The sequence below is a fragment of the Coprobacter fastidiosus genome, from assembly GCF_982245605.1.
Window position 1 is genome coordinate 57672 of sequence record NZ_CEVCIF010000002.1, and the last position, 57671, is coordinate 115342.

44 protein-coding genes and 2 pseudogenes (1 of these 46 only partly in view) are annotated in these 57671 nt (G+C 36.9%); 26 read left to right on the top strand and 20 right to left on the bottom strand.

What is annotated here, in order from left to right; translation table 11 throughout:
• Positions 1 to 375: 375 nt before the first annotated feature.
• Entirely contained in the window at positions 376 to 4443 is a 4068-nt protein-coding gene (locus AC0UMU_RS00885; RefSeq protein WP_288640192.1) for a hybrid sensor histidine kinase/response regulator transcription factor, read from the top strand.
• Positions 4444 to 4508: 65 nt separating this feature from the next.
• Here AC0UMU_RS00885 and AC0UMU_RS00890 read toward each other — a convergent pair whose 3' ends face one another.
• From AC0UMU_RS00890 to AC0UMU_RS00900, 3 genes are all read right to left on the bottom strand, one after another.
• Complete coding sequence (locus tag AC0UMU_RS00890; RefSeq protein WP_288640193.1) at positions 4509 to 7352, bottom strand: hypothetical protein; 2844 nt, start codon at positions 7350 to 7352, stop codon at positions 4509 to 4511.
• A 37-nt stretch (positions 7353 to 7389) separates the two neighbouring features.
• Positions 7390 to 9390, bottom strand: a complete 2001-nt coding sequence (locus tag AC0UMU_RS00895) for a hypothetical protein (RefSeq protein WP_288640195.1) — start codon at positions 9388 to 9390, stop codon at positions 7390 to 7392.
• A 62-nt stretch (positions 9391 to 9452) separates the two neighbouring features.
• Positions 9453 to 10004 (bottom strand): DUF3575 domain-containing protein, encoded by a 552-nt coding sequence (locus AC0UMU_RS00900; protein ID WP_022390132.1) that lies wholly within the window; start codon positions 10002 to 10004, stop codon positions 9453 to 9455.
• Positions 10005 to 10436: 432 nt separating this feature from the next.
• Here AC0UMU_RS00900 and AC0UMU_RS00905 point away from each other — a divergent pair.
• The 7 genes and pseudogenes from AC0UMU_RS00905 (at position 10437) to secG (ending at position 16617) form a co-directional block, all read left to right on the top strand.
• Positions 10437 to 12697, top strand: a pseudogene (locus AC0UMU_RS00905) (bifunctional alpha,alpha-trehalose-phosphate synthase (UDP-forming)/trehalose-phosphatase).
• 11 nt (positions 12698 to 12708) lie between these two features.
• On the top strand, positions 12709 to 13053 hold the full coding sequence (locus AC0UMU_RS00910) for a trehalase-like domain-containing protein (protein ID WP_423767124.1): 345 nt from the start codon (positions 12709 to 12711) through the stop codon (positions 13051 to 13053).
• A pseudogene (locus tag AC0UMU_RS00915) lies at positions 13050 to 13528 on the top strand (glycoside hydrolase family 15 protein); the annotation flags it as partial. The gene AC0UMU_RS00910 and the pseudogene AC0UMU_RS00915, both read left to right, overlap by 4 nt.
• 248 nt (positions 13529 to 13776) lie before the next feature.
• Positions 13777 to 15003 (top strand): sigma-54 interaction domain-containing protein, encoded by a 1227-nt coding sequence (locus AC0UMU_RS00920; RefSeq protein ID WP_278714764.1) that lies wholly within the window; start codon positions 13777 to 13779, stop codon positions 15001 to 15003.
• Between the two features lie 9 nt (positions 15004 to 15012).
• Positions 15013 to 15510, top strand: a complete 498-nt coding sequence (locus tag AC0UMU_RS00925; RefSeq protein WP_009319578.1) for an LptE family protein — start codon at positions 15013 to 15015, stop codon at positions 15508 to 15510.
• Positions 15511 to 15512: 2 nt separating this feature from the next.
• On the top strand, positions 15513 to 16265 hold the full coding sequence (locus AC0UMU_RS00930) for a DUF8458 domain-containing protein (RefSeq protein WP_288640197.1): 753 nt from the start codon (positions 15513 to 15515) through the stop codon (positions 16263 to 16265).
• A gap of 1 nt (position 16266) precedes the next feature.
• Positions 16267 to 16617, top strand: coding sequence for a preprotein translocase subunit SecG (gene secG, locus AC0UMU_RS00935; protein ID WP_009319576.1), 351 nt, complete (start codon positions 16267 to 16269; stop codon positions 16615 to 16617).
• Between the two features lie 49 nt (positions 16618 to 16666).
• Here the strand turns inward: secG and AC0UMU_RS00940 are convergent, their stop codons facing one another.
• Positions 16667 to 17623, bottom strand: a complete 957-nt coding sequence (locus tag AC0UMU_RS00940) for a FimB/Mfa2 family fimbrial subunit (protein ID WP_009319575.1) — start codon at positions 17621 to 17623, stop codon at positions 16667 to 16669.
• Positions 17624 to 17797: 174 nt separating this feature from the next.
• Between AC0UMU_RS00940 and AC0UMU_RS00945 the strand changes: the two genes are divergently transcribed.
• Positions 17798 to 19114, top strand: a complete 1317-nt coding sequence (locus AC0UMU_RS00945) for a Na+/H+ antiporter NhaC family protein (RefSeq protein WP_278714759.1) — start codon at positions 17798 to 17800, stop codon at positions 19112 to 19114.
• Here AC0UMU_RS00945 and AC0UMU_RS00950 read toward each other — a convergent pair.
• The 13 genes from AC0UMU_RS00950 to tsaD form a co-directional block, all read right to left on the bottom strand.
• A complete protein-coding gene (locus tag AC0UMU_RS00950; RefSeq protein WP_278714757.1) occupies positions 19111 to 20133 on the bottom strand; it encodes an AMP-binding protein in 1023 nt (340 codons plus the stop codon). The two genes, AC0UMU_RS00945 and AC0UMU_RS00950, sit on opposite strands and share 4 nt — an antisense overlap.
• Positions 20124 to 21170: an o-succinylbenzoate synthase gene (locus tag AC0UMU_RS00955; protein ID WP_278714756.1), complete on the bottom strand. Its 1047-nt coding sequence runs from the start codon at positions 21168 to 21170 to the stop codon at positions 20124 to 20126. The genes AC0UMU_RS00950 and AC0UMU_RS00955 overlap by 10 nt, the downstream gene beginning before the upstream one ends.
• A 10-nt stretch (positions 21171 to 21180) precedes the next feature.
• Positions 21181 to 22005, bottom strand: coding sequence for a 1,4-dihydroxy-2-naphthoyl-CoA synthase (gene menB / locus AC0UMU_RS00960; RefSeq protein WP_278714754.1), 825 nt, complete (start codon positions 22003 to 22005; stop codon positions 21181 to 21183).
• A 22-nt stretch (positions 22006 to 22027) separates the two neighbouring features.
• Positions 22028 to 23707: a 2-succinyl-5-enolpyruvyl-6-hydroxy-3-cyclohexene-1-carboxylic-acid synthase gene (gene menD, locus AC0UMU_RS00965; protein ID WP_278714753.1), complete on the bottom strand. Its 1680-nt coding sequence runs from the start codon at positions 23705 to 23707 to the stop codon at positions 22028 to 22030.
• A gap of 67 nt (positions 23708 to 23774) precedes the next feature.
• The gene (locus AC0UMU_RS00970) at positions 23775 to 24869 is read right to left on the bottom strand and encodes a chorismate-binding protein (protein ID WP_022389758.1); all 1095 of its coding nucleotides are present in this window, start codon (positions 24867 to 24869) and stop codon (positions 23775 to 23777) included.
• A 20-nt stretch (positions 24870 to 24889) separates the two neighbouring features.
• Positions 24890 to 26185 (bottom strand): 30S ribosomal protein S12 methylthiotransferase RimO, encoded by a 1296-nt coding sequence (gene rimO / locus AC0UMU_RS00975; RefSeq protein WP_022389757.1) that lies wholly within the window; start codon positions 26183 to 26185, stop codon positions 24890 to 24892.
• 111 nt (positions 26186 to 26296) lie between these two features.
• Positions 26297 to 27253: a signal recognition particle-docking protein FtsY gene (gene ftsY, locus AC0UMU_RS00980; protein ID WP_022601859.1), complete on the bottom strand. Its 957-nt coding sequence runs from the start codon at positions 27251 to 27253 to the stop codon at positions 26297 to 26299.
• A 215-nt stretch (positions 27254 to 27468) separates the two neighbouring features.
• Positions 27469 to 27621, bottom strand: a complete 153-nt coding sequence (locus tag AC0UMU_RS00985) for a DUF4295 domain-containing protein (RefSeq protein WP_009319566.1) — start codon at positions 27619 to 27621, stop codon at positions 27469 to 27471.
• A 9-nt stretch (positions 27622 to 27630) separates the two neighbouring features.
• Positions 27631 to 27819, bottom strand: coding sequence for a 50S ribosomal protein L33 (gene rpmG / locus AC0UMU_RS00990; RefSeq protein ID WP_009319565.1), 189 nt, complete (start codon positions 27817 to 27819; stop codon positions 27631 to 27633).
• Positions 27820 to 27838: 19 nt separating this feature from the next.
• Positions 27839 to 28078 carry a 50S ribosomal protein L28 gene (gene rpmB, locus AC0UMU_RS00995; RefSeq protein ID WP_009319564.1) on the bottom strand — a complete coding sequence of 80 codons (240 nt, stop codon included), beginning with the start codon at positions 28076 to 28078 and terminating at the stop codon, positions 27839 to 27841.
• A gap of 128 nt (positions 28079 to 28206) precedes the next feature.
• Positions 28207 to 29448, bottom strand: coding sequence for a CinA family nicotinamide mononucleotide deamidase-related protein (locus tag AC0UMU_RS01000; RefSeq protein WP_022389755.1), 1242 nt, complete (start codon positions 29446 to 29448; stop codon positions 28207 to 28209).
• A gap of 1 nt (position 29449) precedes the next feature.
• The gene (locus tag AC0UMU_RS01005; RefSeq protein ID WP_022601860.1) at positions 29450 to 30685 is read right to left on the bottom strand and encodes a M48 family metallopeptidase; all 1236 of its coding nucleotides are present in this window, start codon (positions 30683 to 30685) and stop codon (positions 29450 to 29452) included.
• Positions 30686 to 30697: 12 nt separating this feature from the next.
• The gene (gene tsaD / locus AC0UMU_RS01010) at positions 30698 to 31720 is read right to left on the bottom strand and encodes a tRNA (adenosine(37)-N6)-threonylcarbamoyltransferase complex transferase subunit TsaD (RefSeq protein WP_473979850.1); all 1023 of its coding nucleotides are present in this window, start codon (positions 31718 to 31720) and stop codon (positions 30698 to 30700) included.
• A 239-nt stretch (positions 31721 to 31959) separates the two neighbouring features.
• Here tsaD and AC0UMU_RS01015 point away from each other — a divergent pair, with 239 nt between their 5' ends.
• Complete coding sequence (locus tag AC0UMU_RS01015) at positions 31960 to 36477, top strand: translocation/assembly module TamB domain-containing protein (RefSeq protein ID WP_278714747.1); 4518 nt, start codon at positions 31960 to 31962, stop codon at positions 36475 to 36477.
• Positions 36478 to 36603: 126 nt separating this feature from the next.
• On the opposite strand, the gene AC0UMU_RS01020 is transcribed toward AC0UMU_RS01015, so the two are convergent.
• The gene (locus tag AC0UMU_RS01020; protein WP_187119560.1) at positions 36604 to 37671 is read right to left on the bottom strand and encodes a glycosyltransferase; all 1068 of its coding nucleotides are present in this window, start codon (positions 37669 to 37671) and stop codon (positions 36604 to 36606) included.
• Positions 37672 to 38083: 412 nt separating this feature from the next.
• On the opposite strand from AC0UMU_RS01020, the gene AC0UMU_RS01025 reads away from it, so the two are divergent.
• The 3 genes from AC0UMU_RS01025 to AC0UMU_RS01035 all read left to right on the top strand — a co-directional run bounded on the left by AC0UMU_RS01025 (position 38084) and on the right by AC0UMU_RS01035 (position 42451).
• Complete coding sequence (locus AC0UMU_RS01025) at positions 38084 to 38887, top strand: polysaccharide biosynthesis/export family protein (protein WP_031258769.1); 804 nt, start codon at positions 38084 to 38086, stop codon at positions 38885 to 38887.
• A gap of 31 nt (positions 38888 to 38918) precedes the next feature.
• Positions 38919 to 41249 carry a GumC family protein gene (locus AC0UMU_RS01030; RefSeq protein WP_278585452.1) on the top strand — a complete coding sequence of 777 codons (2331 nt, stop codon included), beginning with the start codon at positions 38919 to 38921 and terminating at the stop codon, positions 41247 to 41249.
• 446 nt (positions 41250 to 41695) lie between these two features.
• Positions 41696 to 42451: an O-antigen ligase family protein gene (locus AC0UMU_RS01035; RefSeq protein ID WP_229088678.1), complete on the top strand. Its 756-nt coding sequence runs from the start codon at positions 41696 to 41698 to the stop codon at positions 42449 to 42451.
• 23 nt (positions 42452 to 42474) lie between these two features.
• On the opposite strand, the gene AC0UMU_RS01040 is transcribed toward AC0UMU_RS01035, so the two are convergent.
• Positions 42475 to 43590: a glycosyltransferase gene (locus AC0UMU_RS01040; protein WP_022601871.1), complete on the bottom strand. Its 1116-nt coding sequence runs from the start codon at positions 43588 to 43590 to the stop codon at positions 42475 to 42477.
• Positions 43591 to 44044: 454 nt separating this feature from the next.
• Here AC0UMU_RS01040 and AC0UMU_RS01045 point away from each other — a divergent pair, with 454 nt between their 5' ends.
• The 6 genes from AC0UMU_RS01045 to AC0UMU_RS01070 all read left to right on the top strand — a co-directional run bounded on the left by AC0UMU_RS01045 (position 44045) and on the right by AC0UMU_RS01070 (position 50387).
• Positions 44045 to 45253: a glycosyltransferase gene (locus AC0UMU_RS01045; RefSeq protein WP_022601873.1), complete on the top strand. Its 1209-nt coding sequence runs from the start codon at positions 44045 to 44047 to the stop codon at positions 45251 to 45253.
• Positions 45254 to 45943: 690 nt separating this feature from the next.
• Positions 45944 to 46141 carry an acyltransferase gene (locus AC0UMU_RS01050; RefSeq protein WP_416337132.1) on the top strand — a complete coding sequence of 66 codons (198 nt, stop codon included), beginning with the start codon at positions 45944 to 45946 and terminating at the stop codon, positions 46139 to 46141.
• Between the two features lie 78 nt (positions 46142 to 46219).
• On the top strand, positions 46220 to 47284 hold the full coding sequence (locus tag AC0UMU_RS01055; RefSeq protein ID WP_288640206.1) for a radical SAM protein: 1065 nt from the start codon (positions 46220 to 46222) through the stop codon (positions 47282 to 47284).
• 84 nt (positions 47285 to 47368) lie between these two features.
• Positions 47369 to 48484 (top strand): glycosyltransferase family 4 protein, encoded by a 1116-nt coding sequence (locus AC0UMU_RS01060; RefSeq protein WP_009319544.1) that lies wholly within the window; start codon positions 47369 to 47371, stop codon positions 48482 to 48484.
• 11 nt (positions 48485 to 48495) lie between these two features.
• A complete protein-coding gene (locus AC0UMU_RS01065; protein WP_022601880.1) occupies positions 48496 to 48909 on the top strand; it encodes a lipocalin-like domain-containing protein in 414 nt (137 codons plus the stop codon).
• Positions 48910 to 48914: 5 nt separating this feature from the next.
• Positions 48915 to 50387 (top strand): capsule assembly Wzi family protein, encoded by a 1473-nt coding sequence (locus AC0UMU_RS01070; protein WP_022601882.1) that lies wholly within the window; start codon positions 48915 to 48917, stop codon positions 50385 to 50387.
• A 39-nt stretch (positions 50388 to 50426) separates the two neighbouring features.
• Here AC0UMU_RS01070 and AC0UMU_RS01075 read toward each other — a convergent pair whose 3' ends face one another.
• Entirely contained in the window at positions 50427 to 51272 is an 846-nt protein-coding gene (locus AC0UMU_RS01075; RefSeq protein WP_473979851.1) for a hypothetical protein, read from the bottom strand.
• Positions 51273 to 51456: 184 nt separating this feature from the next.
• Between AC0UMU_RS01075 and AC0UMU_RS01080 the strand changes: the two genes are divergently transcribed.
• The 7 genes from AC0UMU_RS01080 to AC0UMU_RS01110 form a co-directional block, all read left to right on the top strand.
• A complete protein-coding gene (locus AC0UMU_RS01080; RefSeq protein ID WP_117856018.1) occupies positions 51457 to 51738 on the top strand; it encodes a hypothetical protein in 282 nt (93 codons plus the stop codon).
• 196 nt (positions 51739 to 51934) lie between these two features.
• A complete protein-coding gene (locus tag AC0UMU_RS01085; RefSeq protein ID WP_171030706.1) occupies positions 51935 to 52240 on the top strand; it encodes a helix-turn-helix domain-containing protein in 306 nt (101 codons plus the stop codon).
• 118 nt (positions 52241 to 52358) lie between these two features.
• A complete protein-coding gene (locus tag AC0UMU_RS01090) occupies positions 52359 to 53732 on the top strand; it encodes an ATP-binding protein (protein ID WP_117856020.1) in 1374 nt (457 codons plus the stop codon).
• A gap of 22 nt (positions 53733 to 53754) precedes the next feature.
• A complete protein-coding gene (locus AC0UMU_RS01095; protein WP_117856021.1) occupies positions 53755 to 54357 on the top strand; it encodes a hypothetical protein in 603 nt (200 codons plus the stop codon).
• A 72-nt stretch (positions 54358 to 54429) separates the two neighbouring features.
• Positions 54430 to 54750 (top strand): helix-turn-helix domain-containing protein, encoded by a 321-nt coding sequence (locus AC0UMU_RS01100; RefSeq protein WP_041505430.1) that lies wholly within the window; start codon positions 54430 to 54432, stop codon positions 54748 to 54750.
• Positions 54751 to 54753: 3 nt separating this feature from the next.
• Entirely contained in the window at positions 54754 to 56025 is a 1272-nt protein-coding gene (locus AC0UMU_RS01105; protein ID WP_117856022.1) for a type II toxin-antitoxin system HipA family toxin, read from the top strand.
• A 52-nt stretch (positions 56026 to 56077) separates the two neighbouring features.
• A protein-coding gene (locus AC0UMU_RS01110) for a hypothetical protein (protein WP_117856023.1) crosses the window boundary here: on the top strand, positions 56078 to 57671 show its 5' portion. Its footprint extends 380 nt past the window's final position; 1594 of the gene's 1974 nt are visible here — the first part of the coding sequence; the start codon lies at positions 56078 to 56080; its stop codon lies off the right edge, out of view.

Genomic DNA, 57671 nt, shown 5'->3' on the forward strand with positions numbered 1-57671 from the left:
AATTTATCGATTCAACGACAAAGTAACAAGACAAAAATTAAGCATTGACAGATAGCAATTCATGCATAATGTGTTTTTCTGACTTAAAAAAAACGACCAACAGCGAATTCTTTTTTAAAGACAGAATATATCGAATCATTCAAACACAGATAGTAAATCATGCAAAATATTCTTATTTCATCAAAAAATAGAACGGATTAAATGATATATTCGTAAATTAGCATAGACAAAAGGAATTTTATAACGCATAGAACTTTTTTAGTTATTCTGAAAATGATTGCTTTGTAACTATTCGAATTTATTTTTAAACTACATAGAAACATCACAAACGGCTTATACAGCCTTAATTACCTATTTCTAACATACATACCAATCATGAAAATTTTATTTATAAGTCTCGGTATTATTATTTCCACTTTCTTATATTCCCAAAACCATTATGTCAAACAATTGGGAATAGAACAAGGTCTATCAAATAACTATGTCGTAAATATTACTCAAGATAAAGACGGATTTTTATGGTTTGCCACCGAAGAAGGTCTAAATAAATTTGACGGCAGTCGTTTTATTAATTATTATAAACATACCAATCATCTCAGTGGGAACGAATTGAACTGTATTTATGCCGACCCCTCAGAACCTATTATATGGATAGCTACTCAACGAGCGGGAATGAACGCTTATAATTATGACAAAAACGAATTAACCGTATTCTCACATAACGATTCGATACCCAGCAGCCTCATTACAAACGATGTCACACACATCTCCCCTGCAAAAGACGGGAATCTATGGCTCAGTACTTACTATCGGGGAATAGAGTATTTCAATAAAAATACCGGAGAGTTCGTTCATTTCAATACCAACACATTTCCCGATTTACCCTCCAACAATACTTGGACTGTATTAGAAGATGAAAACAAGAATATATATATCGGGCATGTAGAACATGGAATGAGTATTATTTCTTTGAAATCCAAGAATGTAAAGAATTTCAGACATAATCCCCAAAATAGGAACAGCATACCCGGTAACCGAGTTAATTGCATATATAAAGACAATTCGAATAACATTTGGGTAGGAACTGAAAAAGGTGCAGCCTTATTCGACCCAAAAACAGAGCAATTTTTCCCTATAAATCAATTTACAAATATACCTTCAATATCTGCTGTTTTTGATATTCGTCAAATGGATAATGACAAAATCTGGATAGCTACAGAGCTAAATGGAATTTTTATCATAGATCTCAAACACCAATATTATCTATCACAAAACCAGATCAACCCCGAACATATCACAGTAGGAAGCGATAATTACAGTTTATCCAATCCGACAGTAAGATGTTTATTTCAAGACTCTTTTAAAAATGTATGGATCGGGACTTACGGAGGAGGTGTTGATTTTATCGGTCATATTCCTCCATTTTTTAGAACTTATAGTTATTCTCCGATCGAAGAGTATAAAAACAACCTCAACAACAGAATCGTACTGAGCCTATGTATTGATAAAAATAATAAATTATGGATCGGCACTGACGGCGGAGGAATTAATGTTTTTGAAAAAGGCAATCGTACAGCCATTTACACCGAAGAAAACAAAAATTTAAGCCATAATTCTGTTACAAGTGAATATTGCGATTCACAAAATAATATATGGATAGGTACATTCATGGGAGGTGTAGATGTCTATAACAACGAGAAAAATACTTTTTCCCATATCAACTTAAAAGAAGCTACGACTCATGACGCCCGTTGTTTTTATGAAGACCAGGAACACAACATGTGGATAGGGACTAGTTCCGGAATATTCATCGTCAATACTCAAACTCAAGAAAATACACATCATTATACTACAATAAATTCTCCTCTTCCTGAAAATATGATACGTAGTATTGTTCAGGATAATAAAGGTCAAATATGGGTCGGCACTTTCGGACAAGGATTGTCTGTTTTCACAAAAAATATGCATCTTATCGGTCACTTCAATGAAAATAACGGATTTTGTTCCAATTGTATAAATCATATTTTCAAAGATTCAAAAAACAGAATTTGGATAGCAACTGGAGACGGATTAGCTTGTTTTGCTGCTAACGAAAATCGAAAATATAAAGTTTATAACCGGCAAGACGGCATTCATAATGCTCACATCCGGGCAATTACCGAAGACAATGAAGGAAATATCTGGTTTAGCACCAATGCCGGCATAAGCTGTTACACGGCAGACACCGAACAATTTATAAATTACAATTATTTCGAAAAAGTCCCGATGGGTAATTTTGCCAATGCAGCCGTAGCCAAAGACGAAAACGGAATTATTTATTTCGGATCTATAAATGGAGCTCGTTATTTTGATCCGAGCGCAGTTCTAAGCAAACGTAAAGTATCACCTATTATCATTACCGAAATAAAAGTATTTGACGGACAATCTACATATAAAGATAATAATACTATAAATTTTTATGGACAAGATAATAAAGGTATAAAATTGACTTATAAACAAAATACTTTTAATCTAACATACAGTGTACAAGATCATTCCCAAGCTAATTTAGTTGACTATGCATATCGCTTAAAAGGGTTTGATGACTCATGGTACACTGTTGATGAAAATACAGTATTATTCCGTAATATTCCTCCGGGAGAATATGAATTCCAAATAAAAGCCAGGATTCGTAACCAAGAATGGACTGAGGAAATCAATACTCTCCCAATACATATTACACCACCGATTTGGTTATCCTGGTGGGCAAAAACACTTTATCTTATTTTTGCAGGATGCATCTTTTTCTGTCTTTTCAGACTTTATAAGAAAAAAATGGATATGCAACTTTTGTATGAGTTGGAAAAGAAAAATCACGAACAAGAAGAAGAACTGAATAACGAACGGTTACGTTTCTTTACTAACATCACACACGAATTGCGCACACCGTTAACTTTAATTTTAGGTCCTTTGGAAGATTTGCAAGAAGATAAAGATCTGCTCCCGTATCAACAAAAAAAGATATCAATCATTCATAATAGTGCCATTCGACTTTTAAATTTAATCAACCAAATACTCGAATTTCGCAAAACAGAGACACAAAACAAAAAACTTTGTGTAAGTAAAGATAACCTTGCTGCATTAGTTACAGAAGTCGGTCTCAAATACAAAGAACTGAATCCTAAGAAAAATATTGAATTCAACATTGCGATCGAAAGTGATCCTCTCCCCTTATATTTCGATAAAGAGATCATAACGATAATACTCGACAATTTAATTTCAAATGCCATAAAATATACGGAGAAAGGTTATATCAACATATCTCTTTATACTATCCGAAAAAATAATACAGATTATGCAGAAATCAGAGTTTCCGATACAGGACAAGGCATTCCTTCCGAAGAGTTGCCTCATATCTTTGAAAGATATTATCAAGCCAAGAATGACCGTCAAGTATCGGGTACCGGTATAGGGTTGGCTTTAGTAAAAAATCTTGTTAAGTTACATCAAGGAGAAATACATGCAGAAAGTATTCTCGGGAAAGGTAGTAGTTTCAGATTTTCTCTTATCATAAACAATATATATCCAAATGCCCTTCATACAGACTCTGAAGAAAAAGAGCAAAACAGTAACCACGATACAGAATCTGCCGAAGATAGTATGCTTAACAATAATATTTCCGGAGAAAAACCCATTTTATTAGTAGTAGAAGACAATCCCGATATATGCGAATATATATCTGAATCATTCTCCGATTCATTCGAAGTCATAACTGCAGAAGAAGGTGAGGCTGGTTATCGTATGGCAATCTCTCAAATTCCCGACATTATAGTAACAGATATTATGATGGCCGGTATGGATGGAATCACTTTTTGTAAAATCATAAAAGGGGATGTACGCACAAGCCATATTCCGGTTATAATGCTCACAGCAAAGGACTCTTTACAGAATAAAGAAGAAGGTTATCTGGCCGGTGCAGACTCGTATTTGACAAAACCTTTCAGTGCGAGTTTATTGAGAAGCCGTATTCATAATTTATTAGAATCCCGTAAAAAACTGGCTAATCAGTTCAGTAACAACCTAAACATCAATTCCGATAAAAGTATAATACTTCACGAATCTCTAAACCAACTTGATAATGAATTTATACAAAAGATCACACAAATCATCGAAGACAATCTTAAATCAGAAAAAATAGATGTTACCTACCTTGCTGATAAACTATGCATGAGCAAATCTACTCTTTACCGGAAAATAAAAGCCTTAACCGGAATCTCGACAAATGAGTATGTACGAAAGATAAAAATGCAAAATGCAGAAAAACTAATGTTGGAAGGCAGATACACGATTTCTGAAATAGCTTTTAGAGTAGGAATGAATAGTCCCGTCTATTTCAGACAATGTTTCAAAGAAGAATTCGGAATATCCCCATCAGAATATTTAAAGCATTTGAAAAGTAAATAAAATACTGAGTTTTTAGCCAGCCTAAATTTTCTTATTGGGAAATTTAGGCTGGTTACTAATCGGTTCTAAAAAGAATATGTCGTACCGACCAAGAGATTAGCCGCCGCATCAAACTTTGCAGAACATTTTTTTTCATCGACTTTATCTCCGAAAAACGAACCTCTCGGTTCAACAAATATACTCAATCTACGATTTATATTGAATTTAGCTTGCATACCGACGATCGCCGTATATGTCGTTTTTGCATCTGTAACGTTAGTCGGGAAAGCAGCTCCGACTCCCACAATTCCTATCATATCAAATAATCGATCCGGATCATATCCCGAAAAACAAGAAGTCAGATTTACTAAATAATCACTGCGTAAAGATAAAATTGTCATCTTATCTGCATCATACCATACTACAGGACGGAAAGTATTTGTTCCGAAAGACAAACGAACTCCGGAAATAGAATTAAACCAATAACCCAACGACACATCTGCATTAAAAGAAAGCTTATCTTTTACTTTTCCTGTACGGGAAACAACGGTATTTCCCCAAACACCTGTACCAACGCCAGCCGAAACGAACATTGAATTATCAACCTTTTCCGTATTTAAGTATCGTTCCGGCCTATTTTTAAACTTGTAGGTCAATCCCAAAAGCAAATCTCCGACAACCACCTGATTCCTGATTCCATCAAATCGATTGAAATATGCCGAAATTTGAGGCTCTAAAAATATATCTAAAGCTGGAGTTACACGAAATGCTCCCTGCAATCCAGCAGAAATTCCCGGAATAAAACGTATCTTTTTATAAGAGGAAGTTACTCCCAATCCTAACTTAGCACCTAAAATACCGCTTAACGAAAACAATCTATCCGGATTATATCCTGCAGCAAGAGTACTCAAATTCAACATATAATCTGCATCCAAACCTCCATGTACAGTAAACTCTCCGCTTTGATCTTCAACTTGTTCTCCCGATAAAGACAAACGCCATGCCGATAAAGGAGAAAACCAGCGTCCCAAAGAAATCCTGCCGATAGGTCCGACATTCATATTCCGAAACATTTCATTATTGACATAAGTAGATATTCCACCCGAAACAGAAACAAAATAAGAAGATCCTTTTTCCCCTTCAAATAGAGAACGGTTGGTCTCCCGGTCATATCCACGGAATGTATAACCGACACCGATATTTACGGTTGGAAGAACAGTCTTATACGTTGATAATCCCGAAAGAGCATTCCGATCGGCAACCCAAAGAAGATGAGGCTCGAGAAAAAGATTCCAATGAGAAGTAACATTAAACTGCGCCTGCAAACCAGCTTCTAATGCCGGATAGACTTTTTGATTCCGGTAAAAAGCCGATGGACCGGCAGCTGCGATCAAATTAAATAATCGATCTTCTTTATATCCGGCAAAAACCGATGTTATATTAAACATATAATCAGCTCCTGCTATAATTGCATTGTAACGGGTAGCCTTTCCTGCAGGAAAGGCCGAACCGATTATCATCCCCGTACCATTAACTCTCAAACCGGAAATAGCAGTAAACCATTTTCCTAAAGATATTGTCGCTCTGGCACTTAAAGCTTGCCGAGCAGAAAGTCCCAACTTGGGTCTGGAGACTATTCTCCCTAAACCTCCGCTAAGAGCAATAAACATATTATCAGAAAACACTCTATCAGCAAATTTATCTTGGTTTCTGCGTATTTCCCGTTCAACCGTATTATATATTATACCGACACTCAAAGAACCTAAAGCATCCAATTTCGACACAGTCTTCCCTCCGGCTAAGCGATTTGTATAAAATGACATACGAGGCTCAACGTAAAAGTCTATATCTTTTGTCAGGCGAAGATTTCCTTGTAAACCAATTCCTGCACCCGGAACAATCGCCGCCTTATCCATGCTTTTCTTTGCATAAATCCCTTCTACTCCTGCAACCCCGACAACTTCAAATAAACGATTCCGGTTGTATCCCCCGAAAGCCGTATTGAAATTCAATAAATAATCAGCTCTCAGTCCAACAGTTTTTAATCGATAATGCACTCCGTTCACAGGAGCTTTCCAATCTGAAAAACCTCCATCTGCTGAAAAACGAATTCCGGAAACCGGAGTTATCCATCCTCCTATTGCAACTTGCGCAGATGGGCCAAAAAAGTCGAAAATGCTATTAGAAAACATTTGTCTCGAAATCAATGCACGAGTACCTACCCCTCCGGATATAAACATATTATTTCGGAAAGGACGAAAAAATGCTGTCGTAACACGTTTCTCGACAGGAATCATTTTATATGAAACTCCAAGCATCACAGACCCGAAAAGATCATATTTACGCCATGAAGATCTATCATCGATATTATCCCGATAGATTGACAACTTCGGCTCGATAAACAAATCTACCAAAGGTGATAAATTGAACTTACCTTGAAACCCGCCACTCAGTCCCCACACATGGCGATAACTTGCATGACGAAACGCATTATGGTAACTAATACCCAAAATACCGACCAGTTCAAATAATCGATCCGGATTATATCGATTGGCAAATGCGCTCAAATTCATAAGATAATCCCAATTAACGCCGATAATTCCAGCTTTATTCCCAGTAAATCCATTATTAACAGACATATAACTGGCATCTAATCCTACACGAGAACCTATAACCGGAGTAAACCATTTGCCAACATAAAAAGAAGCCAAAGGACCGACATATATACCGGAAGCTTCACGACTCAGCTTCATATTAGCCCCTAAACCTCCTGATATGAACATATGGTCAGAAAAACGTCCGGACTCGAACTTCTCGGCTTTACGTCGCTTCTGCAAAGTATAATCCAATCCATTAATCTGAGCTTGAGTAAATCCTGATACAAAAAACAGACTCAGAACAAACAACCAGAAATATCTCGATGATGACATAGCAATATTACTTTCAATCTTTTATTTACGTTCCTTATCACAATAAATCCATCACATCCGCATCCACTTTGGCCACATCTCTTAAGGACGGATCTAATTCAAAAGCCTTTTCTATGTGATTGATCGCATCCATTACTTTATCTAACCGATTGGCCGCTATTGCCTTAACATACTCTGATCGGGCTGTTTCAGGTAAATTCTGAGCCTTTTCCCAAGCCTCGTCATTACGTTTCAATGCTAATAACAACACCACCTCGTTAATGCCACCTTCTTGTCCGAAAGTTGCCAGTGCTTCTTCATAATTGCCGTTTAACGCACGAGTTACAGACTTTAAATATTCCGAAGAAACTCCGTCTGGAATCAAAGAAACGACAGAATCAGCTTTTTCATATTTCCAATTGCTCAACAATGCTACAGCCTGATTGGTTAAGACCTCTTCAGGAGCATCTTTACTAATAAATGATTCTAAAATAGAATCATCGGGTCTACCTTGATTTATATAAAGAGCCGAAAGATTATTCGCCGCTAACATAAATTTAGGATAAACTTCAAGAGCTTGTTTATAAATCGTTTCTTTCTCTTCATCCGACTCAGCGATTTCAAACATCCGCCAAAATTCATGACGTGACAACTGCTTATAATCTTTAAGATAAAGTTCTTTGATCTCTGCATCTGTGAGAAAACGATATATCGAATAATCAAAATTATACTCTACCCGTCTCATTAAAGGCAAATAGTGCGGTACGATTACACTTCTATAATAAGGGAGTCTGATTATTGCCCGCCATTGTTTATCCGGACTATCGGGATATTTATTTACGATATTTTGTAAATCTTGAGCCTGCCCGAAAAGAGAATCCTGTCTCATCATTTCGATTGCAGTCTGCCAAGTTTCGACTTTAGAATCTGTTTGAATTTTCAAAAAATCCAGAGTCTCTTTATTCAAATGCGATAAAATACGATTTACCGCCAAATCCATACGTTTTTTAGCCAAAACAAGGTTTTTATCATGAGGTCCTTCCGGTGAAGAAACACCCAAGATAGAAAAAGTCTGCAATTTTGCATCCGGATTAGTTTCTATAGAAGACAACCGTTCCCTCAATTTTGCCAATTCCGATGCATTTTTCGGATCTCTATCATTGATATCCACCTTACCGGGTAAAAAGGAAAGTTCTACTTCCCCTCTGTCATTACGCAACTGTAATTCAGGTTTCGGGAAATAGCGTTCATCCGTAATGTTCTTCGCTTTCAATTTATATTCAAAAAAACGTAAAGGATTAACAAGCCCGCGAGCTATCTGAAAACTATCCGTAAATAAAATCCGGTTATAATTTTCAAGAGACAATCGAATATCGGCACGAAAATCTTCTTTAAGATTTTCGATATAGGCAGAATCATGGTATGCAACCAATTCTCCGTTCTTAGTCATTTCACTCTTACGTATATAAGGCTCTAAAGGATCGTTTTTCAGATCAAACTCATACATACGTTCCTGCGTAAGTGTATATTCTCGCCCATCTGTCACCACAGGTTTTAACAAAACACCCTTTTTACGGGTAATATTATATAATGTCGGTTGAACGATAAGTCGGGTATTGCTGGAGAACATCTCAGCAGGCACTTTAAAACGGGTTCTTAAATGAAAATAATTTCCGACAACCTCGATCTCGGAAGGCTCGAAAATAACCTTATTCTTAATTTTTGCAACGACCGAAACTTCTTGTATTTTTACCGCAGTAGAAACCAAAACAACATCAATTATCTGGCGTCCTTTTACCTTTATATCTTGCCCGTCATATCCGAGGCATGTAAAATTCAAAATGCCGTTTACCGGTACAATAACAGAATACTTACCATCTTCATCCGTCAAACCGACCACCTTTTTCGTTTCTTTATTTATAATAGTAACCCCCGCCAAACGCTCTTCATTATTGCCCCTGACAACTCCTGCCACACGTAAATTTTGAGCAATAATATCAACTCCCGAAAGTAGGAAGATCAAAGCAGATAAAAAACATATCTGTATAAAACTTTTCATCGTGTACACTTAATTATATTTTACCACAAATACACTGTATTATCAACACAAAATATATAAAATCAGCGCAGTATATAAACAAAAGAGAGAGCTAACTTCACAGGGACAAGTGCCCATCCCCTATCATTGACAGATAAAGGTCGAGGTTCTGTATTAGGATATTTATATTGACGGTAACGAAGAGCTCCTATCCCTACCGATGCTTCAAAATTCCAATGTTTATTGATCACTACTGCATAACCGTATGTCACACCTGCAGCGACAGCGTCTCCGTAATAGTATTTACGTTTCAGCAATGCATCGTAACTGGTATAAAAAGCTGTAGCTCCTAAATAGTGCCGGGACATAGGTCTACCGAACCAATACCTTAATTCAGGTTGTACTAAAACATGCTTCAAATCTAAAGATGAACCGGGGAACCAAACGTTAAATGAAGCTGAAAGATCTAACGATAAATGATTACTTAATACAAATTCAGCACCTAAATTCGGAGAAACAGTCGCCCATTGTACTAAATTGGTCTTCAACGCCAATTTTTGAGCATATCCATTGATTGAAAACAAACAAAGTAAAATAAAACAAATTTTACGGCAATGTACAATTTTCGCTTTCAAAGAAATAAATTTAAATAAAGAATTTCACACCTAAAACTATATACACACGACAATAAATTATCTTTTTATTTTAGTAACTTATTGTCAAAAAATCATGGCAAAAATACATAAATAAAATTGATTAACAATCTAAAAGCGATTTTTAGTATACAAAAATCATATTTAAAATATAATTCTATAAATCACAAAAACAGCATTTATCAATAATCGCTTTCACCCGTTTACAGCCTAAGCTATTTTTATATTTGATTTAATCCTGTCGCAATTCGGCAAAACCAACTACTTTCCCCTATCTACAACCTTTTCAAAAAGAAAAGCACTTTTTCATTTTGAAAAGGTATTTTTATAGAATAAATAATTATATTATAATAAATATCAGATATTTACATAAAACAAATTTATATATGGCATGCCCTTTGCTCAAGTTATAATATGAAACTATATATTATATCAAATAGATTACCGGCCAAAGCCTGTAAAGAGAAAAACGGCACATTCATTTTTTCTCGAAGTGAAGGAGGATTAGCGACAGGGTTAAATTCTCTAAAAACCACCGACGAGAAACATTGGATCGGATGGCCGGGTACTTGTGTAGATAAAAAAGAGGACGAACAGATCATTTCAGAACAATTAGAAAAATTAAATTTTCACCCCGTCTTTTTATCATGCGATCAATATAAAAATTACTATGAAGGATATAGTAATAGTACAATTTGGCCCTTATGTCACTATTTTTTCGCATATACAGAATATAAAAACTGTTTTTGGAAAGCTTATCAAGAAGTAAATGCTCTTTTCTGTGAAAAAATTTGCAGTATCGTATCCGCAGATGATTATGTTTGGATACAAGATTATCAGTTAATGCTGCTACCGGGCATGCTGCGAAAACGCATGCCCCATCTACGTATCGGTTATTTCCACCATATACCTTTTCCCTCATACGAATTATTCAGAATTTTGCCTGAGCGAGGAGAAATTCTACAAGGATTATTGGGTGCTGATTTCATCGCATTCCATACACACGATTATATGCGTCATTTCATCAGTGCAGCAGAACGGGTACTCAACATAGACTTCCAATTAGACGAAATTCAAATAGGAAATCGGGTTATACGTGTCGAAGCATTACCTATGGGTATCAATTATGATCTTTATCATAGTGTATCGGAAAATCCTGAAGTACAAAAGGCCATCAATCGCTTTCAAAATTTGTTCGGCAACCATAAAATGATATTATCCGTCGATCGATTAGATTACAGCAAAGGAATTTTACATCGTTTATGGGGCTTTTCTCTATTCTTAGAACACCATCCCGAATACCTCGGTAAAGTGACATTAGCGATGGTAATCGTACCATCGAGAGATCAAGTAAATCAATATGCAGAATTAAAAACTAAAATAGACGAAGAAATAGGAGCAATCAATGGAAAATATTCAACAATAGACTGGACACCCGTATGCTATTTCTATCATGGATTTTCTTTTGAAGAATTAGCCGCTATGTACTTTGTTGCAGATATAGCATTTTAGTTACTCCACTGCGTGACGGGATGAACTTAGTAGCTAAGGAATATGTCGCAACAAAACAAAACAATCCCGGAGTACTGATACTAAGTGAAATGGCCGGTTGTGCAGTAGAACTAACAGATGCCATACAAATTAATCCACGAGATATTGAGGAAATAGAACAAGCTATCGTAAAAGCATTAGAAATGCCTGAAAGAGAACAAAAAAACAGAATTAATCACATGCAGGCAATTTTATCTAATCAAACTATTAACAAATGGGCTACAGATTTTATGACCGAATGGAATGATATATGCAGCAAAAATCAACGATTCAGATTAAAGCGCATTGTAGGTCCTGTTATAAGCGACATACGATCGAGATATAAACATGCTCATAAACGCCTTATATTACTTGATTACGACGGAACATTGACCGCTATACGAAATCGTCCGGAAGATGCCAAATCCGATCCTGAACTGATAGAATTGTTGCAACAATTAGCGGAAGATAAAAAAAATCATATCGTAATCAATAGCGGAAGAGACCATCTGACTTTAGAAAAATGGTTGGGACAACTGCCTATATCTTTTGCCGCTGAGCATGGGGCATTTTATAAAGAAAACGGGAAATGGAATAAAAATATACAATCGACCGAATGGAGTCCATCTTTACTCTCTACATTAAAACTCTTTGTATCTAAAACCCCCCGTTCTCACCTCGAAGTAAAAGATACGGCACTGGCATTTCATTACCGACAGACAGACAGTTGGTTAGGAGCACTACGTGCTCAACAATTAACCAATTCTTTAATAAAAATATGCTTACAGCAAAAATTACAAATATTACAAGGAGATAAAGTAGTCGAAATTAAATCTCCATACTGTAACAAAGGCTCTGAAGTAAATCGCTTACTTCAGAAAGACCACTACGATTTTATACTGGCCATAGGGGACGATGTGACTGATGACGACATGTTTCAAGCGCTTCCGTCAACATCTGTTACCGTAAAAATCGGAACTGCATCAAAAAATGCACGATACAATCTGACTGCTCAATCAGAAGTCATACCTTTTCTCCAAGCTCTAATACATCGAGATTTATTTCAACAAAAAAATCTCGATAGAAAGGAGAATATTTTTTCTATTATGAATTTCTTCAAAAAATTACTTCCAAACAACAAATAATAAAAACGAATATGAGTAATCTGAATTATGGTGTTATAGGAAACTGCCGCACGGCAGCCCTCATCTCTGAAACCGGAAATATCGAATGGTTATGTTTCCCCGAATTCGATTCACCCTCTATTTTCGCAGCACTATTAGACCGTAAAAATGGTGGTAATTTCGGATTTCAGGTATCGAATAAATATTCTATTTCACAATCATACGTACCTCACACCAATATCCTATCTACCCGCTTTTCTTCAGAGGAAGGAGAATTCGTTGTTGTCTATTTTATGCCGTGTTATCATTCCCAAAATAAAGATGAGCATTACCGTCCTGCAGAGATTTATCGTTATATCAATCGCATCAAAGGATAAAATCCGATGTTTTAAAATATGGCTGGAAAGAAGAAATACAGAGCTTTTCACAAACTTATGAAAATCTATATTTAGATTCTTCTCTATTATTGATGGAGTCATACGGCTTTCTACAAGCAGACGATATACGCTACCATAAAACCGTAAAAGCCGTAAAAAAGCTTTATTTCATAAAGGTCTGATGTACAGATATAACAATGAGGATGATTTCGGACTACCATCTTCCGCTTTCACAATCTGCACATTCTGGCTTATCCGAGCATTATACGTCATAGGTGAAAAAGAAGAAGCTCGTTGTCTATTTAATGAGGTTCTCTCCTATTCTAATCATTTAGGCCTGTTCAGTGAAGACATCAATTTCGACACAAAAGAGCAACTTGGTAATTTTCCTCAGGCATATTCTCATTTAGCATTAGTAAATACAGCAATTCTTTTTGCAGAAGAAGAAAAAAGGCTTGATTTTATACGACCTTAGAAAATTATATAAATACAAACAAAACATTCGAGATTTTCTCTATAAAAAGCAATAACGCAAAAAAAATACAAACACCTATTAATCAACAAAATATCAAAATTATATTTTTCTATATAGAAAAACATCTTTAAAAATATAGAACATAAAACATTTACACAAATTTTAAAATACCTATTCCGTTAAATATATCGCATACATTTGGCATATAATCTCTCTTTTGCTACTTTTGCAATAGAGAATTAAGGAATATGGTCGCACTTTCAGATATACAACAAGCCAAACAAAGATTCGGTATCATTGGAAATACACCGGGATTATTAAGAGCTGTCAGTCGAGCTCTGCAAATCGCTCCGACCGATCTCTCCGTACTAATAACCGGAGAAAGCGGAACGGGTAAAGAATTTTTTCCGCAGATTATACATACAAACAGTCATCGTAAACATGGACGTTATATTGCGGTAAATTGCGGCGCTATACCTGAAGGCACTATCGACTCGGAGCTTTTCGGGCACGAAAAAGGTTCGTTTACCGGAGCTCTTGCCGATCGTAAAGGATACTTCGAAGAGGCTGATGGAGGAACGATATTCTTAGACGAAGTCGGAGAACTGCCTCTAACAACACAAGCTCGTTTATTGAGAGTTTTGGAAAGCGGAGAGTTCATAAAAGTCGGTTCTTCCAAAGTTCAAAAAACCAATGTCCGTATCGTTGCTGCGACAAATGTCAATATGATTAAAGCGATCTCGGAAGGAAAATTCAGGGAAGACCTATTTTATCGATTAAATACCGTACCTATCGAATTGCCTCCGTTACGAGATAGAATGAATGATATACTCCTTCTGTTTAGAAAATTCTCAAATGATTTTGCTGAAAAATACCGGATGCCGGCGATACAACTGACCGATGATGCAAAAAATTTATTACTGACTTACCGATGGCCGGGAAACATCAGACAACTAAAAAACGTAACAGAACAAATATCTATCTTTGAGACTTCTCGTGAAGTATCAGCCGATATTATAAAGTCATATTTACCGTCATATAATGTAGAACGGTTACCGGTCGTAAGCGGTTCAGAAGGGAAAGACGGCTTTCTATTCGGAAACGAACGAGAAATGTTATATCAGATTATCTTCGAAATGCGTAAAGAGATGAATGAGCTGAAAAGTATCGTGGATAATCTGGCAGCATCTGAAAACGGACATGGGTTGAAAGTTTACACACCGGAACACAATACAGCAATAACCCATCCCACCGTTCCGGTCGTTAAGACATTCCATATCGATAAAGAATCTACAGAAGATGTGCACGATGAAAGTGTGTTCGAAGAAACTTCTCTATCTTTGGAGGACGCAGAAAAAGAGATGATCCGAAAATCCTTGGAAAGAAATAATGGGAAACGAAAAAAAACTGCAGAAGAACTGAAAATATCGGAGCGTACACTTTACCGTAAAATTAAAGAATATAATTTGGAGTAAGCCACACAAATGAAACGATTAACCATACTATTGCTGATCATATTGACCTCTTGTACCATATCTTACAAATTCAACGGAGCAGCAATCGACTATAATACGACAAAAACCATATCCGTAGCCGAGTTTCCGATCAGGGCAGCATTGGTATACCCTCCTCTCGGTCCTGCATTTAATGAAGCCTTGAAAGATATATACACACGACAAACCAGATTAAGCATGGTCAAAACCGGAGGAGATTTGCAAGTTGAAGGAGAAATTACGGGTTATGACCTAAGTCCTCAAGCTGTAACCGAAGATGCTTATGCATCACAAACAAGGCTGACCATCTCGGTAAAAGTAAGATATACCAATACGAAAAATCCTAATCTTAACGTTGATCAGACTTTTAGAGCTTATAGAGATTTTTCCAGTAGCCAGATGTTGACTCAAGTCCAAGATGAGTTAATCTCCCAAATTGTGGATGAATTAGCGGAACTAATATTTAATGCAACCGTAGGAAGTTGGTAATTATGTCGATAAACGGAGAAAAAATACGAAAAGAATTGTCTGAAGGTATTCCGCAAATACCATTAGAAGACTTGCGTACATTACAATCCGATCATCCTTACTTCCAAGCTATCCGTTTTTTATATTTAAAAAGAGTACAAAAAGAAGAGCCGCTTCTTTATCCCGAAGCCCTTGAAAGAAATGCAATTTATTCAGGTGACCGCAAATCTCTATTTTTTTTACTGGAAGGTGCTCGCCAATCCTGGACTTCCCTTTACCGACAAAATATCGAATCAGAAAAGAGTAAGGAATCTTTTTCATTAATAGACTCTTTCTTGTCGGCACAAAATGAAAATTTTTCCGAAAATATCGAACAGCTTATTTTTCAAACAGGAGGAATACCAGCAACAGATTATTTGTCTCTCTCCAAAACTGAAAGTGGAAATGATACTTCAAATTTAAACGAATTGCAAAATATCGACCTGATAAATTCTTTCATTGAAAAATCGGAAAAAGGGAATCCTCTGGTTACCGATATAGATGCCACAACAAAACCGGGAAATACAAAAAATATCCCCGAAACACCTCTAACCGAATCTACAGATGAAGCTTTCCTAACTGAAAGTCTGGCAAAAATATACATTAAGCAAAGAAGATATTCCAAGGCTTTGGAAATAATTAAAAAATTAAGTTTGAAATATCCAGAAAAAAATATTTACTTTGCAGACCAAATAAGATTTTTAGAAAAATTGATTATTAACATAAAAACCGAATAAAATGTATTTGTTCATCACCATCTTAATTCTAATCGCATCAATATTCTTAATATTGATCGTATTGGTACAAAACTCCAAAGGGGGAGGTCTTGCATCAGGCTTCTCTTCAACTAATCAGATTATGGGAGTCAGAAAGACAACCGATTTTGTTGAAAAAGCAACTTGGACACTCGCCGGTACGGTCGTTATCTTAAGCATCGTAGCTTCAGCATTCTTACCTTCTGCCAATACAGGCAGTCACGGATCAGAAATTAAAGATGCCATAAAAAAAGAAATTCCTGCTACTGCACAACCGGGATTTGAAACACAGCAAACTACAGCTCCGATAGCACAACCGGATTCTGCAAAATAAAATAAAACGGGCTGATTCATAAAAATCAGCCCGTTTTGTATAAAATAAATCAACTTAAAGGGGGTAAAGTAATTGTTTCTTCAGTTTCTGTCCAGTCGCTTACTTCAAACCCCGATCCTTCAGTTGTCTCTGAAAATATTATATTCGAAACCATTATTATCGACAACTTTGTTCCCGGAGATAAAATCGAAGAGAGGTGTGTTTCATATTTTTTTGTTTCCCCATTTTTCAAATCAATTTCTACCCTGAAATAAGGAGGTACATCTGAAGGCAATACCATTGCTGTTTTGTTAACAGCCTGCGTTCCAGAAATTGTTAAAGGAATCATTACTGTTTTCGTATAATTCTCATAATTTCCATTATATACATTTACTTTTTCCGCCAAATTTCCGACATACACTCTGACTGAATCAATAGAAGTAGCCAAAGAACTGCCATCCTCATTTTGTAAAGTTACATTAATACCCGCTGTTTTACGCTGTAAAGCAACAGCTATATTCTCACTCCCTAAATCAACGTGTTTTACAGCAAACACATAATCGTATATCGGATAACAAATTGTATCCGAAGGATATTGTCGTAATCCATAATATTGAGAATTCATATCTTCATTCAACGCAAGAGCAGGTTCTGTTGACGCAGGATAGTCATAAGTTCCGTCTGCTCCCGCAGAGGCAACTCCCCAATATAACAAAGTATAAGTGCCTACCGGCAAAAGTAACGGACGAACATAATTTTGTATAGAACCCGAAGCGATTGTATATATAGGATTCAAAGGGCTCAACTGTCCGTTTCTATAATTTCCATAATAAGTAGAAGTTCCAGAGACACAGGGATAAATATCTAATATTCCAGAATAAGGAATATTTGTATTCAACTCAGTTACGAACAATTCAGGACTAACTAAATTTCCAAGCTTAGAATTCGCTTCATTATAACATTCGTCATCATTCGAACATCCTACAAAAACTAACAAGGCCGAGAAAAAATAAAAAAACTTTTTCATATAAAATCAATTTATAAAATTAAATATCACTCAAGTAAACAGATCTGTAACTTATAACAGAATAACACAACAAAAAGTTTAAATAATAACATTAGTGATTTTTCAAATCCTTTTTACTACCCCAAACCAGATTATCAGTACATTTGCAGAATTATACAAATTAATATTTACCGAATGCAGAGATCATCTGATTTACTTTATCACATATATAAAACCAGAAAACCTAATTTCTGGGCTCTTAGTCCTCTTTTTGTTTTTCTGGGAATATATCTCATTACCTCTCTTTTAGTAAACGATTTTTATAAAGTTCCTATCGCTGTGGCATTTCTCATATCTTCGGCTTTTGCCGTTATCATATCACGAGGAGGTAGCATAAATGAGCGCATAGCACATTTTTCATCAGGAGCAGCAAACGGAAATATCATACAAATGATCTGGATATTCATACTTGCCGGAGCATTTGCTCAATCCGCTAAATCGATGGGAGCGATCGATGCGACCGTAAATCTTACGCTTCAAATATTACCAGACAATCTCTTATCAGCAGGCATATTCATAGCTTCCTGTTTCATCTCCCTTTCCATAGGAACATCTGTCGGAACGATCGTTGCCCTTGCCCCAGTTGCCATAGGAATAGCAAATCAAACAAATACGGAATTAGCCTACATGGTTGCGATCGTTGTCGGAGGAGCATTTTTCGGGGATAACCTCTCCTTCATATCAGATACGACAATCGCCGCAACAAAAACACAAGGATGTTTGATGAAAGATAAATTCAAGGTCAACAGTATGATCGTTGTTCCGGCAGCTTTTTGTGTATTGCTTTATTATATATTCGCTGGATTAAATATTCACTCACCGTCGCACCTTACAGAGGTACAATGGATAAAAGTTATTCCCTATCTGATTGTTTTAGGAAGTGCCGTTGCAGGGTTTAATGTCATGTTGGTTTTATTACTCGGAATCATCACATCTGGAGTTATAGGAATCGCAACAAACGGTTTTGATTTTTTCGGTTGGTTCGGTGCTATGGGAACAGGTATAACAGGAATGGGAGAACTGATCATAATCACATTATTAGCTGGAGGTATGCTCGAGATGATACGCTTTAATGGAGGAATCGATTACATTATTGAAAAACTGACTCGAAAGGTCAACTCAAAACGGGGAGCTGAACTTAGTATCGCAGGATTGGTCAGTTTTGCAAATCTTTGTACGGCAAACAACACGATAGCTATTATTACCACCGGAGAAATAGCCCGTGACATAGCAAACCGATTTCATATAGATAAAAGAAAATCTGCCAGTATTTTAGACACTTTTTCCTGTTTAGTGCAAGGATTGATACCTTATGGAGCACAGATGCTGATAGCGGCTTCTCTTGCAAGTATCTCCCCGCTTTCTATTATCCGATATCTCTATTATCCTATGCTCATGGGTATTTTCGCACTGGCAGCTATTTTATTGCGATACCCCCGTCGCTATTCTTAATTTTCACGTATTATTTTTCCGGAATAGGTTTCACGAAAATTTGATACAAAACGTATTTCTTTAGGAATCTGATAAGGAGATAAGATAAATCTTACCTCTTTCATAAAAGAAGCTACCTTCTCTTGCGTCCAGTTTTGATCCTCGATTATAAGAACGGCTTTCTCTCCCAACCGCTTATCCAACACTCCTGTCACATAAAAACGTTTATCAGGTATCAATTCGGATATTTTCTTCTCGATCTCTTCAGGAAAAAGTTTTACACCTCCCGAATTAATCACATTATCAAAGCGCCCCAACCATTCAAAACTCGTTTTTCCCGAAAGCCTGACTATATCGTTTGTTATAAAAAACGTATTACTCAAATGCGGAGCATGAATGCAAAGACACCCCCTATCATCTTGTGAGAATGTAATATTTCCCAAAGCCTTATATCCGGAATAAGCGATATTTAACTCCCGCAAAGCGACATGCGAAACAGTTTCCGTCATACCATAAGTAGAAAAACAACGTATTGGAAATGCTGATAAAGCAGATTCTAAAGTCGAAGACACAGCAGCACCTCCGATAATCAATTGTTTTATATAAGAAATCTTATTCCGGGTTACCGAATCTGAAAGAGATTCTTGAACCTGCATGGGAACCATCGCTGCAAAATCGACACTACGATTTATCTCTTTTAATGGAGAAGAAGAAGGTTTTACGACCAATAAATTCGCACCTGCAAGAAGAGCTCTTACAATCATCATCTTTCCTGCAATATAATTCGGAGACAGACAAAGTAAAAGAACCGAATCGGTATCTATTCCGAAGAACTCGTTTGTCAGGCGAGCCGAAGCCTCCATATCCGATTTCAATAAATGAATTTTCTTAGGCGTTCCGGTCGATCCGGACGTATGTCCGACAACATATTCACGGTCATCGAACCATTCGGTCAAAAATGAAACGACATCGATATTATCCTCTATTACAGAAATCTCATCGACATCCGAATAACATCTATCATTCAGCACTATTCCCATATTAACGGTGATAAATCCCAACTCAACGAAGGGTCATACTGTATTGTAGATCCTTTCTGAACTAAAGGAGAAATAATATTATTCTTATATAATTGCCCGGTACCTAATCCCTGAGGAATAAAGGATTGAAACGTTGCCGTCCATTGAGCAATGGCATTCAGTCCCACATTCGATTCCAGAGCAGAAGTTATCCACCATCCGATATTTCGTTTTTCGGCTTTATCGATCCATTCGGCAGATCCGCTCAAACCACCGGCCAATGCAGGTTTTAAAATTATATACTGAGGATTTATTACATCCAACATCTGTTCTTTTAATTTCGGATCATTAATTCCGATCAATTCCTCATCCAAGGCAATCGGAATCGGTGTATTCCGGCATAAAGCCTCCATCTCCCTCCACTGCCTTTGTCGGATAGGTTGTTCGATAGAATGAATGTCATACCGGGACAGTCGATCCAATTTAAACATCGCTTCCGACGGTAAAAACGCACCATTCGCATCCACCCGCAACTCTATTTCATCCTTTCCGTAACGTGAACGTATAGACTTTAACAACTCTAATTCCGAATTAAAATCTATCGCTCCGATTTTCAATTTGACACAACGAAATCCGGCAGTCAGTTTTTCTTCGATGCGGCTATACATAGCTTCTTTATCACCCATCCAAATCAAACCGTTGATCTCGATCGATTGCTTGCCCTCATAAAAAGCTCCCGGACAGATTTTACGTTTACCACCATTTTTTAAATCGAGAAGAGCCGTTTCAACCCCAAAGCGGATCGAACTCCAATCTCTCAACGAAACTGTATCCAACGTATCGATCTGTCCACAAACTTCTTTTAGTTTCTCTTCATATCCGGGACGATCATCCGCACTCAACCCTCGAAACAAAGCACACTCTCCAATTCCGAATATCCAAGGTGTTTCATCATGCCATATACGGACAAACCATGTTTCTTTCTGAGTTAATATACCTCTTGAAGTACCTCCGGGCACTTTAAAATCAAGAATATACCGAGTATAAGCAGCTTTCATTTATTTCTTCTTATCCGGGGAATTTAGGAAATTTCTGAAAATCGGGATCTCTCTTTTCTAAAAAAGCATTTTTCCCTTCTTGTGCCTCTTCCATCAAATAATACATCAACGTTGCATCTCCGGCAAACTCCATAAGGCCACGCTGTCCGTCAAGTTCGGCATTCAACGCCCGTTTGATCATGCGTATCGCCATCGGGCTACGTTTTAATATAGTTTTGCACCAATCTACCGTCTCATCTTCAAGCCGTTCAAAAGGAACTACTTTATTGACCATACCCATCTCTTCTGCTTCTCTCGCTGTATATTGACGACACAAGAACCAAATTTCCCGAGCTTTCTTCTGTCCGACACAACGCGCCAAATAAGAAGAGCCGAAACCGGCATCGAAACTGCCTACTTTAGGTCCGGTCTGCCCGAAACGTGCGTTTTCCGAAGCAATGGTCAAATCACAAACAACATGCAAAACATGACCGCCTCCGATAGCATAGCCGTTGACCATCGCAATTACAGGCTTAGGAATAGAACGTATCGCCTTGTGCAGATCAAGGACATTCAAACGAGGTACTCCATCTTTATCAATATAGCCGCCGATACCTTTTACTTTTTGGTCTCCTCCCGAACAAAATGCTTTATCTCCGGCCCCGGTAAACACCACAACACCTATATTACCCCGTTCCCGACAAATAGACATGGCATCCAACATTTCAAAATTGGTTTGCGGACGAAATGCATTATACACTTCGGGACGATTGATCGTTATCTTCGCTATTCCTTCGAAGAATTCGAATTTAATATCTTCATACTCTTTTATAGTTTTCCATTCTCTTGTTGCCATAATATTATTTTACATTAATTATTTATCGCTTAAAATATCCCCTTAAAATCCGATCATTAACAGTTCGAGGAGTCTCTACCGACAAAATAGCAGGTTTGTCGGAAATTCTAAAAAAAACAGAGAGGATTTTTCTCAATTCATCTTCAGAATCTGCAACATAGTAATCAAATCCATGTAAACGAGCAAAACCTTCGACATCAACTTCCTGTGCTGTTTCAAAGTATTCTTCCAATTCCGGCAATTCAGATGGGCCTTGTATAAAACGAAATATTCCTCCTCCGCCATTTTTCATCACGATAATTTTAAGTGTAGGCGGAACATATCTGTTCCACAAGGCATTGGAATCATATAAAAATCCCATATCTCCGGTAATAAAGACCGTAAGTTCTCTTCTCACGCAAGCAGCCCCTACAGCAGTAGACGTCGCTCCGTCTATACCGCTTACCCCACGATTACAATCCGAGCGTTCTATCTGGTTATATTCAAATAACTGAGCATAACGTACAGGCGTACTGTTCGACAACTGCAATGCGCTTCCTTGCGGAATAGCAGGAAATATCAGCGAGAATGCCTTTAAATCACTCCATTCGACATTCGCAAGATAATGCTCATGCCGATCTGTCGCTTCTGCTCTGCGATCTATCCATAAATTATGATAATAACTCTCCGAAGGGTGTATGTGATCTATAATTTGAGAGAAAAAGTCAACAGGATTCATCCGTATATGCCGGGTCATACACTGCATCGTATCTGCAACATGAGTATTCTCATCCAGACTCCAATGCTCAGAAGGAGAATATTTTCTTAAAAACTGCTTTATCATGCGTGAAACAAGAGACCCACCAAAAGTAATTAATAAATCGGGGGTAAATTTCGATTTTTCTTCATCGGAAATTACCGATAAAACCCTGTCGATAGTCGAAATAGAATCGTTTACACACAAATTCGAAATCGTCTCGGTAAGGACAATCACTTGAGGTAATGATGACAATCGATTTAACAACGATGATAGCATCGAATCCGGCTTACCGAATGATACCAAAATCATCACCTTTTTGCTTCGGGAAATTAATCCGGACAACTCTTTTACGATTTCTTCATTAAGGCAAGTATTAATGCTCACAGATGTAATTACCTGCTCTGAGCGACTGTCGCGAACTTCTCGCAAACAATAAAGAGGTTCTCTTAAGGGAACATTAATATGCACAGGACCGGGTTTAGACCGAACAGACAAATTAACAGCGTCATTCACCAAACGATTTACCCACCAACGTTCGTCATCACAAGTAATTTCAGGAGGCAAGGAGTAAGATGCCTTAACGAATGGGGCGAACAAATTTTTCTGTCGGAGCGTCTGGCTATCCTCTTGGTCGATCCATTCTTCAGGCCGATCGGCAGAAATGACAATCAAAGGAATATGTTGGTAATATGCTTCAGCAACAGCCGGAGCATAATTTAACAAAGCCGTTCCTGAGGTACAAACCACGGCAACCGGTTCTCCTGATTGCTGGGCTATCCCCATTGCCATAAAAGCTGCACTTCGTTCATCTAAAACGACAAATTTCTCAAACTCCTTACGACGAGCAAAAGAGACGATCAAAGGTGCATTCCGAGACCCGGGAGACAATACAATCCGTTTCACTCCCTTGGCAATCAGCAAATTCGCTAATATTGTACAACATTCTTTATCCGAATCCAACATATTCATCTATTTTGGTATATATTCGCCCTTAAGTTATCTGACAAACCGATTATCTACTTTTATTTAATCATTCTATCAAATTCAACAAAGTACGGGATTTTATTTCTGTCTCGTTCCATTCCGAATCAGCATCGGATAAAGCCGTCAAACCTCCACCGACATGTAGTTCCACCCTATCCCGAAAAAGTTCCATACTCCGCAAATTTACAAATAAATCAAATTGTCCGTTACCATAAACCGGTCCTAAGTATCCGGCATAATACCGACGTTCTCGGTTCTCGGTTTCACAGATTATTTTTAAAGCCTCCCGTAATGGAAATCCTCCCACTGCAGGCGTAGGATGCAAGGCATTTATTAACCGAGATATTTCGCCCGGAGATAGCGATTTATTCAACGTAAACATGGTACATAAATGTGAAACAACCCCAGCTTGCCTCAATTCCGGACCGGATATCAGAGGTTCTGTTCCAACTATATTCCGGAAACAAGATTCTATATATTCCGTTACAATCCGTTGCTCCTCCCGATCTTTTTCTCCCCATTCAGAAAAATCGTCTTTTCTCTTTGTTCCGGCCAACGACATAGTTTGAATACAGGAAGCAGAACAACGTAGAAAAGTTTCCGGGGTAGCCCCCATCCATAGAGTCTCTCCGGGAATCGAAACCAAAAAGACAAAAGCATCGGGATAAGTCTCGCACAATCCGTCAAACCATTCCGGAGCTTTTTTATAGGGATCACAAAAAAACTGTCTTACTCTTGACAATACCGCTTTTCGAATTTTCCCGGATCTCAGTGCAGAAATAACCCTCTCTGCCTGCTTTATATAAATACCTTTTCCTATCTCACCTACCGGAACAGTGTCCGGCACATTTTTCTTCGGCGTAACTTTCAATATATCCAAGTCTCCAGCCTTCGACAAGTCAATATCATTCCGAAGGAAACGTACAGGAGAGTTATTTGCCACATGAAACGGAGAAAACAAAAAACCGGAATCTTCGAGAAAAACAGAGGGACTACAATTTCCTGCAACCTCCCCCGATATTTGTGCTCCAAAGCAGAAATTTCCACTATCAGGTAAACGATATGCAAAAAATGGGATGCCTCTTTCCAAACATATCCGCTGAGCCTCTTTGATTTCTGAAATTGTCACATCTTTACACATGATTATAAAACACAGATATTCTATAAAACCTCTCCGAACAAATCAAATGTTTGGGCATCAGTAATCCGAACGTTATAAAAATCTCCAATAATCAACGGCTTTTCTTTTCCAATCAAAACTTCAGGATCAACTTCCGGCGAATCGAACTCTGTACGTCCTATATAATATTCTTCTTCCTCCCGATCGATAATCACTTTCATTTCCTGTCCTACCTTGGAAACATTTATCTCGGCAGCAATCTCTTCTTGTATAGCCATCAATTCATCCAACCGCCTCTGTTTCACTTCTTCCGGTATATCATCCGAATAATGTTCAGCCGAAAAAGTCCCTTCTTCTTCGGAATAAGCAAATGCTCCCATACGTTCAAACCGGGCTTTCCGGACAAACTCTTTCAGTTCTTCAAAATCAGATTCTCCCTCTCCGGGATGCCCAACCATCAGAGTAGTGCGGATATGTATTCCGGGCACTTCTTTCCGAATACGGGAAAGCAGTTCATAAGTTTCTTCCTTGGTCACATGTCGATGCATCATCCGTAACATATTATCGCTAATATGCTGCAATGCAATATCGAGATATTTGCAAACGTTAGCATGTTTACGCATTACGGGTAACAGATCATACGGGAAACGTGCCGGATAAGCATAATGTAATCGCACCCATTCTACTCCGGGAACAGAAGCAATGCGATCTACCAATTCGGCAATACAAAATTTTTTGTAAATATCCATCCCATAATAGGTAAGGTCTTGAGCTATAATCTGAAATTCTTTTACTCCTTTCCGTACCAACATCTCAATCTCTTCAATGATATCTTCCATAGGACGAGACTGGTAATGTCCCGTTATAATAGGTATAGCACAATAAGAACACATCCGGTTACAACCTTCAGCTATTTTTATATATGCATAATGAGAAGGCGTTGTCAATATACGTTCCAAACGAAGGTCAGGCACATATTCCTTTCCCAAATCATCCAGCAATTTATTCCAATCGAACTTTCCGTAAAACTTATCGACTTCAGGAATCTCTCCTGCAAGCTCGGTCATGAAACGTTCAGACAGGCATCCCATTACATAAAGCTTTTTGATTTTTTTCTTTGCTTTTGCCGCAACAAAATTCAAAATCATATTGATCGATTCTTCTTTGGCATCGCCTATAAACCCACAGGTATTGATCACCACGATCTCTCCCGTTACTTTTTCTGCATCATGCCGGACTTCATATCCGGCCGCTTCGAACTGCCGCATAAGATGTTCCGAATCCACCAAATTTTTAGAACATCCTAATGTTATTATATCTACTCTGTTCTTTACCATTTGTTCTATAATTAAATAGTCTTCCGACCTTTACTGTACAGAAATCGCGCAAAGCGATATAGGTCTTCTCTGCGCGATCTTGTTCATGCGAAATATCGTAAATTACATATCTTATTCGTCTCCGAAAAGAGAATCTACAAATTCTTTTCTGTGGAATACCTGTAAATCTTCCATTCCTTCTCCCAAACCTATATACTTAACCGGTGTTTTAAACTGGTCGGATATTCCGATCACTACCCCGCCCTTTGCAGTACCATCAAGTTTGGTAATTGCCAATGCATTTACTTCTGTCGCAGCGGTAAATTGTTTCGCCTGTTCAAAAGCATTCTGTCCGGTAGAGCCATCCAATACGAGCAACACTTCATGAGGTGCTCCCAGAATAACCTTGTCCATTACTTTCTTAATTTTAGAAAGCTCATTCATCAAACTGATTTTATTATGTAAGCGTCCTGCCGTATCGATAATTACGACATCCGCATCATTAGCTTTAGCCGAACTTAGGGTATCAAAAGCAACAGAAGCTGGATCAGCTCCCATTTTTTGTTTCACAACCGGAACACCTACTCTTTCACCCCATATTACAAGCTGTTCTACCGCAGCTGCTCTAAAGGTATCGGCTGCACCCAAATAGACTTTATTTCCGTTCTTCTTATATTGATAGGCCAGTTTTCCGATTGTTGTTGTTTTCCCTACACCGTTTACACCAACCACCATTATCACATAAGGACGTTTACTCTCCGGAACAGTAAATTCCCCCTCAGTTTCATTATCGTTTTCTGTCAATAAAGCGGCAATCTCTTCACGCAACATTCCCTTCAACTCCCCGGTAGAAATATATTTGTCCCGTTCGACTCGCTTTTCAATCCGTTCGATAATACGCAAAGTCGTCTCCACTCCGACATCCGATGTGATAAGCACCTCTTCCAGATCGTCCAAGATATCGTCATCAACTTTCGATTTTCCCGCTACGACACGGGCAAGTTTCGAAAATACCCCTTCTTTGGTTTTGGAAAGACCTTTATCAAGTGTCTCCTTTTTTTCTTTAGAAAAGAAACCGAATAATCCCATATCTATTTTTTATCATTGATTACAATTGCAATTATATCTTTCAAACTCTCTGCTTTCCCGGCCATCGGTTATCGGATATGAAATGAAGATTTCGAGGTACTTTCCAGCATATCATACAATCTTCAAAGCACAAAATTACAAAATAAAGCGACAAAAAAAAACTTCCTTACAGAATTGTAAGGAAGCTCTTTATATTAAGTATCTGATATTCTCAATTATTTAGCGAGCACTTCATTTACTTTTTCATTAGGAACCATTTCTTCCTGGAAAATATAAGCTCCTGTCTTCGGTGATTTTACCATTTTAATCACCTTTGAATAAGTACGTCCATCACCTTTCTGAAGAGACGCAACGGTTTTCTTTGCCATAGCTCAATATTATTTAATTTCTTTGTGAATAGTTACTTTTTTCAAGATAGGATTGTATTTTTTCAATTCCAATCTCTCTGTGGTATTTTTTCTGTTTTTAGTGGTAATGTATCTCGAAGTACCGGGCATACCACTTGCTTTGTGCTCCGTACATTCAAGAATAACTTGTACTCTATTACCTTTAGCTTTCTTTGCCATCTTCTTAACTTCCTTCTAATTATGCGTTTAAATAACCTTTTTCCGCAGCTTGTTTCAAAGCTGCATCCAATCCCATTTTATTAATGGTACGGAGACCGGCAGCTGATATTTTCAGGCTGATCCAACAATCTTGTTCTACCCAATAGAACTTTTTGGTAAACAAGTTGACATTAAATCTTCTTTTTGTGCGTCTCTTTGAGTGAGATACGTTATTGCCAACCAATGCTTTTTTTCCGGTAATTTGACAAATCTTCGACATCGCTTTATCTATTTTTTTATTGATTTTCTACTGCTTTCACAAACAGAGTGCAAAGTAAACGTTTTTAAGAATACCTTCCAAATTTTTTTCTATTAAATACTCTTTTTTTTAGAACTCTCTATTCCTGATCATTCACTTAAAACAGAGATCATCTGCAACAGTGCCGTATGCGTAAAACGATTTATGTTTATCGCCCGTGAATTTTCAAAACAATATTTACGACTGACTATCCGATCTCCGACAGCTACAGCAATACAAACCGTACCGACAGGCTTACCGGGTACTGCCCCGTCCGGTCCGGCAATACCCGATGTAGCAATAGCACAATCGGTTTTCAATAAACGTCGTACCCCCTTAGCCATCTGTTCCACAACTTCACAACTCACGACTCCGTGTTTTTCTATTGTCGAAGGATCGACATCCAGAACCTGCACCTTCACTTCATTGGCATAAGATACCACACTCCCTTTATAATAGGCCGAACTGCCGGGTATCAATGTAATTTCATGTGCGATATTTCCTCCGGTACAACTTTCTGCCGTAGCAATTGTCAATCCTTTATAGGATAACAGCAACCCTAACGCCTCCGCCATAGTAGCATCTCGATGACAGAATATATGTTTTCCCAACAAATCTTCTAAACGGGAGAAAGAGTCGTCCAACTGCCGAGATAAAATTTCCTCGTTCTCTCCCCGTGCCGTCAGCCTCAACCGGATAACTCCCGGAACGGGCAAATAAGCTAATTTAATTGATGCCGGTAATCCGGCTTCAAAATCCGAGAGAAATTCAGACAAAGCCGATTCTGAGAAATCTTTCACAAGGCAAGTTTTATGCAAAATTGCCGTATGATCAGGGTAACGCTTTCTCAATCTGGGTAGCACCTCCGCTGTCATGGCTCGCTGCATCTCTGCCGGAACTCCGGGCATCGACACTAATACTTTTCCATCCTTTTCAAACCACATAATAGGAGCTGTTCCTACCGGATTCTGTATTACGGTACAACTGTCCGGCACCATCGCCTGTGTACGAGTGGAGTCATTCATTTGCAATCCCCTTCGTTCAAAAAAAAGATCATTATTTTTCTGAACTTCAGCATCAAAGATCAATTTTCCACCAAAATATTCACAAAGCGTCTGTTTAGTAATATCATCTTTCGTAGGCCCGAGTCCACCTGTCATTAATACGACATCCACTCGATCGAACGACTGGCGGATAGCGGATATAATTTCAGCACGACGATCACGCACCGTCGTAATTTCCATTACCTCCCAACCGATTTTATTCAAGTTACGGGCTATCCAAGACGAATTCGTATCGGTTACCTGCCCGATCAGCAATTCATCTCCGATTACTATAATCTCAACATTCATATCATTTATATTTTTGCAAAGCCGCCATGCGTTGCAATAACGTAGGGTGAGAATAATATACTTTTACATATAGAGAATCGGGAGTCAAGTTACTTAACGATTTCACGGAAAGTTTTTTCAGACCACCTATCAAAGCATTCGCTAAGCCAAAAGATGCGGCAAAAGCATCTGCCTGATATTCATTTCGACGAGAAAGAGCATTTATCCCGATCCCTGTCAACAGCTCCAAAGGAGTATATAACAAACCGAATGCGACCAAAGCTAACGGAAAAGAAGGCGTACTTCCCCCCATCGCCTCAGCCAACACCGAACTGTCCAACACCAAAGACAACAAAAAAAACATCAGAACCGTATTCATTACCGATACTCCCATCATTTGCCATGTATGTTTATGTTTATAATGGCCTATCTCATGAGCAAGAACTGCAACAATTTCTTCCGTGCTCAAATCATCTATCAACGTATCATAAAGTACGATCCGTTTTTTAGGTCCTAATCCGCTAAAATAGGCATTTGCTTTTGTAGAACGTTTAGAACCGTCTATCACATAAATATTATTCAGTTTGAAACCGGCACGATTAGCGAACTTCTCTATCGCATTTCTCAATTCGCCCTCTTCTAATGGCGTCTGTTTATTAAATAACGGAACGATCCATTCCGAATAGAACATATTCATCAACATACTGAAAGCCACGACCACAATACAGGCAACCCACCAAAAAGAAGTTCCCAACCACAGATATAACCAAAGAATCGCAGCCAAAAGTAATCCACCTATAACTATACCGAACAGCCAAGATTTCAACTTATCGGCAACGAACGTTTTACGAGTTGTTTTATTAAATCCGAAACGATCCTCTATAACAAATGTATCGTACCAATCAAAAGGTATAGTCAACAGATCATTCACCAAAAAAAGAACGAAAAAAAAGAATAATGTAGCCGGAATCAACTTTTCAAACAATGAAAAAGCCCATGTATCGAGCCATCCGAATCCGCCCAAAAACAGCATCAACAAGACGAGCAAAGTCGTATATGTAGAAGTTATAAGACCGAAACGATTGTTGACTTTGAAATAATTTTGCTGATCGGCATATTTCCGCTCATCGTAAAGTCCCCGCAACATTTCCGGCAAAACCGGAGATGCAGCACGACGGTTTCTCGATGCCAACCATTGGGAAAAAATATATTCTCCCACGACAAAAAACACAATGATATAAAATACCCAATTATACATTTTATAAACAGCTTACAATACTACTCGAGAAAAAGGAGCTTCGTCGATCGAACAAAAATCTTTGTCCAAATATTTGTAATATCCCGTTATCGCCACCATAGCTGCATTATCGGTCGTAAAAGAAAATTTCGGCAAATGAATCTTCCAGCCATACCGACGGGCATGATCTTCAAAAGCGTTTCGCACTCCCGAATTAGCCGACACTCCCCCGGCTACCGCCACTTCGGTAATACCGGTATCCTTTACCGCTTTACGCAATTTATCCATTAATATATCCACAATAGTAAACTGTAAAGAAGCGCACAGATCTTGTTTATTTTTTTCTATAAAATCAGGATCTTCTTTAATGCGGTCACGGAGTAAATAAAGGAAAGAAGTCTTCAATCCGCTAAAACTGTAATTATACCTGGGAATGTGCGGTTTATTCAAGGTAAAGGCCTTCGGATTCCCTTCTTTAGCCAAACGATCCACTACCGGTCCGCCGGGATAGCCCAAATCCATGACTTTAGCGCACTTATCGAAAGCCTCTCCGGCAGCATCATCTATCGTCTGCCCGATCACCTCCATATCCTTATACGAATTTACCCGAATAATCTGGGAATTTCCTCCGGACACCAATAAACAGATAAACGGAAACGACGGTTGATTATGGTCATCTTCGCTCTCCTTGATAAAATGCGCCATGACATGTGCCTGCAAATGATTTACATCGATCAGAGGAATGTCCAAAGCGGTTACAAAACCTTTGGCAAAAGACGTACCGACAAGTAAAGACCCCATCAATCCCGGTCCGCGAGTAAACGCCAATGCACTCAATTCGCTCTTATCGATTCCTGCACGTTTCAATGCTTCGGACACTACCGGTATAATATTCTGCTGATGTGCACGAGATGCCAGTTCGGGAACAACTCCTCCGAAAGCCTCATGCACAGCCTGGCTGGCTATAACGTTAGACAACATAACGCCATCTCGAATTACAGCTGCCGACGTATCGTCGCATGATGACTCTATTCCTAAAATAGTTATATGGTTCATATAATTGATTTTCTCACAATATTTCTGCGGACGAAATTAATCATTAAAAGGGAATTATTAGGAAAAGCATCCGATTTTTGTTTACCCAAAACACAACTTTTTACGCAAAATGTTATATTTTGCATAATTCTTTTAACAATATTATAATCACAAATCAAGAATAAATGTTGCATGATCGAAAAATTCGACAACGTCAAAGATTTATTCTCCGAAAAATGATAAATTTGTACCACATTGTCATGAAACAGATATTCAAGATTTTCAAATACATAACAATCAGCATATTAACGATTTTAATTATCGTATATGCCGGACTTTATTTATTGTTGAGCATACCCGCTGTTCAACAGGAAATCAAGAATATAAGCGAACGTGAACTATCTCAAGTATTAGAAACGAAATTAACTATAAAACAGGTACAGCTTTTCCCGTTCAATAAAGCAGTATTGGAAGGGCTTTGTCTATATGACCAGAAAAACGATACATTGCTTTATGCTCAAAAACTAACTGCCGGATTTTCCCCTTTTGCTTTATTGGAACATCAATTGATATTTACAACGGCCCAACTTTTCGATTTCAAAATCGAAATACAACGGGATTCTTCAAATTCACAAACCAATCTCCAATTTTTAATAGATGCTTTTACTCCTCGAAAAAAGAATCGTTATAAACCGTTCGATATACAGCTTAATACTATCCTGATTCGCCGGGGAAGTATCCGTTATGATATTTTATCCGAACCGTACAAAGATCCGGGAACTTTTGACAAGAACCATATCCTTTTGGACAAAGTAGTATCTACCGTATCACTAAAAGCTTTACGGAAAGACTCTATAAACATCAATGTCAGGCGCATCAGTTTTGAAGAAAAATCGGGCTTTTCATTATCAAAATTGGCATTTAAGTTACAAGGGAACGAAGATAAAGCGACATTGTCTAATTTTCGGCTCAATCTTGCAAATTCACACCTGAGTATCCGAAAAACAGACATCGACTTGTCAAAGACAAATACGCTGAAACAATTCTGTGACAGTACGGATTTGAATTTCAATATTGATGAAGCTCATGTCGTATTAAAAGACATTGCTCCTTTTGCTCCGATCTTACGGAACTTTTCTACCCCGATAGATTTGACATGTAATATCGGCGGAACTATAAACAACCTACGACTCGAACACATGAATTTATCTTATGGAGAGAAAAGTATCCATTTGAAAAGCAAAGGTAGTCTCGATGGCGTTACATCACCACAAAATGCGTTCATATTCGGTGAAATACAAGAATTGAATGCATCTCCCAAAGGAATACAATCTTTAATCAACGATTTATCTTCGGTCCGCAAAGATGTGAACCCGATTCTTGCTCATTTAGGAACAGTTAGTTTTCACGGTGAAATATCGGGATTTATAACTCAATTGATCACCTTCGGAGAATTTGACAGCAATATCGGAAAGTTACGGGCGGACATGATGATCTCCCGGAATGCAAAAGAAAATCTGGCATATAAAGGAACTGTAGAAACTTCAGGGCTTCAAATCAGGGAGCTTCTGCCCCAAGGGAATCCCTTGGGAGAAATCAGTTTTAAATTTGATCTCGATGGACACCACCCGCATAATGAAATGCCCGAAGGTAAAGTCATTGGAGATATAGGCCATATCGACTTTAAAGGATACACATACGAGAACATCAGCCTGAACGGGAACTACAAAGGTTCGAAATATGACGGCACTCTCAATATAGACGATCCGAACGGGAACTTGCAAATGAACGGAACTATCGATCTATTAGATAAGCGTCCGATATTTCAATTAGTAGCACGAGGTGAAAATATACGTTTACAGGAACTACAATTAGCCCCTCAATACTCAAACTCGACTTTAGGATTCATTCTCAGTGCCAATTTCGAAGGAAATAATCTGGATAATGCAGAAGGAGTCTTATCGATAGACACCCTCTCTTTTAACAATAACGGAAAAATATTCTCAACTCGAAATTTTCATATCGAAGCTCACAATGAACAAACTCCTCAGTCAGTAAGCATCGAATCGGACTTAATATCAGGAAGAATATCCGGCCGATATTCTTTTAATACACTAAAGGACTCTTTCACTCGAATGTTAGCATCTGCGCTACCTTCACTCATTCAGCCACCTACCTCTAAACAAGTAGCACAAAACAACTTCACTTTTAACTTCGAGATTCAGAACAGCAATCATTTATCGGATGTTCTCGAACTGCCTTTTATTTTAAAAAATCCGGCAAAAATATCAGGATTTTTCAGTGATGAAAACCGCAATTTCAGGATAGAAGGAAATTTGCCCGAATTTCAAATAAAAAACATGCGCTTTGCTTCGGCGGGAATCTACGCAGAAAAACAAAAAGAAAATATTTCTTTCCAGCTTGGAGCTATGCTACTTAACAAGCAGGACAAACAGATTCATTGGAATGTAGCTGCAAAAGCTCATGACGACTATCTTGACACAAAAATCAACTGGAGCAACTCCGGTACGGCAACGTTTTGTGGAGAATTATCATCCCAAAGTAAATTTATCAAAACCGAAAAATCTGCCGATGCCGACATACATATCAACCCGACCCAACTGATACTGAATGACACAATATGGCAAGTCTCCCCGTCCCAAATCAACATTAACGATGGTAAAATACAAATCAGCCATTTCGAAGTAAGACATGATTCTCAATTTTTACGTCTTGACGGTAACATATCAAAACTTCCTGAAGATGAATTGACTTTGCAACTGAATGACATCAACCTTGATTATATTTTCGGATCACTGAATATCAAACATGTCGTTTTCGGAGGTCAAGCCACGGGTATATTCAGCATCGCCGGATTACTGAATAAAGAAATCCGCCTGAGTACAAAACAGTTTGATGTAATTAATTTTGCATACAATCACTCTTTATTGGGAAATCTTCATCTATTCAGCCAATGGGAGCGAGAAACAAAAGGTATTTTACTACAAGGTAAAATATCTCAACCGAACACAGATGATACCCGGATCGAGGGATATATATTTCCGACCAGAGATTCGCTACATCTGTCATTCGATGCAAATCGGCTGAACCTTGAATTTCTCCGTCCGTTTATGGATAATATTTTAAGCAATGCGACAGGACGGGCCACCGGAAAACTGGATTTTTACGGGAAATTCAAAGCCTTAAACGTAACAGGAGATGCTTTCGTCGATAATTTTACTTTCGACATCGGATATTTGAACACGTCATTTTCCGTTACTGATACCGTACACATGACTCCTACTTCGATATATTTTAATGATGCCTCGTTGCGCGATCGAAATGGGAAACTCGCTAAGGCCAAAGGTATATTGCATCATAAAAATTTCAAGAATCTCAGCTATGATATCGGGATTTCGGGGTTACAGAATTTTCTGGTATATAATATGACAGAAAAACTCAGCCCTATTTATTACGGCACAATATATGGAAGTGGAGCTGCAACTATCAACGGGGATCTTGTAAAAACGGATATAGATGTCAACATGAGTACCGGACCGAACTCTAAATTTACCTATGTTCTTACGGGAAACGAAACGGCAAGCGATTACCCGTTCATTACTTTCATAAATAGACGTGCATTGAATTTTGAAAAGCAGAAATTACAACAGGACAGCATCAATACTCCGATTTCTACTCCGGTTATTGAAAAAAAGAATCATTTATTAAATATAAATCTTCAAATCGATGCTACTCCCGACATAACGATGCAACTGGTCATGGACCCGGCCACAGGAGATATAATCAAGGCAAACGGAACTGGGGCAATGCGTATAGAATATAATACATTATCCGACATGAAAATGTATGGTACATATACCTTGGAAAAAGGGAATTATAACTTTAATTTGCAAGATCTTATCACAAGAGATTTTGCCATACGTTCAGGGAGCAGTATCTCGTTCAGAGGAACACCTCTGAATGCCGAGCTCAACATCGAGGCTTATTACGCACTAACTGCAAATCTACAAGATCTGGATGAAAGTTTTGCTGATGATAAGGAACTGGCAAGAACGAACGTTCCTGTTCAAACGGTTTTACGTCTTACCGGAGATTTACAACGTCCCGACTTTAAATTCGATTTGAATTTTCCGACTTTAAGTCAGGATGTTGACCGACGGATACGCAGCATTGTCAGCACTGACGAGATGATGAACCGGCAAATCATATATTTGCTGGCACTAAACAAATTCTATACTCCGGATTATATGAACGTGGGACAGGCCCGAAATAACGAACTCGTTTCGGTAGCCTCATCGACCTTATCTTCACAATTAAGCAATATGCTCGGGCAAATTAGCGACAAGTGGAATATCGGTACAAATATCCGAAGTGATAAAGGCGATTTCTCTGATGTAGAATTCGAACTTGCTTTATCGAGTCAACTGCTCAACAATCGATTAATATTTAACGGAAATTTCGGATATCGAGATGACGCCGTAAACAGCAATACATTTATCGGTGATTTCGACTTAGAATATTTACTCAGCAAAAGCGGAAATTTACGCTTAAAAGCATATAATCACTACAATGATAAAAACTACTACATAAAATCGGCCCTGACAACTCAAGGCGTAGGAATCATGTATAAACGTGATTTTACAAAATTTCAGGAACTATTCCAGCGCATAGGAGAATCGATACATCGTCTTTTCAAAAAAAAGAGAAACCCGAAAATCAAAGATAACACACAAACTACCACAGAACAAGAAAAATAATTCTTTATATAAAATCGAAAGACTTAAAAAATACTTCCAAAAGTCTATTCAATCTATCTAAAAACTTGTTCTAATTTTCCGATGTAGAAATTCACGAAACCGACTCGAGCAAAATTAAACAGACTTTTACAAATTCTGCCATGTAAAATTTTTACTTTTACTACAAATCCCGATAATCTTATAATATAGATTAATTACAGACTGTAAAAGATCAAAAACTGGAAGTAAAAAGAATAATTTATTGGATGATAATCTTTTTGCAGATTTACGATATATGGTTACTTGCACAATAAACCGTAATAACCAAAACAAAAACGATACAGCCGAAAACAACAGATTATAATAAAGTCCGTAAACAAAAAACAAAACGATCGAAATATAAAATAAATACACGGTCATTCGCTCAAAGCCAAATACAAACTTCGAATCGGTCTTTAAATAGGCAGCAGTAAAATCATACCTTAACTTTAATTCTCTCCAAGCCTTAAAATTATTTTCATAATGAATTACCATTCTACTTTCAGGAGAAAGTTCGATACGGGTATTATCTGCCGTCGCAACCTCATTAATAAATAAATCATCGTCTCCATAATGGAGATTTAAATGTTTGGAAAAACCTTTATTTCTGAAAAACAGATCTTTCCGATAGGCAAGATTATATCCTTCGGCCATATAAGTCTTATGCAATAGAATATAAGAGATATAACGCAAAGTAAACATTAACCGATCATAAGCGACGTATCTTCTTTTCCGTTGCCCCTCCCCGTCTATATATGCGTATCCTGCTACGATATCCACTCCTTCAACAAAATTCCGCATCATATAAGTAAGCCAATCACTTCCTTCAGGTGCACAATTGGCATTTGTCAACATTACAATATCATGCTTTGCCGCCTTAATTCCAACCGTTAAGGCCAATTTTTTCCGGCTAAGGCTTCGGGCTTCATCCGGAATATAAGTTTGATATAAATTGTCATATTCAGATTCTAAACGGGTCACAACATCACGAGTCTCGTCTGTAGAACCGTCATTTACAACAATCACATCAAAATCGGGATAGTTTTGTGACAAAATCGAAGGTAAAAAAACCTCTAAATGCTCAGCGTCATTTTTAGCATACACGATGACAGATACTCCCGGCTGTTTATCGGTATATGGGACATCTCCTTTTTCTTCCGATTCCAGATATTTCAAGGGTTTTCGGTAAAAATATAGATAATAGAATATCTGAATCGAAAAAAGAATAAACATTACAATAAAAAAAATGATCTCTATACTATTAAAATCAAAACTGACCTGCATATTTCGTAATATTTTATGCAAACGTACACAATCTTTTTTTATGAAACAAAACCTATTTTTGAAATAAAAAATACTCTAAAGCAAATGGCAATAAATTATCAGAATAATTTTATATCAAAATAAATATTTGGTAATAAAGCAGATATAAAACACGCTACATTTTACAAAAATTTTTATTCTACAACGACAATAAAAAACAGAAAGAACCGTTACATAATTAAGTGAGCAAATTTTATTGGGAACATACGATAAAAAGGCTATATTTGTCCCATTGAATTATGTTTATCTGCAAAAATTATTTTTAATGAAAACAAATATATTTTACTTATTCCTTATTTCCGTCGCCTTTTTCTCTTGTAAAACACAATCAGATATTGCTTATTTTCAAGACTTAGAAAATAAATACGACCAAGGTATAGCAATCGATACTTTATTAAACTACGAATCTAAAATTATCCCGGACGACATATTATCTATCTATGTATCGGCAGAAGATCCTAATGCGGTAGCAATGTTCAATCTTCCAGCTATCAGCTATTTACAAGCCGGTGACACTGAAATCAGCGGAACGCCGAAACTTCAAACATATCTTGTCGATAAATACGGATATATCAATTATCCGCAACTCGGTAAAATTCAAGTTGCCGGATTGACAACGAGACAACTCGAAACAACAATAAAAAAAGAGATCGAGGCATACGTCAAAAGTCCTTTAGTAACAGTAAACACTCTTAACTCTAAAATCGTCGTCTTAGGAGAGGTAAACAAACCCGGAGTATTAAAAATAGAAAGTGAACGTGTATCCATCCTGGATGCAATCGGTATGGCTGAAGATTTAACCATATACGGAGAAAGAAAAAATGTATTATTAGTCAGAGAAAAAAACGGAAAAAAGGAATTTTGCCGGTTCGACCTGACCGATCCAGCAATTTTTTCATCCCCATATTACTATTTACAAAAAAATGATGTCATATACGTAGAACCTAACAAAGCCAAAAAAGCTACGGCAAAATACGGATCAGACAAACAGTTTAATATAACAATCACATCAACTATCATCAGTGCTGTATCTACAATTGCAGCCTTATTTATTGCAATATTTAAATAAGTTATCAACCTGAAAGGCTTCATTACATATTATGGAAAATATAAATTCTTCAAACAACAATGATCAGATAGATGTTGTTTCTCTTTTTAAGAATTATATAAAACATTGGTACATCTTTGCTATATGTATAATAGCGTGTACCGGTGGAGCGTTTTTATATTACAAGCTCAATAAACCCGTATATCAAATAAATGCAAACTTTTTGGTTAGTCAAGACAACGAAAAAGGATCAAATCCCCAAGCATCTCTTCTAAAAAGTTTTTCTTTCGGAAGTGCTCTCGGAGGGGGAATTGTCGAAGACGAAATATTTATCGTATCTTCTCATTCAATGCTATATGACGCAGTAAAAAAACTCGGATTGAATAAAACTTACACAATTCATAGGGATTTTATAAGATCTGTAAATATATATCAGACCCAACCTGTTGATATTTATATGCCGTCTACATTAGAAGATACACTAAGTAAAAGTTTGACCTTTAAAATAAAAGCCTCTAAAAACGGGATTATAACAGTAGATGCCAAAAGAGGCCGTAAAAAAATAGGATACAAAAAAACAGACAAGTTTCCGGTTTCCTTATCTACAGTATACGGGAATTTTATTTTCAATAAAACTCAATACTTTAAAGAAGGAAAAAGTTTAAATATGGAAATTACTTTAGCCCCATTCGATGAAGCTGCAGAAAATGTAAAACAAAATATAGATATATATTTACCGGATAAAAAAGCGAATGTTATAGGATTAAGTACAAAAGAAACAAATATTCAAAAAGGGAAAGACCTTCTCAATACTATCATAAATTTATATAATAGCAAGGGCCTTATCGAAAAAAAACAGGAAGCCCTTAACACGGCAAATTTTCTTGACGAAAGAATCAATATTCTTACAAAAGAACTATCTAATGCAGAAGAAGAAATAGAAACATATAAAAAAGCCAATAATCTCACGGATATTGGATCGGAAGTGAAAATCATTCTTGAACAATCCGGAGAATTCAGGTCAAAGTTGATTGAGACAGAGACTCAATATCAAATTATAGAATTAATCGAATCTTTTTTGCACAACCCTGACAACAAGTATTCATTAATTCCTTTTAATACGAAACTATCAGAAAATTCTTCACCGATTGAAGATTATAATGAATTGATATTAAAACGAATAAAACTACTTCGTTCGGTAAAAGAAAACAGTCCTGCCTTACAAAGTCTGAATGAAGTTATCGATGCAACAAGAAATAATGTTATAAACTCTATTAAGGAGACTAAATCCAGCATAAATATAACATTGAATGACTTGCAAAAACAAGAAAATGCTTTTGTTTCGAGAATTAAAAATATGCCGACTCAAGAAAGAGAGTTCATATCAATAAAAAGACAACAAGTAATAAAAGAAAATCTTTTCCTCTTCTTATTACAAAAAAAAGAAGAGAATGCATTGACTTTGGCAAGCCAGACTCCTAAAGGACAAATCATCGACCAGGCTTATAATCAAAACAGACCTGTAAGTCTATCCAAATCCATGTTACTTTTGATAGGTCTTGCATTGGGACTAATATTACCTATCATATATCTCTATCTCAAAGATATAACACGAACCAAATTCTCGACAAAAGAAGAACTCCAAAAATTAACCAATTTACCAATACTTGGAGAAATGTGTACCAACACGTCTAAAGATCATATTATAGTCAAAGAAGGTCAATACAGTTCCGGAGCAGAATTATTCAGATTAATACGTACCAATATACAATTTTTACTAACCAACCAAAACGAAAAAGTCATTTTAGTTACATCAAGTGTAAGCGGTGAAGGCAAATCATTTATATGCAGTAACTTTGCAGCATCATTGGCTTTATTGGGGAAAAAAGTAATTTTAATCGGAATGGATATACGAAGCCCCAAATTAAAAGAATATTTAAACATACAACAAACCGACAAAAAGGGCGTAACGAACTTTTTAGCGTCCAATAATCTTCCTTTACAGGAAATTATTATACCAAATGCCATTCAAAAAAATATGGATGTAATTCTTGCTGGCCCGATTCCCCCCAATCCGGCAGAATTATTATTAGGAAACCGGATTGAAGAATTATTCTCCGAGTTAAAAAAAGAATATGACTATATCGTTGTCGATTCAGCTCCGGTAGGAATGGTATCTGACACATTCAGTCTTACCCGGATAGCAGATGCAACAGTTTACATTTGCAGAGCTAATTACACACACAAAGACAATATCAAATATGTAAACAACCTTGTAGCAGAACATAAGTTGAAAAACGTTGCATTAATCATTAATGGAACTCCGGCAAAACAAGGCTATGGCTACGGTTACGGACAAACACAGAAATCACAAAAAATATGATTTCGCTTACAAGGACATATTACGTTTTTTTTCTGTTTACATTACTTTTCGGTTTTTACTTCTACAATACTTTCGGTATAGAAATTGTAGATGAATTACTAATATTTCTATTACTATGCTTTAGCGGAATACATATTCTCACGACTAAAAAAATCTCTAATTATAAGGGGTTGTTTCTTGTCTTGGGAATTCTTTTCGTATACTTGTTTCACAGTTTGTTTAACTTAAAAGTTAATACTCCTAAAGCCGTAGTTACAGACTTTGTCATTCAGTTAAAGCCTCTCATTGCATTTTTTTGTACATATGCAATTGCTCCTAAATTTTCTGTCAAGCAAAAAAAAATACTACGAAATATTTGTCTGTTTTTGAGTTTCGTCATGTTAACCGTTTGTCTTCTCGGACAACTTAAAACCGTATTCTTTCACGTAGCGTACGCCGGTATTAACATGACTATTATTGCTTCCCTCTTTTATCTATGTAGCGAAGACACATCCAGAAACAGGATTTTCACCATACTATTATTATCAATAGGTCTATTCGGCACTCGCTCAAAGTTTTATGGATTCTTTGTTTTAGCAATTTTTGTTTTTTTCTGGTTCAAGCCGGAAATGCTAAAAAAAATTCGTCTAAAATATATCTTGTTATGTATAATTATATTTGCCGTAATCATATTAGTTGCATGGAGAAAAATCAATTATTATTTTATAGGAGCAGATATTGACCAAACAGAAGAATTTACCGAAACCGCAGCAAGAGCAGCTTTATATGCAGTAACACCTTCTATAATATCAGATTATCCTTTTTTAGGGACAGGATTAGCTTCCTATGCAACTCACGCTTCAGGAGAAATCGGATATTCCGATATATACAGCAAATACGGACTCGATAACGTTTACGGGCTTATTGAAGGAGACTGCCGGTTCATATCCGATACATTCTTTCCCGAATTAGTTCAGTTTGGTATTATAGGAATTATTCTATACATCGTTTTATGGAGATTTATCATTAAAAAATTATATCAAGCATACAATGAAAACGGGAAAGTACAATTCCTAAAAATCGGTTTGTTAATGATAGGTTTTATTATGATCGAATCAGTAGCCGGATCTGTATTTTTACAAGGAGGTGGTATATGCGCTATGATAATATTAGCTTTAATAATAAAAAATGCATTTATAGAAGAATCTCCTCAAAACGCATAAATTACATAAAAATCTATCTATAATTAATTATTTCTATCAGACATCTTTTTATTGAAAAGAGCGATAAATTTACCAGCTACGGCTTCTACCGATAATTGTTCTCTATAAATTAAACAATTATCTACATAGTACTTATTATTCCGAATGATCTCCATCATATCATGTTCATTCCAATTATCCTTTGCTATACCTAATTTATTCTGAATCACATCATAGCTGCTATAAGGTACTAAATTGGTAATCACAGGTGTTGCAACAGCAATCGATTCGGACAAGCTTATCATATTCAACTCCATCCTTGAATTTAATAATATTGCTTTCGCATGAGAAAGATACTCATTTAGCTCTACATGCGACAAATGACCTAAAAAAATTACACTATTTTCTAAATTCAACTGTTTTACCAAAACTCGAAGATCCTCATATAATATGCCTGTCCCCGCTATATATAAGCGATAATGCAAAAGATTATATTTTTTTAAAAAGAGGTCAAATTTTCGAATTATGCTCTCAATATTTTTTCTATAAATTAATTGTCCTACTGTTATAAAATAATCAACTTTATCCGTACTATATTTCAAATTATCAAAATTCATACCATGCACAATTATTTCATTTGACGTATTGCGATGATAATTTAAAATAAAAGAACGAGCCGCATAAGAGCGAGGCACGACAAAACATCTGCGCATAAAAAACCGTCCAATAATGTTATACCAAACCTTAGAGGGTATTTTTTTCATTTTTCGATTATGTACTCCAAGTTCTTGCCAAACAAAAACTTTTGAAGGACAAATCATACATGCAAAGAGAGAAGGGAAGGCAAATATTTCACTCGAAATAATAAAATCAAAATTTTTAGCATTATTCTTCAAAAACTTATACAAAGATAGAGAAAAAGGTAATACACTTGGTAAAAATATCTGTTTCAATTCAGATTCAAAAAACAATATATCAAACTCATATTCCTCCAAAACGGATGGTTTGTAATCTGCTGCTGCTGCAAGAGTTACCTCATGACCTAAATTTTTGAATCCGACACACAGATTATAAATCATCGTATCTTTAATGCTCTTGACTTTAGGAATAATATTATTTTCAGCCGTAAACAAAATTGAATTTAATATAAGAACTTTCATGTATAATAAACTGCTTAAAATCGTCCGAACTCACTATAAGTATAAACAAAAATACCTTTTTTATTTAAGATATACAATGTCATCTACAAACTTTTCAATTAATGAGAGTAGAAAAATTTGTAAAGCTTGTCAAGTATCTGTCTAAATTTTCCGATAAGAAAATATTATCAGATCATTTTTGCATTTTCTCTCGATCTGTTTTCCCATTTGCACTCGTCCGATCCCCCTCTATCCCCCTCTATCCTCCTCATAAGAACAAGAAAATATCCACGAAAGAAACTCTCAAATCTAACCTAAGCAAAATTTAGACGACAGATTCTTAACACTTATTATTCTTAAAAACATTTTTAATCAGTATATGGAAAAAGTCTTACCAACATATTACATACATTACAAAAAAATACTATCTTCGTTATTGCTAGAATCAAACCATTTTAATATAGTTTTCTGGTATATGATAAAAAAAGAACGCATACTTTTAGTTAATAAATTCTATTATCCTCGTGGTGGAGATTGTATGGTTACCCTAAACCTTGAAAAATTACTGAAAAGCAAAGGACATGATGTCGCAACATTCAGTATGCAGCATTCACAAAATATAGAGTCTCAATATTCTCCTTATTTTCCTAACGAAATATCCTTTTCAGGCAACATTAAAAATAAAGTAAATGCAGCAAAACGGATATTTGGTATAGATACTATAAAAACAAAATTCAATCAATTATTATTCGATTTTCAGCCGGATATTGTTCACCTACATAATATTCACTCTTACCTGTCTCCCATAGTTGCCAAACAAGCAAAGGCATACGGTTGTAAAGTATTCTGGACTATGCATGATTATAAACTATTATGTCCAGCGTCTGCTTGTTTAAATAAAAATCAAATATGCCAACAATGTTTATCTGACAAAAAACAAGTCGTCATAAACAGATGTCTAAAAAACAGCTTAACAGCGAGTTTACTCGGATATATTGAATCTATATATTGGTCAAAAGAAAAATTAGAACAATGGATAGAAGCATTCATCTGTCCTAGCCAATTTATGGCCGATATGATGATAAAAGGAGGTTATTCTCCTAACAAAATAAAAACACGATGCAACTTTATCGAGAAAGAAAAAATCGATTTCATAAAACAAAATTTCTCCAATGAAAGAAGTAATCACTACTGCTTTATCGGAAGAATTTCACAGGAAAAAGGAATCAAAACTTTACTCGAAATAGCCGATAATCTTCCTTATAAACTCATAATTGCAGGAAACGGCCCATTATTAGAAACACTAAAAAAAGAATATGCTTCAGAAAAAATAACATTTACAGGACACTTATCTACTCAAGAAGTAGCAGATCTATTAGGAAAGGCCAAAGCCTCAATAATTCCGTCCGAATGGTATGAGAATAATCCTCTAAGCATAATAGAATCGCTATGTATGGGAACTCCCGTTATCGGCTCACGAATCGGAGGAATTCCCGAACTTATCACGGAAAATAACGGAATACTATTCGAACCATTTGACAAAGAAGAATTGAGAAAAAGTATTATCGAACTATTCGAGAATAAAAAATTTGATTATGAACAAATATCTCAAACTGCTATAACCCAATTCTCAGAAGAAAATTATTATACTCATCTTTGCAATATATACCGACAGAGCATTTAAAGAACATATCTCTACATAATATCGATATAAAATCATCCTTCTATAAAATAAATTTTTATTCATACCGTTATAGTAGAAATTACATTTTTCAAATTTTTAGATAAATAATTTCTCTTCTAAAAATTCTGAATAGCAATTTTGGAAAAAATAACGAATATCTCCATCTTTGCATTTAGATATATAGGATAAATGAAACACTTTATAGAAAATATAATCCATAAACTCGGGAAAAAAGATTATAAACTTGATAAGAATCTTACCAGCAAAGGTTTAATAATCGAGGTGCTATCTAAAATACCCTGCATTATACGGGGATCGATAAAAAAAATCGGACTAAAAAAATCTTCCGGAATATTATTTGCCGGACGCCATTGTAAACTCCGCCATAAATATCTGATTACTATTGGGAAAACTCTGACTTTAGGCGATAATGTCGAGATTAATGCACTATCAAAAAATGGGGTAAAAATAGGGAATAATGTCACTATTCTAAAAAATTCTATTATCGAATGTACCGGAGTAATCAGAGAATTGGGAGAAGGTATAGAAATAGGTGACAATGTCGGTATTTCTCAATCATGTTTTATTCAAGTACGAGGGAATGTAAGAATAGGCTCTTACGTTATCATGGGTCCCGGAGTATCTATATTTTCAGAAAATCATAATGCAGACAATACTGACGAATATATTATGAACCAAGGTGCGACCCGAAAGGGCATAACTATTGAAGATGGAGTATGGTTAGGAGCTAAATGCACGATTTTAGACGGTGTTACTATCGGCAAGCATGCGATCGTCGCGGCCGGTAGTGTCGTAACAAAAGATGTTCCTGCATATAGCATTGTCGGAGGTGTTCCTGCAAAACTTATCAAAAATCGCAAGGAATAAAATAACATCACAAATCATTCTGTAAAGAACGCTTATTTTATTATTTTTGTGCCTTATTACGATTTACAATCAGACGATATGGCAATTTCATCCCCTACAGATATGTGCATCATCACTACTTACAGGTGTCCGATGCAATGTAAAATGTGCAGTATATGGCAGAATCCAACAGAAAAAAGCAAAGAAATACAAGTAAAGGAGCTCGAAAAACTCCCCAAAGTAAAATTTGTGAATCTCACCGGAGGTGAACCATTTGTACGGGAAGATCTTGAAGAAATTGTCGAGGTAATGTTTCGGAAATCTCCACGGGTAGTGATTTCCACATCCGGATGGTTTGAAGATAGAGTCATAAAACTGGCCGAGAAATTCCCGAACATAGGTATCAGAATCAGTATAGAGGGGCTATCATGTAAAAATGACGAATTAAGAGGAAGAGCCGGAGGTTTCGATAAAGGATTACGGACACTCATGCTCCTCAAAGAAATGGGAGTAAAAGATATTGGTTTCGGCATTACTGTTTCCAATAATAATTCCGAAGATATGCTCTCTTTATACCGCCTCTCAAAAAATTTGGGAATGGAGTTCGCCACTGCGGCATTTCATAATTCTTATTATTTCCACAAACACGACAATGTGATAACCAATACAAACGAGGTTATCGACAACTTTACCCGTTTAATTGAAATGCAAATGAAAGAAACCCACCCCAAATCTTGGTTCAGAGCATTCTTCAATATGGGGCTTATCAACTACATTGAAGGAAACCGCCGTATATTACCTTGTGAAGCCGGATTAGTAAACTTTTTCGTTGATCCCTATGGAGAAGTTTATCCATGTAATGGACTTGAAGAAAAATATTGGCAGGAAAGTATGGGTAACATTCGAAATGTAACCGATTTTAAAGAAATTTGGGAAAGCGAACAGGCTGCACGGGTAAGAGAATTAGTACGCAAATGTCCAAAAAATTGCTGGATGGTGGGAACTGCATCTCCTGTAATGAAAAAATATATTCAACATCCTATACACTGGGTATTAAAAAATAAATGGAGATCTATGACCGGAAAGCCCGTATGTATCGATAAAAAATGGTATGATGTAGGACAAGATCCCGAACAGGGGAATTTAAAGGAGAAAAGCAAATAATCGGTCTTCCTTAAATTCGACAAATTATATACGAAAATAGATCTTCTCTCCGTTATATATTAGTGTGTCTATCTGCATATTTCCATGAAATCTGAAAGAAAAATAAAAATCATTGTTACCGGGACAAGAGGCATTCCTGATATTTTAGGGGGAGTAGAGACGCATTGTGAAGAATTATATCCTCGTCTTGCTAATAACAAATATACAATCACTATTGTACGACGTAGCTGTTATATTACTGATAATATTCGAATAGATAATTATAAAGGAATCTCTTTAAAAGACATTTACGCTCCCCGTAAAAAAAGTCTGGAAGCCATCGTTCACACCTTTTTGGCTATCCTATATGCAAAAAAATCACATGCCGACATCTTACACATTCATGCGATAGGGCCTTCATTGTTAATACCTTTTGCCCGAATATTAGGTTTAAAAGTAGTCATGACTCACCATGGTCCTGACTATGACCGCCAGAAATGGGGACATCTAGCTAAATGGATGCTTCGCACCGGAGAACGAATGAGTGCAAAATATGCAAATGAAATTATCGTTATTTCCAGTGTAATCGACAATATTCTTCGCGAGAAATATGGTAGAAATGATACTCACTTGATTTTTAACGGTGTAACTCTCCCTAAAAAATCCCAATCAACCTGTTATATCGATCAGCTAGGATTAACTACCCATAAATATATATTAGCAATGGGAAGATTTGTCGAAGAAAAGGGTTTCGATTTACTAATAAGAGCATTCTCTGCATTGAAACAAAATAAATATAAGCTGGTAATCGCCGGAGATGCCGACCACCCTTCGGCATATTCAGAAAATCTGAAACGACAAGCTCTGGAAGAACATGTTATATTAACAGGTTTTATAAAAGGGGAAAAACTGAATGAGATAATGTCTAATGCAGCATTGTTCATACTTCCTTCTTTCCATGAGGGCTTGCCTATATCTCTTCTCGAGGCGATGAGTTATGATTTAGATGTGCTTGTCAGTGATATTCCGGCAAATCGGTTACCGGAACTAACTCTTGATGATTATTTCAAAACCGGCTCGATTCCCGATTTAAAAAATAAGTTACAATATAAAATCGAGAACATACAGCTTGACCGAAAGTACGATTTGTCTTCTTATAACTGGGATAATATCGCCGAACAAGTCGATTCGGTATATCAGCTTATCCTAAACAAAAAATAATTTGAAATATAATGATAAAAAAATTTCTGCCATTATCGACCATTATTCTAACATTACTATTTTCCGGCTGCAATAAGGATAACGAAAATCTTATCAGAGGAAAATGGCAATTAAGACACATCGACATGCCCAACAACAGCCAAATATCGACAGATTCGGTATTTTACAGTTTTCAGTTGAATATATTCGAATTGGCGACATTAGTACAGGGAAATGACTTTAGTGCCGAAAAAACAAACGGTATCTATACCATAAAAACAGACTCTATTTTTATGACAGTAACACCATCTTACATGGGAAATGCACTAAAAAGTCCTTATTATGGATGGCATACCGCTGAAAAAAACTTTGCAATCAAAAAATTAGATCATTCGGCACTAATATTATCCTGTAATGACACCATCTACACATTTCGTAAATTCTGATCTTTATGCTAAAAAAAATAATTATACTATTCCTCCTTGTTTTCTTCGGCTCTATATACAGCATTATTCATGCACAATTCACCCTCCAATACAGTGCAGAGACAAATATAATTACAGGAAATGGAGAATTTACTCCTTTTTATTTAATGAATAATCGCGGAGGTGTAATTTCATTCACCCCGAATAACGGTTATCTAAGAGCAGGTGTGAGCAAAAAAATCGATAATGACAAACGTTTTTCATACGGATTCGGTATCGATCTTATCGGATCATACAATAACGATGCAACAATCTATTTACAACAATTATACGGTGAAATAAAATATCGTTGTCTCGGACTTATGATAGGTAGTAAAGAACAATACTCCCTGATGCGTGACAGAGAACTGAGTAGCGGAAGTATGGTTTGGTCCGGGAACAGCCGTCCGATACCACAAGTATCGGTAGGAATACCTCATTTTGTCAATTTTCCGGGAACAAATGGATGGATGCAAATTAAAGGAGAAATTTCTTACGGTATATTTGTTGATGATGCTTATCAAAAAGAGCATAAAGGAGAAGGGAAACCCTACAGCAAACATGTTTTGTATCACCGTAAATATCTAATATTAAAATTTGAAAAAGAAAAACCTTTTTACGGTTCGATCGGAATAGACATGGCAGCACAATTTGGAGGTACAATATATGATAACCCCAATTTCAAAACTTCCGTAACCAAATTTCCATCAGGAATCAAAAGCTTTTTTAAAGTATTCGTACCATTATCCGGAGGTAATGATTCCCCACTAATAGATCAGGTAAACGTTACAGGCAATCACTTAGGCAGTTATCTCTTAGAAATAGGTTATCGTAAAAAAAACTGGCATGCAAAATTATATCATGAACGTTATTTTGATGATCATTCAGGCATGATCTTTAAAAACAAATGGGACGGATTATGGGGAATAGAATATAGAACTATCAAGAAAAAACTAATAACCGGTGCAGTATTCGAAATAATGAATTCAAAAGATCAAAGCGGTCCGTTCTTATTCGATAAAACAGAAGAATTGCCTCTAAAAACAAGCGGAGCTGATTTTTATTACGGACACATGGCATACAACGGGTGGACACATAGAGGACATACGATGGGAACACCGTTTATCGCTTCGCCCGGTTATAATACCGACGGATTTCTCGGATTTAAAAGTTCCAGAAGTCTTGCTTTTCACGCCGGGATAGACGGATACATATTTTCAGAGCTCTCATACAAAATTTTAGCAGGACATCAACAAGGCTGGGGTACTGGATATTTACCTTTTACCCATATCACACACGAATTTTCAGCTTTAGCAGAAATAAATTACCGACCTGAAAAAATTAAAGGTTGGACATTTCGATTATCGGGAGCATTTGATAAAGGTACTCTGTTCGGAGACAATTGGGGAATACAAATAGGTATACGGAAAGAAGGTCTTTTGTTCAGCACAAAGAAATAAAACCGCAGAAAAATTTATCCATAACAAGTTAAACGATTCTTAAAAACAAGAAATACGAACATAAGTCCGGTCATCAAAAGAACAATTTCCGGGAAGAACGCCTTTCGTACTTTTGTTATTTTTATCACAGCCCATTCCTATACACAAAGGGTCTGTTTCTATTTGATGACAAAGAGCCTGTTCTGTTTCCTGCAATGTCCCATACAGATCAAAATAACCGTCGGTTGCCAAAACAATAGAACGGTCACCAACCGGAATAATCCGGATTAAAGCATAATCGACTGGAAAACCGTCTAATACAATATAACGATACTCAGAATTATCATCTAAATTATTTTGCCACAAATACTGTATCTTCAACATAGGATATATAAACTCCCGGCCTATATCCCGTTTCTGTAACTCCTTTATCGAAGATCCGTCCCGCAAAGCCGAACACAAAACAAAAGATCTTAGCTCAGAAAGTATAGAATCTATCTTTTTATTATTCTTAAAACAGCATTCCCCTATTTTACACTGGCAGTCACCGATAAGCCAAACTTCATTTCGAGAATGACAATAAACAGCAACACTCGCAGTTAATCTTGTTTCAGGGAATTGCTCTACAAGATCTAAAATATGATTTGTTTCATAATACCGAATAATGCGTTCATTTATAATATTCACAAACTCTGATGCCGAAATTCCCGAAGGTAACCTCTGAACCTCATCCGAAATAATTTCCATTGCCTTCCTTCCGGTAGTAACACCATCTATCCTATAATCAGACTTGGAAGTCGCCCCATCAATCACCACAACATAATCTGGTGTTGCAACCCATCCGTCTTCACATAATCCGGTTAAAGACTTACCTTTTACAAAGGATTCTTCTATTACAAAACTCATTTTTAAACCATTTTAATTTTTATTTTCCGATGCAGCATATTATGCCAGTTGACTATCAATAGTTTATGGATTAAAAGATAGACTGCTCGAAAATTCACTTGTTTTTCGTCAAAAATCGATGATTTAACGTTTTTAACCTTAGTTTATCTTCAAACGAAGGGGAAAAGAGAAAAATGGCTCTCTTTTGCTCTTAAATCTCCGTTTCGCAAAGATAAGGCATATTGGTGATTATTTCGCCGATTATGGCTGTAAAATAGAGGGTAATTTTACGGATTTTCTGGTGGGCTTTTGGTGGCTTGATGAGGAGAAAATCTTGCTTTGCTTTTGGGTTAGGATTTCGAATCCTTTTGCAGCCAAAAGAGAAGGCGCAGGTATAGTTCGGATCGGCTCTGGCGAAGCCATTTCTTTTCCTCCCTTTGTTAGGTTTACTTTAATGCTCGTATATATGAATACGGAGATAAAGTAAAGTCGGTTTCGGTGATTTATGCTGTGATTCGCTTGAAAAAATGTCGTGTAATGGAGATTATTCGTTGGAAAAAGTGTGGAACCACTTAAATACCATATCATATAATCTTGCGATTTTTACCTACAATATATCATTAAGTAGATAAAAAGCAATATCTTTGCATATTATATGATGAGTTAATATAACAAAGAATACAATGGGAACCAAACTTCCTCGAAAATTGGAGCAGAAGATGTCTGTTGTGGGAGATCAGATTAAACTGGCTCGCTTGCGAAGGAATTTGAGTGTGGCTCAGATTGCAGAACGTGCTACTTGCTCTCCGTTGACTGTGTCCCGAATAGAGAAAGGTGCATCAACAGTAGCCATCGGAATCTACTTGCGTGTGCTGTATGCTTTGCAACTTGACGATGATATTCTGTGGCTGGCCAAAGAAGACAAGTTGGGAAAAGCTTTGCAAGATTTGAGTTTGAAAACAAGGAAAAGAGCTTCAAAAAAGGAATAGAGCACTTGTTCTTCTATACATAAGTTGCAATTTGCTCTGTGGGAATAAAAAATATGGCTCAAAATTTTGTGTTATGTTATAAAAACATTATGTTTGTATTGCATAATAAATAAGATGTATGAAATTCGTTGATAGAATAGATGAAGCTGCACGATTAAAGGATGCTCTTGCAAGAGAGAAGTCCTCGTTAGTCGTGATGTATGGTCGTAGACGGTTGGGTAAGTCAACGCTTATCAAAAGGGTGTTGTCGGACACGGATGTTTATTTCCTTGCCGATCGTTCTGAAGGCCAACACCAGAGGATATTGCTTGCAAAAGTGCTTGCACAAGTGTTTCCGGATTTCGACAAATTGACATATCCGGATTGGGAATCTATGTTTCGTGCGGTCAATTATCGGACAGACAAACGTTTTACTCTATGTTTGGATGAATTTCCGTATCTTGTAGAGCAATCACCAGAGTTACCGTCTGTATTGCAGAAACTTGTTGATGAGAAGCAGTTGAAGTATAACCTTGTGCTTTGCGGTTCATCACAAAATATGATGTATGGGTTGTTCCTTGATTCTACTGCACCTCTATATGGGCGTGCTGATGAGATAATGAGGCTTGCACCGATACGTTTGCCGTATATTCAAGAGGCTTTGAACCTTGATGCGATGAGTGCCATTGAAGAGTATGCCGTATGCGGCGGTGTACCACGTTATTGGGAATTGAGGGAAAATAGAAGTTCACTTGATGATGCCCTGTGGCGCAATATCCTTTCTGTAAATGGAACTCTTTATGAAGAGCCGATAAAACTGTTTCAGGATGATGTGAAGGATATTGTCAAGACTTCGACGATAATGTCTTATATCGGTACTGGTGCAAATCGGCTTTCCGAGATTGCTGCACGATGCAATGAGCCGGCAACCAATCTGTCGCGTCCATTGAAGAAACTTATCGATCTCGGATTCTTGGAGAAAGATGTTCCGTTCGGGATTGATGAAAAGAATGCGAAAAAGAGTCTCTATAAGATAGCCGATCCGTTTATGGCATTCTACTATCAGTTTGTTGTTCCTAACCGTTCGTTCATTGAACTTGGTCGTCGCCTACCCATAGAACAGGCTTTGACTGCCCATTTCTCTGGGTATGTGAGTATGCAATGGGAAAAACTGTGTCGGGATGCTGTCACAGGAAATCTTGTTAATGGAGTAGTTTATGGCAAGGCAAAACGCTGGTGGGGTTCTGTTCTCAATGAGGATAAGAAGCCGGAACAGGTCGAATTTGATGTGATGGCAGAATCGCTCGATAAAAAGTATTTGTTGGTTGGTGAATGTAAATGGACAACTCAAGAGAATGGTAAACAGTTAACAACAGAACTTCTCCGCAAGGCTAATTTGCTGCCGTTTGCCAAGAAATACACCATAGTTCCGATGCTGTTTCTTAAGAATGCTCCAAAAGATGATGCTGGGAATGCAATGTTGCCGGAGAATGTTGTTGAGTTGATGAAATAGAATTGATTAAATTATATAACATATGAGTGGTGGATATTTTAATCGGCATATGATTGCCTTCGGAGAGATAGCTAATTCTATTGAGTGTGACATTGCAAGAACTTTACGACCTAAGCCTGAAAAAAATTGTGAAGATTATTGGACTATTTACGAGAAGGATAGCCTTAGCTCATACCATAGCTATAAGGGCTACATGAGTTTTGCCAGTTATGAAGATGCAGAATCTTTTCTTTTATTAGATAAAACTATAGTCAAGGCAGAACAAAAATATGCTGATCGACGATTCTTTGATGATGGGGTAATTTTCCAATCGAAAAAGCGAAATATGTCCGACACTTCTGACGGTGAACAAATTCCAGTATTATACTCAATTCACCATTGTTGTTATGACCGCTATCCCGATGAAGCGGATGTGTTGGAACTGTCCGATGAGACAATAAATGCTATGAAAGAGGCTTATCGGCAAATTCGTATAGCAGAAATATATGCAACTCGTGTAGATTGGATGATGAGTGGAGATGATAGCGAAGAGAGCTTCCGCGAACGTGTCAAGGAAGATTTGGCGGAGTTTGAAAAAGAATATGCTACTAAAGACTGGACTTATCTCGATGAAGATGACGAATAAAAATTATGGCATGTAACACATCATTAAATCAATAAAAATAATTATCTTTGCATACTATATGATGAGTTATATATGGCGAAAAATACGATGGGTACGAAGTTGCCCAGAAAACTGGAACAGAAGATGCAGATTGTGGGTGAGCAGATTAAGCTGGCTCGCTTGCGTAGGAATCTGAGCGTGGCTCAGGTGGCAGAGCGTGCTACCTGTTCTCCATTGACTGTGTCACGAATAGAGAAAGGTGCGCCAACCGTGTCTATCGGTATATATCTGCGTGTTTTGTATGCCTTGCAACTTGAAGAAGATATACTATGGCTTGCCAAAGAAGATAAAATGGGAAAAGCCTTACAGGATTTGAGTTTGAAGACAAGGGAGCGAGCCTCTAAAAAAGAATAAGCCATGAAGAAATTGTATGTATATGCCGATTTTGACTGGCTTAAAGAGATAGAACTCATAGGAGAATTAGGCTATGAATCTCTTCGTGGCTCAGATAGCTATTGTTTTACTTTTAGCAAGGAATGGTTGGCGCAGCATGGAGATTTGTTTTTGAGTGATGACCTAAATAATTATCCGGGGCAACAATATACGCAACCGGGTAAAGATATATTCGGATGTTTCTCGGATGCTTTGCCTGACCGATGGGGGCGTACTTTGTTATTGCGTCGTGAACAGATTGAAGCTGCTGAGGAAAAAAGACTGATTCGTAGATTGTCTTCTTTTGATTTCCTGACTGGTATTGATGACTTTTCCCGAATGGGGGGCTTCCGTTTCAAGGAAAACCTTAATGGAGATTTTATCAATGTAAGCGAGTCATTGCGGATACCACCATTGACAGATATTAGGGAGTTGATAGCGGCAAGTGAAGAAATAGAAAAGAGTGAAGAAGAGAATATCCTTCCAGACTGGAAGTGGGTTGTTCAGCTTGTTCAGCCCGGTTCTTCGTTGGGAGGTGCAAGACCTAAAGCCAATGTAATAGACACGGATAAAACTCTATACGTTGCAAAGTTTCCATCGCGTAAAGACGATTACGATGCCGGACTTTGGGAACATTTCAGCCATTTGCTTGCTATAAAGGCAGGAATAAATGCGGCACAGACCAAGGTGCTGACAACAGGAGAGAAATACCATACATTGCTCTCAAGGCGTTTTGATAGAACACAAGAAGGCAAACGGATTCATTTTGCATCAGCAATGACCTTGCTGGGACTGGAAGATGGAGATAATGCAACAAATGGACATGGCTATTTAGATATAGTTGACTTTATCCTCCAAAACTGTACAGATGTAGAATGCAATTTGCAGGAACTCTATCGTCGTGTAGCGTTCAATATCTGCATAGGCAATAGCGATGACCATTTCCGCAATCACGGTTTTCTTTTGACTGCAAAAGGATGGACATTGTCACCGGCATACGATATGAATCCAACGTTGAATGCATATCAAAGTCTGCTTATCTCTGCTGATTCCAACAAAGCGAATTTGAATATTTTGTTTGGTGCTTGCGAGGATTATATGCTCAATCGAAAAACTGCTGAAAAGATTGTCTCGGAGGTAATTGATGCAGTGAAAAATTGGCGAGGATTGTCAATCCGAATGGGGCTATCCAAAAGAGAAATGGATATGTTTGCCAGGGTATTGGATGAACGCATTATAACAGAGATTGTCGGTTGAGGATTGATTATAATACAACTAAATAATAATTGAAATAACGATAGCAAAAAAGATGGAAATACCATTCAAAAGAGTCGTTTGGAATGAGCATGAGGCCGCGCTTCTCGTAGATACATTTGAGAAGGTGAGGGAAGGTGTTGTCTCTCGTGACAAAGCCATTGTAAATCTATCTAAGAGATTACGTAATAGAATGGTATTAGATGGTATTGTTATAAATGAGAAATATCGCAATGTCGCAGGAATGGACTTGCAACTATTGTCATTAGAAAGAAGTGTTGATAGCAACGGAAACCTAGTAGAAGGCAACCATTTATCTCAGATTTTTTGCAAAATATATTTGCTTAGTAGAGATGAAAGAGAAACTTATAACACAATGTTATCAGATGCAAATTTGTTGTATCCAGAAATCCCTGATGAGGAGATATTTCCGGATGCTAACGCAAATGTAATGCATTCTTACATATCGTATGAGGACGAGCAAATTGACTCTTTTGTAAGTGAAGCAAAAGATGTGAAGTATAATGCGTGTCAAGCATTTATTGTAGAAACGTCAATAGAAAATCCATTATCAAAGTCCAATATAGACACAATTTCGCATGCTTGTAAAATCATTAGCGAGAGTGTAGATGAGGAAGTGTTGACTATACTGGAAAAGAATTTCTCTAAAGGATATCGACTTAACTCGCCAATTGCACGCAAGCGTTTTGCCATGTACTATACAAAGGAATATGGCAAAAATATAAATATATTTGACGACCAGATGGACTTGAAAATATCAGAATCGGGCATCGTATATAATGGTATTGTGTATGCGCCTAGTAAAATGATAGATGAAACCACCAAACAATCTCTGTTTGATTATATTGAAAATCAGTTTGCTAATGGTATTGTCTGTATATATTATAATGTGCTCTTCGAGCATTTCAGTCAGCAATTTTTAGGGCAGATTATGGTTGATGGTGAGATGTTACGGTACTATCTTGAATTCTATAATATAGAGAATATGTATCACTTTGATGAAGAATATTTTTCACAGGAAATGTCTGCAAATATTGACATTAATCAAGTGGTTATTGATTATGTGAAGGCTCAGGGTGGTTGTGTGACTGAAGACGAGGTTTCTACTGCATTTGAATATTTACCAAGAGAAAAGGTAATTGAGGCATTCTCTAGTAATCGTCATAAACTTGTACTATCAAGTATGAAGACACGATTTCATATTGATAACTTTCAACTTGAAGAGATTGACAAAATAGTAATTGTTGATTTTCTCTCAAAAGAGATTGCTTCTATGCAATATGTTACATTTTCTGAACTATTTGGCAAAATAGCCGAAATTGCCCCACGCGTAATAGAAAACAATATACAATTCACGCAAACTGGTATTCGTACTGCACTCTCTTGTCTGTTATCGGATAAATTTCACATCATTGGAGGTTTTATCAGTGATTACGATAACTCTGTTAGTGCTTATGATGCTTTTATCAACTTAGGTAGAGGTCGAGAGTCGTTCAATATTAGTGAAGTGGAAGTTATGGCAAACGATTTCAATGTGCCTATTAATTTCGAAGCTTTGGCTGTAAATAATGTTCGTGTATCAGAGGACATCTTTGTTAGTAAAGACTATATTACCTTCGATACAGAAT

Bases quoted from the DNA above. Each gene is read 5' to 3' on its own strand.
- AC0UMU_RS00885 (WP_288640192.1), top strand. From the start codon at position 376: ATGAAAATTTTATTTATAAGTCTCGGTATTATTATTTCCACTTTCTTA.
- AC0UMU_RS01055 (WP_288640206.1), top strand. From the start codon at position 46,220: ATGGCAATTTCATCCCCTACAGATATGTGCATCATCACTACTTACAGG.
- AC0UMU_RS01045 (WP_022601873.1), top strand. From the start codon at position 44,045: ATGATAAAAAAAGAACGCATACTTTTAGTTAATAAATTCTATTATCCT.
- AC0UMU_RS00925 (WP_009319578.1), top strand. From the start codon at position 15,013: ATGAAACGATTAACCATACTATTGCTGATCATATTGACCTCTTGTACC.
- AC0UMU_RS01050 (WP_416337132.1), top strand. From the start codon at position 45,944: ATGAACCAAGGTGCGACCCGAAAGGGCATAACTATTGAAGATGGAGTA.
- AC0UMU_RS01090 (WP_117856020.1), top strand. From the start codon at position 52,359: ATGAAATTCGTTGATAGAATAGATGAAGCTGCACGATTAAAGGATGCT.
- ftsY (WP_022601859.1), bottom strand. From the start codon at position 27,253: ATGGGATTATTCGGTTTCTTTTCTAAAGAAAAAAAGGAGACACTTGAT.
- AC0UMU_RS01095 (WP_117856021.1), top strand. From the start codon at position 53,755: ATGAGTGGTGGATATTTTAATCGGCATATGATTGCCTTCGGAGAGATA.
- AC0UMU_RS00930 (WP_288640197.1), top strand. From the start codon at position 15,513: ATGTCGATAAACGGAGAAAAAATACGAAAAGAATTGTCTGAAGGTATT.
- AC0UMU_RS00940 (WP_009319575.1), bottom strand. From the start codon at position 17,623: ATGAAAAAGTTTTTTTATTTTTTCTCGGCCTTGTTAGTTTTTGTAGGA.
- AC0UMU_RS01100 (WP_041505430.1), top strand. From the start codon at position 54,430: ATGGCGAAAAATACGATGGGTACGAAGTTGCCCAGAAAACTGGAACAG.
- AC0UMU_RS01065 (WP_022601880.1), top strand. From the start codon at position 48,496: ATGATAAAAAAATTTCTGCCATTATCGACCATTATTCTAACATTACTA.
- tsaD (WP_473979850.1), bottom strand. From the start codon at position 31,720: ATGAACCATATAACTATTTTAGGAATAGAGTCATCATGCGACGATACG.
- secG (WP_009319576.1), top strand. From the start codon at position 16,267: ATGTATTTGTTCATCACCATCTTAATTCTAATCGCATCAATATTCTTA.
- AC0UMU_RS00890 (WP_288640193.1), bottom strand. From the start codon at position 7,352: ATGTCATCATCGAGATATTTCTGGTTGTTTGTTCTGAGTCTGTTTTTT.
- AC0UMU_RS01105 (WP_117856022.1), top strand. From the start codon at position 54,754: ATGAAGAAATTGTATGTATATGCCGATTTTGACTGGCTTAAAGAGATA.
- AC0UMU_RS01000 (WP_022389755.1), bottom strand. From the start codon at position 29,448: ATGAATGTTGAGATTATAGTAATCGGAGATGAATTGCTGATCGGGCAG.
- AC0UMU_RS00985 (WP_009319566.1), bottom strand. From the start codon at position 27,621: ATGGCAAAGAAAACCGTTGCGTCTCTTCAGAAAGGTGATGGACGTACT.
- AC0UMU_RS00945 (WP_278714759.1), top strand. From the start codon at position 17,798: ATGCAGAGATCATCTGATTTACTTTATCACATATATAAAACCAGAAAA.
- AC0UMU_RS01035 (WP_229088678.1), top strand. From the start codon at position 41,696: ATGACTATTATTGCTTCCCTCTTTTATCTATGTAGCGAAGACACATCC.
- AC0UMU_RS01040 (WP_022601871.1), bottom strand. From the start codon at position 43,590: ATGAAAGTTCTTATATTAAATTCAATTTTGTTTACGGCTGAAAATAAT.
- AC0UMU_RS00955 (WP_278714756.1), bottom strand. From the start codon at position 21,170: ATGAAAGCTGCTTATACTCGGTATATTCTTGATTTTAAAGTGCCCGGA.
- AC0UMU_RS01085 (WP_171030706.1), top strand. From the start codon at position 51,935: ATGGGAACCAAACTTCCTCGAAAATTGGAGCAGAAGATGTCTGTTGTG.
- AC0UMU_RS01070 (WP_022601882.1), top strand. From the start codon at position 48,915: ATGCTAAAAAAAATAATTATACTATTCCTCCTTGTTTTCTTCGGCTCT.
- AC0UMU_RS01005 (WP_022601860.1), bottom strand. From the start codon at position 30,685: ATGTATAATTGGGTATTTTATATCATTGTGTTTTTTGTCGTGGGAGAA.
- AC0UMU_RS00970 (WP_022389758.1), bottom strand. From the start codon at position 24,869: ATGTGTAAAGATGTGACAATTTCAGAAATCAAAGAGGCTCAGCGGATA.
- AC0UMU_RS01025 (WP_031258769.1), top strand. From the start codon at position 38,084: ATGAAAACAAATATATTTTACTTATTCCTTATTTCCGTCGCCTTTTTC.
- AC0UMU_RS01015 (WP_278714747.1), top strand. From the start codon at position 31,960: ATGAAACAGATATTCAAGATTTTCAAATACATAACAATCAGCATATTA.
- menD (WP_278714753.1), bottom strand. From the start codon at position 23,707: ATGTTGGATTCGGATAAAGAATGTTGTACAATATTAGCGAATTTGCTG.
- AC0UMU_RS01060 (WP_009319544.1), top strand. From the start codon at position 47,369: ATGAAATCTGAAAGAAAAATAAAAATCATTGTTACCGGGACAAGAGGC.
- AC0UMU_RS01030 (WP_278585452.1), top strand. From the start codon at position 38,919: ATGGAAAATATAAATTCTTCAAACAACAATGATCAGATAGATGTTGTT.
- rpmB (WP_009319564.1), bottom strand. From the start codon at position 28,078: ATGTCGAAGATTTGTCAAATTACCGGAAAAAAAGCATTGGTTGGCAAT.
- AC0UMU_RS01075 (WP_473979851.1), bottom strand. From the start codon at position 51,272: ATGAGTTTTGTAATAGAAGAATCCTTTGTAAAAGGTAAGTCTTTAACC.
- AC0UMU_RS00950 (WP_278714757.1), bottom strand. From the start codon at position 20,133: ATGGGAATAGTGCTGAATGATAGATGTTATTCGGATGTCGATGAGATT.
- rpmG (WP_009319565.1), bottom strand. From the start codon at position 27,819: ATGGCAAAGAAAGCTAAAGGTAATAGAGTACAAGTTATTCTTGAATGT.
- menB (WP_278714754.1), bottom strand. From the start codon at position 22,005: ATGGCAACAAGAGAATGGAAAACTATAAAAGAGTATGAAGATATTAAA.
- AC0UMU_RS00895 (WP_288640195.1), bottom strand. From the start codon at position 9,390: ATGAAAAGTTTTATACAGATATGTTTTTTATCTGCTTTGATCTTCCTA.
- rimO (WP_022389757.1), bottom strand. From the start codon at position 26,185: ATGGTAAAGAACAGAGTAGATATAATAACATTAGGATGTTCTAAAAAT.
- AC0UMU_RS00910 (WP_423767124.1), top strand. From the start codon at position 12,709: ATGAGTAATCTGAATTATGGTGTTATAGGAAACTGCCGCACGGCAGCC.
- AC0UMU_RS00920 (WP_278714764.1), top strand. From the start codon at position 13,777: ATGGTCGCACTTTCAGATATACAACAAGCCAAACAAAGATTCGGTATC.